This is a genomic window from Photorhabdus sp. CRCIA-P01, from assembly GCF_003545805.1.
In the GTDB taxonomy this organism is placed as follows: Bacteria; Pseudomonadota; Gammaproteobacteria; order Enterobacterales; family Enterobacteriaceae; genus Photorhabdus; species Photorhabdus antumapuensis.
Genome location: NZ_NMQR01000014.1, coordinates 1 through 57,671 on the forward strand (window position 1 = coordinate 1; position 57,671 = coordinate 57,671).

61 protein-coding genes, 1 pseudogene and 1 other annotated feature are annotated in these 57,671 nt (G+C 41.5%); of the genes and pseudogenes, 41 read left to right on the forward strand and 21 right to left on the reverse strand.

Annotation, left to right across the window (positions count from 1 at the left end):
- Together tnpA and D3222_RS10580 are read left to right on the forward strand one after the other, a co-directional pair.
- Nucleotides 1-275: pseudogene (gene tnpA / locus D3222_RS10575) on the forward strand (IS200/IS605-like element ISPlu2 family transposase); the annotation flags it as partial.
- Between the two features lie 71 nt (nt 276-346).
- Nucleotides 347-994 (forward strand): AAA family ATPase, encoded by a 648-nt coding sequence (locus D3222_RS10580; RefSeq protein ID WP_118986121.1) that lies wholly within the window; start codon nt 347-349, stop codon nt 992-994.
- Between the two features lie 7 nt (nt 995-1,001).
- Here the strand turns inward: D3222_RS10580 and D3222_RS10585 are convergent, their stop codons facing one another.
- Together D3222_RS10585 and D3222_RS10590 are read right to left on the reverse strand one after the other, a co-directional pair.
- Nucleotides 1,002-1,247: a type II toxin-antitoxin system HicB family antitoxin gene (locus D3222_RS10585; protein WP_118986122.1), complete on the reverse strand. Its 246-nt coding sequence runs from the start codon at nt 1,245-1,247 to the stop codon at nt 1,002-1,004.
- Between the two features lie 344 nt (nt 1,248-1,591).
- Entirely contained in the window at nt 1,592-1,984 is a 393-nt protein-coding gene (locus tag D3222_RS10590; RefSeq protein WP_157975316.1) for a DUF2335 domain-containing protein, read from the reverse strand.
- A 488-nt stretch (nt 1,985-2,472) separates the two neighbouring features.
- Here D3222_RS10590 and rlmA point away from each other — a divergent pair, with 488 nt between their 5' ends.
- Nucleotides 2,473-3,291: a 23S rRNA (guanine(745)-N(1))-methyltransferase gene (rlmA, locus tag D3222_RS10600; protein WP_118986124.1), complete on the forward strand. Its 819-nt coding sequence runs from the start codon at nt 2,473-2,475 to the stop codon at nt 3,289-3,291.
- 57 nt (nt 3,292-3,348) lie between these two features.
- Here rlmA and mntP read toward each other — a convergent pair whose 3' ends face one another.
- The 8 genes from mntP to pabB all read right to left on the reverse strand — a co-directional run bounded on the left by mntP (nt 3,349) and on the right by pabB (nt 11,835).
- A complete protein-coding gene (mntP, locus tag D3222_RS10605) occupies nt 3,349-3,930 on the reverse strand; it encodes a manganese efflux pump MntP (protein WP_157975317.1) in 582 nt (193 codons plus the stop codon).
- A gap of 424 nt (nt 3,931-4,354) precedes the next feature.
- Nucleotides 4,355-4,813 carry a DUF986 family protein gene (locus D3222_RS10610; protein ID WP_118986126.1) on the reverse strand — a complete coding sequence of 153 codons (459 nt, stop codon included), beginning with the start codon at nt 4,811-4,813 and terminating at the stop codon, nt 4,355-4,357.
- Nucleotides 4,814-4,879: 66 nt separating this feature from the next.
- On the reverse strand, nt 4,880-5,746 hold the full coding sequence (locus D3222_RS10615; RefSeq protein ID WP_198672787.1) for a PTS mannose transporter subunit IID: 867 nt from the start codon (nt 5,744-5,746) through the stop codon (nt 4,880-4,882).
- A gap of 13 nt (nt 5,747-5,759) precedes the next feature.
- Nucleotides 5,760-6,560, reverse strand: coding sequence for a PTS mannose/fructose/sorbose transporter subunit IIC (locus D3222_RS10620; protein WP_118986128.1), 801 nt, complete (start codon nt 6,558-6,560; stop codon nt 5,760-5,762).
- A 75-nt stretch (nt 6,561-6,635) separates the two neighbouring features.
- On the reverse strand, nt 6,636-7,619 hold the full coding sequence (manX, locus tag D3222_RS10625) for a PTS mannose transporter subunit IIAB (protein ID WP_118986129.1): 984 nt from the start codon (nt 7,617-7,619) through the stop codon (nt 6,636-6,638).
- A 622-nt stretch (nt 7,620-8,241) separates the two neighbouring features.
- Entirely contained in the window at nt 8,242-9,606 is a 1,365-nt protein-coding gene (locus tag D3222_RS10630; RefSeq protein ID WP_118986130.1) for an L-serine ammonia-lyase, read from the reverse strand.
- 298 nt (nt 9,607-9,904) lie between these two features.
- Entirely contained in the window at nt 9,905-10,468 is a 564-nt protein-coding gene (locus D3222_RS10635) for a CoA pyrophosphatase (protein ID WP_118986131.1), read from the reverse strand.
- Complete coding sequence (gene pabB / locus D3222_RS10640; RefSeq protein ID WP_118986209.1) at nt 10,465-11,835, reverse strand: aminodeoxychorismate synthase component 1; 1,371 nt, start codon at nt 11,833-11,835, stop codon at nt 10,465-10,467. Before pabB ends, D3222_RS10635 begins: the two co-directional genes overlap by 4 nt.
- Nucleotides 11,836-11,974: 139 nt before the next feature.
- On the opposite strand from pabB, the gene D3222_RS10645 reads away from it, so the two are divergent.
- The 3 genes from D3222_RS10645 to pip all read left to right on the forward strand — a co-directional run bounded on the left by D3222_RS10645 (nt 11,975) and on the right by pip (nt 13,663).
- Nucleotides 11,975-12,154, forward strand: a complete 180-nt coding sequence (locus D3222_RS10645; RefSeq protein ID WP_118986132.1) for a YoaH family protein — start codon at nt 11,975-11,977, stop codon at nt 12,152-12,154.
- A gap of 107 nt (nt 12,155-12,261) precedes the next feature.
- Entirely contained in the window at nt 12,262-12,636 is a 375-nt protein-coding gene (gene yebF, locus D3222_RS10650) for a protein YebF (RefSeq protein WP_118986133.1), read from the forward strand.
- Nucleotides 12,637-12,709: 73 nt separating this feature from the next.
- Nucleotides 12,710-13,663, forward strand: a complete 954-nt coding sequence (gene pip / locus D3222_RS10655; protein WP_118986134.1) for a prolyl aminopeptidase — start codon at nt 12,710-12,712, stop codon at nt 13,661-13,663.
- Nucleotides 13,664-13,837: 174 nt separating this feature from the next.
- On the opposite strand, the gene D3222_RS10660 is transcribed toward pip, so the two are convergent.
- Nucleotides 13,838-14,068 (reverse strand): DNA polymerase III subunit theta, encoded by a 231-nt coding sequence (locus D3222_RS10660; protein ID WP_118986135.1) that lies wholly within the window; start codon nt 14,066-14,068, stop codon nt 13,838-13,840.
- 313 nt (nt 14,069-14,381) lie between these two features.
- Here D3222_RS10660 and ftnA point away from each other — a divergent pair, with 313 nt between their 5' ends.
- From ftnA to D3222_RS10685, 5 genes are all read left to right on the forward strand, one after another.
- A complete protein-coding gene (gene ftnA / locus D3222_RS10665) occupies nt 14,382-14,885 on the forward strand; it encodes a non-heme ferritin (protein ID WP_118986136.1) in 504 nt (167 codons plus the stop codon).
- Nucleotides 14,886-15,079: 194 nt separating this feature from the next.
- On the forward strand, nt 15,080-15,466 hold the full coding sequence (yobA, locus tag D3222_RS10670; RefSeq protein WP_118986137.1) for a CopC domain-containing protein YobA: 387 nt from the start codon (nt 15,080-15,082) through the stop codon (nt 15,464-15,466).
- A 2-nt stretch (nt 15,467-15,468) separates the two neighbouring features.
- On the forward strand, nt 15,469-15,705 hold the full coding sequence (locus D3222_RS25930) for a hypothetical protein (RefSeq protein WP_232832478.1): 237 nt from the start codon (nt 15,469-15,471) through the stop codon (nt 15,703-15,705).
- A complete protein-coding gene (locus tag D3222_RS25935) occupies nt 15,687-15,929 on the forward strand; it encodes a hypothetical protein (RefSeq protein WP_232832479.1) in 243 nt (80 codons plus the stop codon). The genes D3222_RS25930 and D3222_RS25935 overlap by 19 nt, the downstream gene beginning before the upstream one ends.
- 397 nt (nt 15,930-16,326) lie before the next feature.
- On the forward strand, nt 16,327-16,668 hold the full coding sequence (locus D3222_RS10685; RefSeq protein ID WP_118986139.1) for a YebY family protein: 342 nt from the start codon (nt 16,327-16,329) through the stop codon (nt 16,666-16,668).
- 226 nt (nt 16,669-16,894) lie between these two features.
- Here the strand turns inward: D3222_RS10685 and D3222_RS10690 are convergent, their stop codons facing one another.
- Complete coding sequence (locus tag D3222_RS10690) at nt 16,895-17,137, reverse strand: DUF1480 family protein (RefSeq protein ID WP_118986140.1); 243 nt, start codon at nt 17,135-17,137, stop codon at nt 16,895-16,897.
- Nucleotides 17,138-17,797: 660 nt separating this feature from the next.
- Here D3222_RS10690 and D3222_RS10695 point away from each other — a divergent pair.
- The 4 genes from D3222_RS10695 (at nt 17,798) to htpX (ending at nt 22,410) form a co-directional block, all read left to right on the forward strand.
- Entirely contained in the window at nt 17,798-18,295 is a 498-nt protein-coding gene (locus tag D3222_RS10695) for a GAF domain-containing protein (RefSeq protein WP_118986141.1), read from the forward strand.
- A 95-nt stretch (nt 18,296-18,390) separates the two neighbouring features.
- Nucleotides 18,391-19,095, forward strand: coding sequence for an RNA chaperone ProQ (gene proQ, locus D3222_RS10700; protein WP_118986142.1), 705 nt, complete (start codon nt 18,391-18,393; stop codon nt 19,093-19,095).
- Nucleotides 19,096-19,114: 19 nt separating this feature from the next.
- Nucleotides 19,115-21,166 carry a carboxy terminal-processing peptidase gene (gene prc, locus D3222_RS10705; RefSeq protein ID WP_118986143.1) on the forward strand — a complete coding sequence of 684 codons (2,052 nt, stop codon included), beginning with the start codon at nt 19,115-19,117 and terminating at the stop codon, nt 21,164-21,166.
- Nucleotides 21,167-21,522: 356 nt separating this feature from the next.
- Nucleotides 21,523-22,410, forward strand: a complete 888-nt coding sequence (htpX, locus tag D3222_RS10710) for a protease HtpX (RefSeq protein WP_118986144.1) — start codon at nt 21,523-21,525, stop codon at nt 22,408-22,410.
- A 56-nt stretch (nt 22,411-22,466) separates the two neighbouring features.
- Here htpX and D3222_RS10715 read toward each other — a convergent pair whose 3' ends face one another.
- From D3222_RS10715 to hxpB, 3 genes are all read right to left on the reverse strand, one after another.
- Nucleotides 22,467-23,858, reverse strand: a complete 1,392-nt coding sequence (locus tag D3222_RS10715) for an L-cystine transporter (RefSeq protein ID WP_198672788.1) — start codon at nt 23,856-23,858, stop codon at nt 22,467-22,469.
- 187 nt (nt 23,859-24,045) lie between these two features.
- Nucleotides 24,046-24,594 (reverse strand): metal-dependent hydrolase, encoded by a 549-nt coding sequence (locus tag D3222_RS10720; RefSeq protein WP_118986146.1) that lies wholly within the window; start codon nt 24,592-24,594, stop codon nt 24,046-24,048.
- 223 nt (nt 24,595-24,817) lie between these two features.
- The gene (hxpB, locus tag D3222_RS10725) at nt 24,818-25,483 is read right to left on the reverse strand and encodes a hexitol phosphatase HxpB (protein WP_118986147.1); all 666 of its coding nucleotides are present in this window, start codon (nt 25,481-25,483) and stop codon (nt 24,818-24,820) included.
- A 182-nt stretch (nt 25,484-25,665) separates the two neighbouring features.
- On the opposite strand from hxpB, the gene D3222_RS10730 reads away from it, so the two are divergent.
- Entirely contained in the window at nt 25,666-26,208 is a 543-nt protein-coding gene (locus tag D3222_RS10730) for a YniB family protein (protein WP_118986148.1), read from the forward strand.
- 58 nt (nt 26,209-26,266) lie between these two features.
- Here D3222_RS10730 and D3222_RS10735 read toward each other — a convergent pair whose 3' ends face one another.
- The 5 genes from D3222_RS10735 to D3222_RS10755 form a co-directional block, all read right to left on the reverse strand.
- Entirely contained in the window at nt 26,267-27,133 is an 867-nt protein-coding gene (locus D3222_RS10735) for a fructosamine kinase family protein (RefSeq protein ID WP_118986149.1), read from the reverse strand.
- 118 nt (nt 27,134-27,251) lie between these two features.
- Nucleotides 27,252-28,139 carry a metal ABC transporter permease gene (locus tag D3222_RS10740; RefSeq protein ID WP_118986150.1) on the reverse strand — a complete coding sequence of 296 codons (888 nt, stop codon included), beginning with the start codon at nt 28,137-28,139 and terminating at the stop codon, nt 27,252-27,254.
- Entirely contained in the window at nt 28,136-29,011 is an 876-nt protein-coding gene (locus D3222_RS10745; protein ID WP_118986151.1) for a metal ABC transporter permease, read from the reverse strand. Before D3222_RS10745 ends, D3222_RS10740 begins: the two co-directional genes overlap by 4 nt.
- Nucleotides 29,008-29,904, reverse strand: coding sequence for a manganese/iron ABC transporter ATP-binding protein (locus D3222_RS10750; protein WP_118986152.1), 897 nt, complete (start codon nt 29,902-29,904; stop codon nt 29,008-29,010). The genes D3222_RS10745 and D3222_RS10750 overlap by 4 nt, the downstream gene beginning before the upstream one ends.
- Nucleotides 29,901-30,824, reverse strand: a complete 924-nt coding sequence (locus D3222_RS10755) for a metal ABC transporter substrate-binding protein (protein WP_118986153.1) — start codon at nt 30,822-30,824, stop codon at nt 29,901-29,903. Before D3222_RS10755 ends, D3222_RS10750 begins: the two co-directional genes overlap by 4 nt.
- 221 nt (nt 30,825-31,045) lie before the next feature.
- On the opposite strand from D3222_RS10755, the gene D3222_RS10760 reads away from it, so the two are divergent.
- The 21 genes from D3222_RS10760 to D3222_RS10860 all read left to right on the forward strand — a co-directional run bounded on the left by D3222_RS10760 (nt 31,046) and on the right by D3222_RS10860 (nt 51,910).
- Nucleotides 31,046-31,714: a transglycosylase SLT domain-containing protein gene (locus tag D3222_RS10760; protein ID WP_118986154.1), complete on the forward strand. Its 669-nt coding sequence runs from the start codon at nt 31,046-31,048 to the stop codon at nt 31,712-31,714.
- 481 nt (nt 31,715-32,195) lie between these two features.
- The gene (gene thrS / locus D3222_RS10765) at nt 32,196-34,124 is read left to right on the forward strand and encodes a threonine--tRNA ligase (RefSeq protein WP_118986155.1); all 1,929 of its coding nucleotides are present in this window, start codon (nt 32,196-32,198) and stop codon (nt 34,122-34,124) included.
- A gap of 3 nt (nt 34,125-34,127) precedes the next feature.
- The gene (gene infC / locus D3222_RS10770; RefSeq protein ID WP_118986156.1) at nt 34,128-34,667 is read left to right on the forward strand and encodes a translation initiation factor IF-3; all 540 of its coding nucleotides are present in this window, start codon (nt 34,128-34,130) and stop codon (nt 34,665-34,667) included.
- Between the two features lie 97 nt (nt 34,668-34,764).
- Nucleotides 34,765-34,962: a 50S ribosomal protein L35 gene (gene rpmI / locus D3222_RS10775; RefSeq protein ID WP_004157374.1), complete on the forward strand. Its 198-nt coding sequence runs from the start codon at nt 34,765-34,767 to the stop codon at nt 34,960-34,962.
- 41 nt (nt 34,963-35,003) lie between these two features.
- Nucleotides 35,004-35,360 (forward strand): 50S ribosomal protein L20, encoded by a 357-nt coding sequence (gene rplT / locus D3222_RS10780; protein WP_021323015.1) that lies wholly within the window; start codon nt 35,004-35,006, stop codon nt 35,358-35,360.
- A gap of 104 nt (nt 35,361-35,464) precedes the next feature.
- Nucleotides 35,465-35,590 (forward strand) — a sequence feature (Phe leader region).
- An 86-nt stretch (nt 35,591-35,676) separates the two neighbouring features.
- Entirely contained in the window at nt 35,677-36,660 is a 984-nt protein-coding gene (pheS, locus tag D3222_RS10785; protein ID WP_118986157.1) for a phenylalanine--tRNA ligase subunit alpha, read from the forward strand.
- A 14-nt stretch (nt 36,661-36,674) separates the two neighbouring features.
- The gene (pheT, locus tag D3222_RS10790; RefSeq protein WP_118986158.1) at nt 36,675-39,062 is read left to right on the forward strand and encodes a phenylalanine--tRNA ligase subunit beta; all 2,388 of its coding nucleotides are present in this window, start codon (nt 36,675-36,677) and stop codon (nt 39,060-39,062) included.
- Between the two features lie 4 nt (nt 39,063-39,066).
- A complete protein-coding gene (gene ihfA / locus D3222_RS10795) occupies nt 39,067-39,363 on the forward strand; it encodes an integration host factor subunit alpha (RefSeq protein WP_011146885.1) in 297 nt (98 codons plus the stop codon).
- A gap of 65 nt (nt 39,364-39,428) precedes the next feature.
- The gene (gene btuC, locus D3222_RS10800; protein ID WP_118986159.1) at nt 39,429-40,436 is read left to right on the forward strand and encodes a vitamin B12 ABC transporter permease BtuC; all 1,008 of its coding nucleotides are present in this window, start codon (nt 39,429-39,431) and stop codon (nt 40,434-40,436) included.
- 34 nt (nt 40,437-40,470) lie between these two features.
- Complete coding sequence (gene btuD, locus D3222_RS10805) at nt 40,471-41,217, forward strand: vitamin B12 ABC transporter ATP-binding protein BtuD (protein WP_118986210.1); 747 nt, start codon at nt 40,471-40,473, stop codon at nt 41,215-41,217.
- Nucleotides 41,218-41,374: 157 nt separating this feature from the next.
- A complete protein-coding gene (gene arnB, locus D3222_RS10810) occupies nt 41,375-42,520 on the forward strand; it encodes a UDP-4-amino-4-deoxy-L-arabinose aminotransferase (RefSeq protein ID WP_118986160.1) in 1,146 nt (381 codons plus the stop codon).
- Complete coding sequence (arnC, locus tag D3222_RS10815; RefSeq protein WP_118986161.1) at nt 42,521-43,501, forward strand: undecaprenyl-phosphate 4-deoxy-4-formamido-L-arabinose transferase; 981 nt, start codon at nt 42,521-42,523, stop codon at nt 43,499-43,501.
- The gene (gene arnA, locus D3222_RS10820) at nt 43,498-45,480 is read left to right on the forward strand and encodes a bifunctional UDP-4-amino-4-deoxy-L-arabinose formyltransferase/UDP-glucuronic acid oxidase ArnA (RefSeq protein WP_118986162.1); all 1,983 of its coding nucleotides are present in this window, start codon (nt 43,498-43,500) and stop codon (nt 45,478-45,480) included. The genes arnC and arnA overlap by 4 nt, the downstream gene beginning before the upstream one ends.
- Complete coding sequence (arnD, locus tag D3222_RS10825; RefSeq protein WP_118986163.1) at nt 45,480-46,373, forward strand: 4-deoxy-4-formamido-L-arabinose-phosphoundecaprenol deformylase; 894 nt, start codon at nt 45,480-45,482, stop codon at nt 46,371-46,373. Before arnA ends, arnD begins: the two co-directional genes overlap by 1 nt.
- A gap of 7 nt (nt 46,374-46,380) precedes the next feature.
- On the forward strand, nt 46,381-48,042 hold the full coding sequence (gene arnT, locus D3222_RS10830) for a lipid IV(A) 4-amino-4-deoxy-L-arabinosyltransferase (protein ID WP_118986164.1): 1,662 nt from the start codon (nt 46,381-46,383) through the stop codon (nt 48,040-48,042).
- A complete protein-coding gene (gene arnE / locus D3222_RS10835) occupies nt 48,039-48,380 on the forward strand; it encodes a 4-amino-4-deoxy-L-arabinose-phosphoundecaprenol flippase subunit ArnE (RefSeq protein WP_118986165.1) in 342 nt (113 codons plus the stop codon). The genes arnT and arnE overlap by 4 nt, the downstream gene beginning before the upstream one ends.
- Nucleotides 48,377-48,757 carry a 4-amino-4-deoxy-L-arabinose-phosphoundecaprenol flippase subunit ArnF gene (arnF, locus tag D3222_RS10840; protein ID WP_118986166.1) on the forward strand — a complete coding sequence of 127 codons (381 nt, stop codon included), beginning with the start codon at nt 48,377-48,379 and terminating at the stop codon, nt 48,755-48,757. Before arnE ends, arnF begins: the two co-directional genes overlap by 4 nt.
- Nucleotides 48,758-48,863: 106 nt before the next feature.
- The gene (locus D3222_RS10845; RefSeq protein WP_118986167.1) at nt 48,864-49,349 is read left to right on the forward strand and encodes a C40 family peptidase; all 486 of its coding nucleotides are present in this window, start codon (nt 48,864-48,866) and stop codon (nt 49,347-49,349) included.
- Nucleotides 49,350-50,011: 662 nt separating this feature from the next.
- Nucleotides 50,012-50,941, forward strand: a complete 930-nt coding sequence (locus D3222_RS10850) for a hypothetical protein (protein WP_118986168.1) — start codon at nt 50,012-50,014, stop codon at nt 50,939-50,941.
- Nucleotides 50,942-51,117: 176 nt separating this feature from the next.
- A complete protein-coding gene (locus D3222_RS10855; RefSeq protein ID WP_118986169.1) occupies nt 51,118-51,411 on the forward strand; it encodes a type II toxin-antitoxin system TacA family antitoxin in 294 nt (97 codons plus the stop codon).
- Nucleotides 51,395-51,910 carry a GNAT family N-acetyltransferase gene (locus tag D3222_RS10860; protein ID WP_118986170.1) on the forward strand — a complete coding sequence of 172 codons (516 nt, stop codon included), beginning with the start codon at nt 51,395-51,397 and terminating at the stop codon, nt 51,908-51,910. The genes D3222_RS10855 and D3222_RS10860 overlap by 17 nt, the downstream gene beginning before the upstream one ends.
- 274 nt (nt 51,911-52,184) lie before the next feature.
- Here the strand turns inward: D3222_RS10860 and D3222_RS10865 are convergent, their stop codons facing one another.
- Nucleotides 52,185-52,667, reverse strand: a complete 483-nt coding sequence (locus D3222_RS10865; RefSeq protein WP_232832481.1) for a flagellar protein FlhE — start codon at nt 52,665-52,667, stop codon at nt 52,185-52,187.
- 249 nt (nt 52,668-52,916) lie between these two features.
- Here D3222_RS10865 and D3222_RS10870 point away from each other — a divergent pair, with 249 nt between their 5' ends.
- The 4 genes from D3222_RS10870 to D3222_RS10885 are packed head-to-tail and all read left to right on the forward strand — an operon-like array spanning nt 52,917 to nt 57,608.
- Nucleotides 52,917-53,660 carry an ABC transporter ATP-binding protein gene (locus tag D3222_RS10870; protein ID WP_232832482.1) on the forward strand — a complete coding sequence of 248 codons (744 nt, stop codon included), beginning with the start codon at nt 52,917-52,919 and terminating at the stop codon, nt 53,658-53,660.
- A complete protein-coding gene (locus tag D3222_RS10875) occupies nt 53,653-54,867 on the forward strand; it encodes an ABC transporter permease (RefSeq protein WP_369973511.1) in 1,215 nt (404 codons plus the stop codon). The genes D3222_RS10870 and D3222_RS10875 overlap by 8 nt, the downstream gene beginning before the upstream one ends.
- On the forward strand, nt 54,860-56,338 hold the full coding sequence (locus D3222_RS10880) for a TolC family protein (protein WP_118986171.1): 1,479 nt from the start codon (nt 54,860-54,862) through the stop codon (nt 56,336-56,338). Before D3222_RS10875 ends, D3222_RS10880 begins: the two co-directional genes overlap by 8 nt.
- A 43-nt stretch (nt 56,339-56,381) precedes the next feature.
- A complete protein-coding gene (locus tag D3222_RS10885) occupies nt 56,382-57,608 on the forward strand; it encodes an HlyD family secretion protein (protein ID WP_232832483.1) in 1,227 nt (408 codons plus the stop codon).
- The last annotated feature ends 63 nt before the right edge of the window (nt 57,609-57,671 follow it).

Genomic DNA, 57,671 nt, shown 5'->3' on the forward strand with positions numbered 1-57,671 from the left:
TAAAGGGAGTTGTGAGTCAAGATCACGTGCATATACTCGTCAGCAGTCCCCCAACATTAGCGCCAAGTGAAATCATGAGAAGGCTGAAGGGGAGAACGGCCAGTAAGCTGTTTGAAGAATTTTCGCATTTGAAAAAGCGGTACTGGGGCCAACATTTTTGGGGGCGAGGCTATTTTTGTGCAACGGTGGGGCAGTTAACGGAGGAAATGATCAAAAGCTATTTAGAACATCATTTTGAACCCAATCCGAATGATAATTTCAGGATGGATAATTGACGCGTCGTTTAGCCGACGCGTATCCGGACTTTCAGTCCGTTAATCACTAACCCACCTACTTTAGTAGGTGGTTGTTTAGTGAGTATTGTAGTGGTTCAGTTCAGAAAGATAATTTTTCACAGAATGCGGATAAAATTATTGTAATAGATGATCCTATTTCTAGTCTTTCACACAATCATGTATATGATGTAGCATCTTTAATTCAACAAAGAATAATAGATGGTGGTTTTTCACAGATTTTTATTTTAACACATAGTTTATTCTTCTTTCACGAGTTAATTAAAATAAAAAGCCATAATTCAGAATGTCCTAAAAATTATAATTTATTTAGAGTGACTAAGAATGAGTATAGTATAATTTCCAAAATAAAACCCAATGAAATAAAAAATGATTATCAGTCATTTTGGCAAGCATTGAAGGATGCAAAGGCAGGAGTAACATCTCCTGTTATTGTACCTAATATGATGAGAAATATATTAGAGTATTATTTTACTTTTATCCATCAAGAGGATAGCTTAAAAAAAGCAATCGATAAGATATGTGAAAAAGAACCTGAATACAAAGCGTTGTATCGTTTTGTTAGTAGAGGATCTCACTCTGATGGTTTCAATATTAATGATTATGGGCAAATAAGTACACAGCTTTATTTTTCTACATTTAGAAGAATATTTGAGGAAACTGGGTTTCATTCTCATTATGAAAAAATGATGGAAGATTAAGGATTAGTTAAAATTGGAGAGGAATACGTAAGCTGATTTTACCACTGGCTGGGCGTTGAGGGCTGAGTCTATGTTCAGCACAGTAAGTCAAATAGTCATCTATTGCCTCTTCAAAAGCAGTGCGTAGTTCATTCACGTTATCAGCATGAAAACCAATTACATCATTGATGCCAGCAATATGACCGATTAAACACTGATCTTCATCGCTATATTCAATTTTTGCAGCATAGCCTTTATATATCATGGTATTCATAGTGTTATTCCTATAGCCTCAAGAAATGTTCTGGCATCACGTACCTGATAGGGTTTAGCTTCCCCAAGCGATATTAAGATATTTCAATCATCAATTTATCTGATATTCGTGACTATTCTACTAATGAAAACGATGGAATTAATGATAAAAAATTTATTATAAGACATTATATTGATTTTTTATGAAGTAACATTTTAATAAATGATGAGATAATAGAGTGATAATGATATATAACCACCAACAATTTACTAATGGCGCTCCTCTTTTACTAGTCCTAATTATCAGGTAGAGTAAAAGTTTATGACAATATAAAAGAAGACATTTTTACCTTGATCTATATTGATTTATTTTATAAATGGTTGTGGATTTATATTTAAAACATAAATAATTAGAATCGTTGTTACCGTACCGCTTCCGATGATTCCGGCTAACCAATTATGCCCGTTTAAACCTAAGATTAAAGCGACAAACAGAGAGATAAAAGTGAGTAATAATCCATAATTTTGCCCCCTGATACTTTTTCTTACCATTTGCTCTAAGGCGACTTTTTCCATCTCGTGTCTATACCTCTGTTGTTGTTCGATTAGGGTTATAAATCGGTCAGCAGCTCCCTTTGTATGTTGTTCATAGAGCCTTAATATCTCTGAATCAGGCAATTGATAATATAATGGATTGATATCACCTTGATTAGATTGTTTAGCTATTTTCGGATGTTTTCCGGTGATTCTTCTGGTCATATATCGTCTCTTTCCCTGTAGATAATATGATTTCATCATTGAATTGCTTTAATACGGCAGCAAAATCTGCGCGGACTTTATCCAGATCATCTGCTAAAGTATCAACGTCACTTTTCTGTGGGATAAGATCAAAATAGTTTGTATTGGGCATAATATAGAATTTCGGTGAAATTGATCTTAATTTATGAAAGTATTGTATGAAAATGTTCATTATATTACCTGTATTATTAGTTGTTTCTATTAGTTAAATGACTTAGCATCAATGATGCTTTATTGGATTTTGATTTAAGAATCATACCTGATAAATATACTTATGCCATAGAAATATTGCGAGACGCTTCAAAGAAAGGAGTGAAAATAATGGAATGCAATTTCATTCAAGATAATGATTAATCGTTTATATAGAATTATTCATTAGTATGATTTACGACGAAAAGTATCAGAATATGCTATAGTGCCGGCTAGTTTTCTTATATTTTGGGAATTTTATGTCTTATCAATGCCCCTTATGTCATCACGCTTTATTGCTCACTCGACAGCAATGGCGCTGTGAGAATAATCATCAGTTTGATTGTGCTAAAGAAGGGTATGTCAATTTAATGCCCGTTCAGCATAAAAGGTCCAAGGAACCAGGTGATAGCCCAGAGATGATGCAATCAAGAAGAGCATTTTTGGATTCAGGGCATTATCAACCATTACAACAACGGGTTTCGGAATTACTGGAAAAGTATCTGCCAGAAAGTACAGTGAGTTTGCTGGATATAGGATGTGGTGAAGGTTATTACACTGCCGCGGTTGAAGCACAGTTAAGCAAGAGACGTAATCTTGGAATCTATGGGTTAGATGTTGCTAAGGTCGCGGTTCGTTATGGCGCTAAGCGCTATCCTGCTGTTAGCTTTTGTGTTGCGTCGAGTCATCGTTTGCCGTTTGCCGATAAATCGCTTGCCGGGGTATTAAGGATTTATGCGCCTTGCAAAGCGGAAGAGTTGGCAAGGGTGGTTAAGCCACAGGGAATTGTTTTGACAGTCACTCCTGGTCCTCGCCATCTTTATCAGCTTAAAGAGTTGATTTATCAAAATACTCATCTTCATTCATTGAAGGCGGAACCGTTGGAAGGATTTGAATTGATAACCGATGAATCGCTATCTTATCCAATGAAATTAGATGGCGTACAAGCGCATCATTTATTACAGATGACACCATTTGCCTGGCGAGCAACAGAAGATGTGAAAAAAGGATTAGCGGATAGAGCGTTGTTTGAATGTGAAACTGATTTTATACTGCGGGTCTATCAACGCCTTAAATGATTAAGATTTCAGCCCAAAATATAACGTTTAATAGATAAATATTTTGGGCTGGTGGCGTTATTTGGCGTACATAAATAATTCGAGATGCTCAAATAAGATATTGAAGCCAATTGCAATCAGAGTCAACCCGCCAATAAGCTCAGCGCGTTTGCCTAGCAGTGGGCCAATATAACGGCCGATTAATATACCCAATGTTGCCATAATCATTGTCATCATGCCGATAGCCATTGCGGTATGTACGATATTGACTTGAAGGAAAGCGAGCCCGATACCAACAGCCATTGCATCCAGGCTGGTGGCAATGGCTGTTGTTATTAGTACTATTGAATTATGGCGGCAGGGTGATTCACACTTTTTTTCCTGATTTGCTTTAAAGCTCTCTGTAATCATTCTACAACCTAGAACAAATAACAGAGTGAAGGCAATCCAGTGATCCCACTCCATAATATACTGGCTGGCGTAAAGCCCGATAGACCAGCCAATCAATGGGGTACAGGCTTCTACCAAGCCAAATATCAAACCTGTACGGATTGCTTCGCGAAAATGTGGTCTATGTAGTGTGGCCCCTTTACAAATTGCAGCAGCAAAGGCATCCATTGAGAGCGCTAAAGCTAGGATAAGGGTTGCGTACATATTCATTAATATAGCCTCGGTTGGGTGTTTCCATATACATATAATCCATCCCCAACCAATGATGGTGTTATATGCAATGGTCTTGCCAACCGAATTAATAGCTATCCCATTAGGCTATTGTATTTGCTATTTTGAGCAACAATAATACCTGTTAAGATAGCAATAAGGCTACCCGCACCACGTTTATTTTGTAACGAGCGTGTTGATACGGGCTTTTCAGAGAAGTTAACTAAATCGTTTCTCTGAAACAGGCTACTCCCCATGACAATTTAAAAGATAGCACAATAATTCAAAAAGGGAAAATAATATTATTTTTAGGGTTAAAGTATGATGTTGATAATAATTATCATTATCTTCTTTATAGGGAAAATAAAAGTCAGCGTGAGGCTGACTTTTATTATTTATGTTTTTATATATTATTTTTTCTTATCTATCTGTTTTCGACGAGAAATTTATAGATTCTTTCTAAATCATCAAGTTGGCTTGCTGATATATATAATTTCTTGTTTTCTAAACCAATAACCAGGATGCCATCTTCAGATAAATTCATGGTTTTTATCCGATTATAGGAAATAAAGGTATTTGCATAGAAGAAACCGTTATTTTTAAATAATAGTTTAGGCGAACGTATGTAGGCAAGATAAATAGTCACCAGGATAGTAAACAGCAATAAATATGTGGTTAAACGGCTACCATAAGCGGTAATATTATTATAAACAACAATAAGTATCAGGATAATAAAGATGAGTGCATCAATTTTATGTTTTCTTTTTAGCTTTATTTGTAGGTGAGTTTTCCCTTTCATCAAATTAACCACGAATTCATCATAAACAGCAAAAGCTAGCATTAGTAAGATTAAACCAACTAATACCATATCATTAAGGCCCATTCCTTATCCCTGTATTGTTATGAAAAAGAAAATAGGGGGAGGAATTCCTCCCCGAATGATATTGTACTAGAGACCAAGGAAACCAAATCTGGCACCAATAATCCCCAGGATAAAGAAGCCAATAATGATCCACAGGGCATTGACTTTATGTCGTAATAACCACATACAAGCAAATGTCAGCAAAAGAGGTACCAAGCCTGGCATCAACTGATCGAGGATATTCTGAACCGTGGTTATTGTCGTTTCACCCGTCTGTTGGTTAGGAATTTCTGATACAACCAACGGGATATTAACTTTCGTCCATTTATTAACTAATGCCCCCATGACAAATAGACCAAGGATTGACGCTCCTTCGGTCATTTTTTGCAAGAAGCCGCCACCCATATCCTGAACGATATTGATTCCTTTCTTATAACCATAAGAGATGCCTGAATAGAGAACTAATAGGCGTACCAGATTGAATAAGAAGAAGAACAAGACAGGCCCAAGCCAGCTACCACTCATTGCCAGGCCAGCACCCAAAGCAGCAAATACTGGGCGGACTGTCCCCCAGAAAATAGGGTCACCAACACCGGCCAGTGGCCCCATCAGACCGACTTTGATACCGTTAATCGCCCCATCATCAATCGTTGCGCCATTAGCACGCTGTTCCTCCATTGCCAGAGTGACACCCAGTACAGGTGCGACGACGTAAGGGTGAGTGTTAAAGAATTCAAGGTGGCGTTTGAGTGCCTGTTTACGCTCATCGGTATTTTCTGGATACAAACGACGAAGAGCTGGAACCATAGAGAAACAGAAACCCAAAGCCTGCATACGTTCAAAGTTCCATGAACCTTGAAACACATTGGAACGGAGAAATACACCACGGATATCACTGGGTGTCAGTTTTTTCTGGCCTGCTGTCTGAGCAGTCGTTTTTGTTGTATCTAACATGTTGCTCATCCTTTTAATCTAATTCGTTATCAAGGTCGTTATCGGTGTGCCCAGGGGCAGCCACGACCTGAGATTTGTTATATTTAGGGCTTAGCTGGATGTACAGCACGGCCATGACAATACCAATAATGCCTAATGCAACCAGGTTAAATTCAGTGAATGCCGCCGTGACGAATCCGAGGTAGAAGAAGGGCATTAGGTAACCGGCACGCATCATGTTGATAACCATTGCGTAACCCACAACGACGATCATGCCCCCTGCGATATTCAAGCCATCTGTTACCACTTTTGGAATAGAGGCAAGTAGCTGTTGAACTTCATTGGTACCCACCGATAGGGCAACGATCAGGGCAGGGATGGCGATACGCATAGCCTGGAGCAGTAATGCGGATAGATGGATAAAGCTAATCGCCCGCAGACTGCCACGTTCTGCCGCGTTGTCCGCCGCATGCTGGAAGGCGACGGTGATGGTACGTACAATGATAGTCAGAACTTGCCCTGCTGCTGCCAACGGAATGGCCAAAGCAATACCTTCACCGATATCACGACCACCCGCGATGACCAGAATCGTTGAGATGATTGATGCTAAGGCTGCATCCGGGGCAATGGCCGCACCGATATTCATCCAGCCAAGGGCGATCATCTCTAGCGTACCGCCGATAATGATACCGGTTGTCATATCACCGAGAATGATCCCGATTAAGGTGCAAGCCACGAGTGGGCGGTGGAATTGAAATTCATCAAGAATGGAATCCATTCCGACTATACAAGCTACGATGAATATCAATGCAATTTGAACAACGGTAATTTCCATTGTTTGTCTCCTGTAACCAAATTAAATTTGGGAAGAAATTTTTGTCATTGAGTAATTTTTGTCATTGAGTAATAGTTAAATTGCTCTGATCTGATTTTCGTTTTTAACCTTCTGGAGTAGATCCATCATTTGTAAGCGGCTATCACTGGCAACCTTACGGGCTTCAAGTTCAATGCCTCGTTCATCTAGTTTTTTGAAGGCTGCAATATCGGTTTCATCAACGGATATTGCGTTGTTAACTTGCGTTTTTCCCTGACGGAAAGCCATTCCACCAATGTTGATAGAAGTGATATCGACACCATCTTCGACTAAACGCAAAACATCTGTTGGGTTTGTAAACAGCAACATGACACGTTCATTGGCATATTTCGGGTTGTTATAAACGCGAACACATTTTGCAACATCAACAACGTGAGCACTGAGCCCCGGTGGAGCAACTTGTTTTAGCAAGGTGGTACGGACAGTATCAGCAGCAACTTCATCGCTGACGACAATGATCCGTTTGACATTGGTCTCTTTTGTCCAACGAGTAGCGACCTGACCATGAATGAGGCGGTCATCAATTCGAGCTAATGCAATTTTCATATGACCGCCGGTTGATGGTGCAAATGAAGGCGCCGCAACGGATGCTACGGGTTTGGCTGGTTCAGCTTTTTGAGGTTCTTCCGTTTTCAGGGCCCGGATGCCTTCTTTCCCTGTTTCCAGAGCAATAGAAACCAGTTCTGCCAGAGATGGGTCATCATCTCGACACATAAAGGTTTCAACCAACATTGGAACGTTAACTCCGGTGATGATCTCATAATTCTCTTTATCTACGGCAATACGGCTAGCCGCATTGAATGGACTTCCTCCCCATGTATCGACAAGAAACAATACACCTTGCTCTGTATTAAGTGTTTCCAGTTTACTGTTGTATTTTTCAAATAAGGTATCGGCATTTTCACCAGGAACGAAGTCAATGTAAGAAACATTTTCTTGCTCTCCAATTAACATCTCCGCGGTACGAAGCAGTTGCTCAGCCGCAGACCCGTGTGTGCCAATCATAATGGCTATACTCACCTGTTTTCCCCTCTGTTAATAATATATCCCCTTCATCTTTCAAGCTGCTGCTTTGTTGGCTGCTTTCACTCACCCCAGTCACATCGTTAGCTATGCTCCTGGGGATTTATTCACTTGCCGCCGCGCTGCAACTCGAAATCTATTAGGTATAAACGCAGGATTACTACAAAGTTACTGCAATAATTTTGATGAATCATTCCTCCAATAAAAATCTTATTTGTACAAATAGTGACCTTTTATCAATATGATACCTAAATATTTGACTTGATTTAGACTTTATCTCTTATTGACTGTAAAAATCGGCTGTTAGATTAACATTAGAAATACCGGAGGAAAATTGCTGTCAGTCAGAAAAAATGAAATAGATAAAAATGTTAACCACAAAACAATTTAATAAGCTAAAAATTGTAAAATTAATTTATAATTATCTATAATTTGCTTATTGTTAGATGTTTATTCTGTTTATGGTAACATCTTATTAATTTAAAATTAAAAATATATTCATCTTTTTAGATCAAAAGATGATCATTTTAAGTTTTGGTCAAAAAATATCCCAACCATAAGGTAGGGATATTTTCATGACAGAAGCATTTACTGATTAAAAAACAGGTTATTTATTTGATTAATCACACTGAACTTTAATGGCCAGACCACCGCGGGATGTTTCACGATATTTCGCGTTCATGTCTTTACCTGTTTCGTACATGGTTTCAATAACTTTATCGAGAGAAACGCGCGGTTCACTGGTACGGCGCAAAGCCATGCGTGCAGCATTGATTGCTTTTACTGAAGCAATGGCATTTCGTTCAATACAAGGTACTTGTACTTGGCCTGCCACCGGGTCACAGGTAAGGCCGAGGTTATGTTCCATACCGATTTCAGCCGCAATACAGACCTGTTCAGCGCTGCCACCGAGCAGTTCAGCAAGGCCGGCTGCCGCCATCGAGCAGGCAACACCTACTTCACCTTGGCAACCCACTTCAGCTCCAGATATCGATGCATTCATTTTATATAGGATGCCAATAGCGCCGGAAGCCAGGAAATAGCGGATATAGAGCTCTGGTGTTACAGGTTCAATGCAATGGTTGTAATAAGCGAGTACGGCAGGAACAATGCCACAAGCGCCATTGGTTGGTGCGGTAACAACACGCCCACCCGCGGCATTTTCTTCATTGACTGCCAAGGCGAACATGTTCACCAAATCCACGACATTCATTGGATCATTAGATAGATTGTTTGATGAGGTCAGCATACGATGTAATGCCGCTGCCCGGCGTGGTACACGCAGTGGGCCAGGTAAAACCCCTTCGGTGTTCAAACCACGTTCAATACAAGCCTGCATGGTATCCCAGACATCGGCAAAATAGGCATTAATTTCTTCTTTGCTGTGGAGATCCAGTTCATTTTTCATCATTAAACCGGAAATAGATAACCCGGTTTTATTACAATTCATCAGTAATTCTTTTGCTAAATTGAATGGATATGAAACGGGTTTGGTATCCTGAGAGGGTTTACCAAAGTGTTCTTCATCAACAATAAAACCACCACCAATCGAGTAGTAGGTTTTGCTATAAACTTTTTTGTCCCCCGCGAATGCGTGAATTTGCATGCCGTTTTCATGTAATGACAGATTATCACTTCGGAAAACCATGCCGCTATCACGTGGGAAATCGACTTCATGTAAACCGTTGGCCAGCTTAATACGCTGTGTTTGCTCTACATCACGAATAAAACCGGGGATCGAATCAATATCAACGGTGGCGGGTAAATTACCTGCTAGACCCATGATAATAGCGATATCCGTATGATGACCCTTGCCGGTTAATGAGAGTGAGCCGTAAACATCGACGGCTACACGCGTGATAGAAGGCATTAATCCCTGGTTTACCAGATCGTCGACAAACTGTTTGCCGGCTTTCATCGGGCCAACTGTATGAGAGCTAGATGGGCCAATACCGACCTTAAACATGTCGAAAACGCTAATCACGCAAGACTCCTTAAAAAAGATAGAGATATATACCCGTTATCTTTCAAGTTGCCTCTTTGTTGGCTGCACTCACTCACCCCGGTCACATAGTTATCTATGCTCCCTGGGATTCGCTCCCTTGCCGTCGCGATGCACCTTGAAATCCATTGGGTATAGTTATATATATATTGAGGTACGCTACTTTACTGTGATTTAGTCGTGTTGATAAGGGAGTTTACAGTTTTTTTTGAATTATGATAGCAATAGTGATAAAGGTGGGCAAAAAAAATACAAATTAATTGTCCTTAAATGATTTAGATCAAACCTGAACTTGTTGAGCTAATTGATGAATTATCGTTGCTGTTAATCCCCAGATGAGATGCTGCTGATACCAGTAAAAATAGATTCGATGCTGCTGACCTCGGCGATTAACATCAAGATAATGATAACTCGAAAGTGAAAGCGCTTCAGATAGAGGAACTTCGAATATTTTGGAAACTTCTGCCGGGTTACTGTGGAGGGATAATCCGGGGGGCAATAATCCGACAATAGGCGTCACCAGATAGCCACTGATGCTATTTAAAGGAGCGAGTTGTCCCAGAACCTGAACTTTCTGATGAGGTATGTTAACTTCTTCTTCCGCTTCTCGTAGTGCGGTCGCGATTATTGATTTATCTTGAGGATCGGCAACCCCCCCTGGAAAGGCGACTTGACCGGCATGTGATCGTAAAGTGGCGGAGCGTTGGGTTAATAATAACGTTGGTTTTGGTTTGCAGATGATCGGTAATAACACTGCGGCATGGCGGTTGTTATATGAAAACCATTTAGGGGGTGGTGGAAGTTGTAACTGAAATCTGTTAACGAAATCAGACAGTGATGTCATATTACTTTTATTTTCCCTAGTTGTGGCAAAATACGATTCAACTTATCAAATGTTTCTTGATACTCTTTTTCAGCAATGCTGTCAGCAACGATTCCGCCACCAGCCCAACAATATATTTTTTCTTTCTCAGTTAAGAGGGTACGAATGGTGATATTGCTGTCCATTGTGCCACAGAAACTAATATAGCCAATTGAACCACAATATCCATGTCGGCGGTGAGGTTCAAGCTCTTCTATTATCTCCATCGCTCTGATTTTAGGCGCTCCGGTAATAGAACCTCCGGGAAAACAGGCACGTAATAGATCCGTGGCATGTTGTTCATTTGGCAGTGTTGCGGTGATTGTGCTAACCAGATGGTGAACGGCAGGGAATTGTTCAACTACAAATAATTCGGGAACTTTAACTGACCCCGGTGTGGCTACCCGGCCAATATCATTACGCAATAAATCGACGATCATCAAATTTTCAGCCTGGTCTTTTTTCGAGGCTGCCAGTTTTGCAGCTTGCAGTACGTCCTTTTCTGTATCACTTAAGCGCGGTAATGTCCCCTTAATCGGACGAGTTTGAATTTGTCTATTTTCCAGGAGTAAAAAACGTTCAGGAGAGACGCTGATAACGCTGTTTTCCGGTAAACGAATAAAGGCGGAAAAAGGTGCACGGTTGCTCTCATTAAGTTTTATGAATGCTTGCCATTCATCTCCTTGGTAATCAGCGCAAAATCGTTGTGCCAGGTTAACTTGATAACAATCGCCGCTTAACAGGTAGTGATGAATGCCGCTAATTTTTTCATTATATTGCTTAACACTCATATTTGACCGCCACTCACTGGTCAACGTAAAAGCCATTTTTGGCGCAATTTGGTGAGAAGTTAGCCAGTTCAGGCGCGTATCAACATCACTGTAGCTGAATAAAATCACCTCTTTCTTGTGATGATCAACAATCAGCGCCCAGTCATAAATACCTATTGCCATATCTGGAAATGACAGCTCATTTTTGGCTTGTGATGGTAATTCTTCAATATAGCGCCCAAGATCATATCCCCATAAACCTAGGGCGCCGCCTTGAAATGGTAAATCAGGATCGAACTTTGCTGTGATATTTAATTTCTCTAGTTGCCTTTTTAACAGGTAAAAGGGATCTTCCTCAGTAATATAACTATCACCATCTTCATTTATTTCAGTTGATTTATTATGACTGAGCAGTGTTATCCGTGGCTCTGCAACCAGAATATCAAACCGATTATGGGGATGGTCGGCAGAACCAGAATGGAGCAGCATTGCCCAAGACTGGTTTGAAATCGGCGCGAAATAGTTGATGGCAGCGTCTGGTTGGTATGGTAATTGCCGTTTTTGCAGTGAAATACTCATTATCATGTTGGTTTAGCAGTGGTAAGGCAAAAGTTAATCTTGATTTTAATCCCTACAGATTAACATAGAAATCCACTCCTTACTTGAGTTAAAAATCGCTATACTCTTCGGCATGGATCACTTCATAGAGGTTATTATCATGTTTTCAGGTATGCCAACTTTATCCCATCAGGAACAGCAACGAGCAGTGGAAAAAATTCAGCAATTGATGGTTGAAGGAATGAGCAGTGGCGAAGCGATTGCGTTGGTCGCACAAGAAATTCGTGAACAGCATCGAGAAAAAGAACAGGTTAATGTGGTGTTTGATGATGAAAAATGAACATAATTAAATTATTTATTTAACAATAATCACACATTTATGTTACCTGGCATGTTAGGTTAGCTCCATATTTAATCTCTTACTTTGAGATATTAACGGGAGGTAGTATGAAAGCATGTCATATCATTAACAGAGTTGGCCTATCAGGTGCTGCATTTTTGCTCACTGTTTCATTCACAGTATCTGCTGTTTCGGAGAACAAACGTGTTGATAAGTTTATTTCTTGTGACAATTTAACTAAATCGCAAATTGCCGCTCAAGTAAAGCGTGATTTCCTGCAAAACCGCATTAACCATTGGTCAGAAGATAGAAAGCAATTGGGAACTGCTAAACCAGTGGTGTGGGTAAAGGCGGAAAATATCACTGGCGACAAAGATATATTAAAAATTCCGCTGACTGTTCGTGGTTCTAAGCGTGATAAAGATTACCGTGTTGTCGTTGATTGTCAGCAAAATACGATTAGCTATAGCGAGTTGAAATAGCATTTTCTGATAGTTATCTCTACCCGTCATTAGATGGATACCAGATTTGGTGTTAGCCAGTAAAGGAAATGTTATGTCAGAATTGAGAAAATTATATCCGGCTTGTGAAGCTTATCGTTCGGGGTATTTGGATACAGGCGATGGTCATCAAATTTATTGGGAATTGTGTGGTAATCCTGTAGGTAAGCCGGCTGTATTTATTCATGGCGGACCGGGTGGTGGTATTGCCTCTTATCATCGTCGGTTATTCGACCCGAAGAAATATCATGTCATGTTATTTGATCAGCGTGGTTGTGGGTGTTCAAAACCTCATGCCAGCTTGGAAAATAATACCACTTGGCATTTAGTTGAAGATATTGAGCGCTTACGTCAACTGATGGGAGTAGAAAAATGGCTGGTATTTGGTGGCTCGTGGGGTTCAACTTTATCTTTAGTTTACGCTCAGACTCATCCTCAATACGTTTCTGAATTAATTCTACGGGGAATTTTCTTGCTGAGGCCACAAGAGTTGCACTGGTATTATCAGGATGGTGCTTCTAATTTCTTCCCTGATAAATGGCAACGAACGGTATCTATTTTATCGGAGGAAGAACGAAAGGATGTGATCGGAGCGTATAATAAGCGGCTGACCAGTCATGATCTTCGGGTGCAATTAGAAGCCGCTCGTCTCTGGAGTTTGTGGGAAGGCGAGACGGTAACATTGCTTCCTTCAAATAGTGTGGAGTGTTTTACGGAAGATGAGTTTGCTTTGGCATTTGCTCGGATTGAGAACCACTATTTTATCAATGAGGGTTTTATGAATGAGGAGCAGCAACTGTTGAATAATATTGACGTTATACGGGATATTCCGGCAGTTATCATTCATGGTCGATATGATATGGCTTGCCGGGTGCAAAATGCTTGGGATCTGGCGCAGGCATGGCCGGAAGCGGAATTACATATCATTGAAGGAGCAGGACATTCATTTGATGAGCCGGGTATTTTACATCAGCTTATTAGTGCAACAGATAGGTTTGCAGATCAGTAATTGGATATATACCCAATGGATTTCAAGATGGATCGCGACGGCAAGGGAGCGAATCCCCGGGAGCATAGATAACGATGTGACCGGGGTGAGTGAGCGCAGCCAACAAAGAGGCAACTTGAAAGATAACGGATATAACCACCGGTTATCCGGTGGTTACTCATTCTTACTGGATGATTAGCGGCCTTTTGGTTCGTAGGGTAAACTGGAAAGTTGTTTGGATAATTGGCGATAATGTACTAAACGTTGTTGAAAATATTGCCGCAGATGTTCGGGTTGTTCTTGTTCAGCCGCATCAGGAAGTACCGGCATATTGTAACGTTCCTTAAAGGCTACGCCAGAGGCTGCCAAATCAACATTCATTTTGTCCATATCCTCTGTAGACAGTTCGGCCAGATTATGTTTCATAAGTGTTTCTCTAATTCACAAAGTGATAAAACTAATCCAGACAGGTTTTTCTGGCAAGGTTTGAATTGATTATTTTATAAATATAAATAATATTCATTATCATTAAATATAAAAATTCCTTGGTGAAGATTATTTTGTAAATGTAATTCATTTTCATTTAAATATATCAAATGAGATTCATTTTCATCTTTTTATTGAAAAATATATTTATATTTCAGTGTGATACATATTTTTAATTTATTTTTATTATTGGGTTTTATTATTTTAATTTAATTGGCATAATATAGTTCAATTAATAACTGGAGTATCTATTATGTTAAATCAAGAAATGGTTAATGAATTAAATGAGCAGATGAATCTGGAGTTCTATTCTGCGAATTTATATTTGCAAATGAGTGCATGGTGTAGTGAACAAGGGTTACCAGGTGCCGCTGCGTTTTTTAAATCGCACTCTCAGGAAGAGATGCAGCATATGCATCGCTTGTTTGAGTATCTGAGTGATACAGGCACAATGCCACGTTTGGGGCAAATTGATGCACCTTCGGCCGATTATGAATCTCTATCTCATGTACTCAATAGAACTTATGAACACGAGAGATTTATTACTGCCGAAATTAATAAACTTGCTCATTTGGCGATAACCACGCAGGATTATTCTACTTTTAACTTTCTGCAATGGTATGTAGCAGAACAGCATGAAGAAGAGAAATTGTTTAAATCTATCCTTGATAAACTGGATATGGTTGGTGAGGATGGTAAAGCACTTTTCCTATTAGATAAGGATCTGAAAGGTCTGGCTGCTGCAAATCCTGTCTAATGAAATGGAATTAATTAGCCGCAGTAGTCGCAATAACTTTAGGTATTTAAAGTCAATGCTGCGGTTTTCCTTTATTTTTGCGCGATAGTTCACAAGACGAAATTCTTATTGTAAGTTATCGCAGATAAAATAACTCTTTTGATATAAAATGATGACGATTTATAGAGATTCATTTGAAAATTAAGAGGTTATTGATGACCATTAGCACAATCCGCTCTTTTGGCCGAAAATTATCTGCTTTAATTGTCCTTTTTGTTGCCATATCTTGCCAGCAAGCTTTGGCCCATGCGCATTTAACAGAACAAATTCCGGCAGAAGATACTACAGTAGAAAATACACCACAGGTAATCACGCTAAGCTTTTCTGAAGGTATTGAGCTGAATTTTAGTAAAGTAAAAGTGACTGGCCCGGAAAATAAACTCATTAAAACGGGAAAATTGAAGCTTGATCCGGCAACTAATACAAAACTTATTCTTCCTATCGAAGATAAACTGACGACAGGGAGATATGATGTTAACTGGAGCGTGGTCTCTGTTGATGGGCATAAGACTAAAGGTGTCTATAGCTTTACAGTGAAATAATTATGTCTCTAGCGGCGCTGTATATTCTTTGTCGCTTCACTCATTTTATGGCAGTTATGTTAGTGTTTGGCTTTAGCATATTTACTGCCATATTGGTTCCTGAGCGTTTATCTGTTCTGATTGATGCGCACCTTCGTTTAGGGGTAATTATCAGTACAGTTGTGACATTAGTAACAACAATTGGATGGTTGGCAATTCAATCGGGAATAATGGGTGATGGTTGGCAGTATTGGGAATAACTTTTGGCAAAGTTTGGCAATGGCAAATACTGATTTCAATAGCTACTACGGGGTTTTTGTTTATCGGTAAACAAAAAGCCAGAAATATTCTGATGTTAATCGGTTCTGCTGTTTTACTCTCCTATCATGCTTTTATAGGCCATTCGGTAATGCATGATGGGATAACAAGTGTTTTTGCTCAGATTAATCAGGTAATTCACTTAGCTAACTATCTGTCTCAATAGGTGTTATTGGTGTAGTCTATTCTTGACTCTAAGTGCCTATTCTAATAACCCAATAGGAATAGGCAGTAATATATACCCTATGGATTTCAAGATGCATCGAGACGGCAAGGGAGCGACATAGCTAACTATGTGACCGGGGTGAGCGAGAGCAGCCAACAAAGAGGCAACTTGAAAGATAACGGGTATATACCTAATAGATTTCGAGTTGCAGCGAGGCGGCAAGTGAACGAATCGCCAGGAGCATAGATAACTATGTGACTGGGGTGAGTGAAAGCAGCTAACAAAGCAGCAGCTTGAAAGATGAAGGGTATAGTGAATATGGAGGAAGCCGGAGTGTATAGATAGTGTGTGAAAAGATCTATTCCGCTCGCTTTATATATCTACATTGGTAACTATTATGAAACGTTTACTTTTATTACTTTCCTTGTTTTGTCTCTCTTTTCAGAATGTTGCTGCACCGGTTGAAACGGTGAGTAAGCTACAATTTGGTGATAAATGGGCATTTACACGGGAAGAGGTGATGTTGGATTGCCGAGCAAATAAGGCTCTGTTTGTGATTAATCCAAGTACGTTAGTGCAATACCCATTAAACGATATAGCCACGGATATGGTGAAGGTAGGGAAAGTGAATGCTAAGTCTTTGGATATTATTCTATTGGATGATAGCAAAAATCCGACTCAAAAAATGAGCATAGCACCATTCCAACAAGCAGCTTTAGCATTGTGCGATAAAAGATAATGTCATTGAGTAAGCGATAGAGTCTATTTTGGCTTAATGGAAGATGTTGTTTTTGATTATTTATCATCCAAAAAGTTGGTAAAATGCAAGTATGTCAGCTACGCTTTAAATTGTAAGTTGTTTTACGTCTTAATGACACTTTTAGCGCACGGCTCTTAAGAGCCATTTTCCCTAGGCCGAGTAGAGGAGTCAACTCGGCCTTTTTTTGTCACAAGTTTTGTGGACATCAGACCACCCTCATAACCCATGCATGTTTTTGTCTATCATAATGCTTTCGGTAGAGAAGAATGTGTTTATCGTTTAGTAAGGCGGGAATACTGGTATGTTCATCCCATCCATCCAACTGCATACAAAGTTCGCGGTCGGAATTACAAGGAATACTAATGGTGATATCGTCCTCTTGGGAAGGTGAAGAGAGAATAGCGTCATCAATTTCGTAGCTGGAAATTCTTAATTTTGTCTGGTTCATAATCATTCCTTAACTTTTAGATAACAGGTAAGACCAGTAGGGCCATCATTGAGAATAGATCAAATAGCTGAGATTTCCAGTAATAATATTTTCCGTGTTGGATAATCGGTAGATGATATTGCTGTTATAATTATCTGTTCTAAAACTTACTCTCGTCATATTGCTTTTTTTATCTCTGCCATTCTTTGACCTTTTATACATTCAGTAGGAAATATTTATTTGGTGTGGTATTAAGGACTCAAAATGTTGGTGATGGTGTGGTAACTGTAATAATTCTATGGATAAATTGTTTGAATGTTTTGTTTTTTACTACACCACTAGTCAACTCTCAAATGAAAGAGGCTAATGAGCGACACTGTTATCAGATAATTGATCTTTATAATTGTGTAAAAACTCAATTTGATTTTATTGTATGAGGGCATAGAGGCACTAGCAGTGAATCATACTCATACTGGTTGTACCTCTGATAATGTTTTGGTAAGTAGTGTGATATCTCACTAGCCTTTGCAAGTATTCAATAAATATAAGAATATTCTATTAAAGACAGTAAAAAATTTACGTCAGTGTGACAGACTGTTAACCTTATTGTTATGGGCATTTGATATTTTTTTGATATAAAAATAGAGATGCGTTTTGTGAATTTCATCGGATAGGTCAATTATGAATAAAAATGAGTTCTATCGGGAGCTTACGGGGGATCTAAAAGCTCTGTTGTCTGGTGAGTATGACTTAATAGCGACGCTGGCTAATGCCAGTGCATTGTTGTATGAACGTTTGCATGACGTTAACTGGGTTGGCTTTTACCTAATTGATGGTGATACGTTGGTGTTAGGGCCATTTCAGGGAAAAGTTGCTTGTGTCAGAATACCTGTTGGCAAGGGGGTATGCGGAACGGCTGTATTGGAAAATCGCATCCAGCGTGTTGAGGATGTTCATGCGTTCCCTGGTCATATCGCCTGTGATGTTGCTAGTAACGCTGAAATTGTGTTGCCGTTGATCGTAAGCGATAGAATTATCGGTGTATTGGATATTGATAGCACGGTCTTTAATAGGTTCGACGAGAAAGACGAATTTGGCTTACAAGCCCTTATTGATGGACTTTGTGCTCATTTAGAACAGTGCGTTGTGCCGAAATATGTTGAATTGAATGTAACTTAACATATGGATAACGTGGCATTTATCAGCAACGCTATTATAATGACGCCAGTTCATGCCTATGCTGGTTGGCAAAACCGTTGTAATCAGGAAATTTCATGGAAAATCAACCTAAGTTGAATAGTAGTAAAGAGATAATTGTTTTTTTAGCTGAGCGTTTCCCGCTCTGTTTCGTAGCCGAAGGTGAAGCTCGTCCTTTAAAGATCGGTATTTTTCAAGATATCGTTGAACGTATTCAGGACGAAGAGTGTTTAAGTAAAACACAACTGCGCTCCGCCTTACGTTTGTACACATCAAGTTGGCGTTACCTATATGGTGTGAAAGAAGGCGCACAGCGTGTTGATCTTGATGGTAATTCATGCGGTGAGCTGGAAGCGGAACACATTGAGCATGCTCTCCAGCAACTGACTGAAGCCAAAGCACGGGTTCAGGCACAGCGTGCGGAGCAAAGAGCTAAAAAACGTGAAGCTGAAAATGTGGCTGTGGGTGAAAAAAATGAACGGCCCACAGCCAAGAAACCAGCCCCTCGTCGCCGTGCTAATAATACTGAGGGGGAAAAACGGCAGTCACCACGCCAACAAAAGAGCCCTCGGCAAGCACGTAAACCAGCTGCTAAACCTGTTCAACCCGCACCGATTCAGATTGTCGATGTTTCATCGCTGAAAATTGGTCAGGAAATTAAAGTAAGAGTGGGTAAAAGTTCAGTGGATGCTTCTGTGCTTGAAGTCGCCAAAGATGGTGTACGGGTACAATTGCCTTCCGGTTTGGCAATGATTGTACGCGCAGAACATTTGCAGTTCTGATACGGAGGCCGACCTGGGCATGAACAAATTCGTCAGACTGGCTTTTGTTTTAGGTGTTTCAATTTTTGGTACTTGTTATGCAGATACAAACAGTCCAGTGGCTGTTCCTGTTGGTATTGAACAATTACCTATATTGAAGCAAGAACCTCAGCATTCAACAGTTAGCGAGCGGGTAACATCCCGCTTCATTCGTTCTCATTATCGCCAATTTGATTTAAATGGTGATTTTTCGGCAAAAATATTTGAGCGCTACCTCAATATACTGGATTACAGCCATAACATATTATTGGCGTCAGATGTTGCTCAGTATGCCGATAAGAAAAAGTCGTTAGGCAGGGAATTGGAAAATGGGAATCTGGAAATTCCGTATGACCTGTTTAATTTGTTACAGAAACGTCGCTTTGAGCGTTATCAGTACGCTTTATCGCGTCTTGAACAGCCAATGAATTTTGATGGTAACGATACAATTGATGTTGATCGTTCCAAAGCCCCTTGGCCACAGAGTGTGGAAGAGCTAAATAAACTTTGGGATGCTAAAGTTAAGTATGATTGGCTCAACCTCAAGCTCAGCGGCAAAGAGGATAATAAAATCAAAGAGATGCTCACCAAACGCTATCAATCCGCGTTAAAACGTCTGACACAAAGCCAGAGTGAAGATGTTTTCCAATTGATGATGACTGCGTTTGCCCGTGAAATTGATCCTCATACCAATTATCTTTCGCCACGCAATACTGAACAGTTTAACTCAGAAATGAGTCTTTCCTTGGAAGGGATTGGTGCTGTTTTGCAAATAGATGATGACTACACGGTTATAAATTCTTTGGTTGCTGGTGGACCTGCTGCCAAAAGCAAAGCATTAAACGTGGGTGATAAGATTATCGGCGTTGCCCAGTCAGGAAAGTCCATGGTGGATATTATTGGCTGGCGTCTGGATGATGTGGTTGCGCTGATTAAAGGACCTAAAGGGAGTAAAGTACGGCTCGAGGTTATTTCTGACACCAAAGGGGCAAAACCACGTACTGTTACTTTAACTCGTGAACAGATCCGTTTGGAAGATCGGGCTGTGAAGATGTCGGTTAAGACAATTGGTCAGGAAAAAGTGGGCGTGCTTGATATCCCCGGTTTTTACGTTGGTTTGACTGATAATGTTAAAACTCAATTACAAAAACTGACCAAACAGCATATCAGTGCTATTGTCATTGATTTGCGTAGCAATGGTGGTGGTGCACTGACAGAGGCGGTTTCTTTATCAGGCTTGTTTCTTCCAAGTGGCCCGGTTGTCCAGGTCAGAGATAATAATGGGAAAATTCGTCAGGATTCTGATACTGATGAAGTGGTGTACTATAAAGGGCCTTTGGTTGTTCTGGTAGACCATTTTAGTGCTTCTGCTTCTGAAATTTTTGCCGCGGCAATGCAGGATTATGGGCGAGCGTTGATTGTCGGTGAGCCGACTTTTGGTAAAGGTACAGTTCAGCAATATCGTTCTTTGAGTCGTATTTATGATCAAATGATGCGCCCTGATTGGCCATCACTAGGTTCTGTCCAATATACGATACAGAAGTTCTATCGTGTGAATGGCGGCAGTACTCAGCGTAAAGGGGTTACTCCTGATATCGTAATGCCTACGGGGGTTGATCCGGCGGAAACCGGGGAAAGTTTCGAAGATAATGCTTTGCCTTGGGATAGTATTCCTCCTGCCCGTTATACAGGGTCTAAAATTATTGCTACATTGGTTCCTCAGTTGAATGCCGTTCACAATGCTCGTATTACAACTGATCCAGAATTCAAGTATATCAATGAGGACATTGTTCACTATAAAGCGATGAAAGAGCATAAAAATATTGTTTCTCTGAACTATGCACAAAGAGAGAAAGAGAATAAAGAAGCGGATGCTCTGAAGTTGAATCGCATAAATGATCGCTTTAAACGCGAGGGTAAAAAACCGTTAACTTTACTGGATAATTTACCTAAAGATTATCAAGGACCAGATCCCTATCTTGATGAGTCAGTGAAGATTGCACTTGATTTAGCGCACCAACCTGATGAGAAAATGTTAGCTAAATCTAAGTAAAATAATGGATTAAAGCCTGTTAACGATTAATGCCCAATATCGTTCGCTTGGGATGTTTTGAGTGAACGATGTTGGGCTTTCAGTAATATGAACAGTCTTTTTAAGGTGTTTTTTCTTTTCTGGAAGTCTGGAAGTCTGGAAGGATGAATTGTTTCACATTTTTTCAGCACTACCGGGTATTAGAGTATTTTGTTTAAACAATTGGTGTTAGGCTAATGCGGGTTTTTCTGTGATTTTGTAAAGTTGTGTTGATCTTATCGCTTAACAAGTTAAAAGCCTTGAATATAGCGAGAACAGCCTTATTTATAGAGTAGTTCTGAAATTGCATTGATTATTAATAAAGGAAGCCGGTTTTTATGATGCGAATTGTTTTGTTCCTCCTCACTAACCTCGCTGTTATGTTGGTGTTCGGGATAATACTTTCTTTGACAGGAATTCAGGGGAGTAGTGTACAAGGTCTGATGATTATGGCTGGCCTGTTCGGTTTCGGTGGAGCGTTTGTTTCCCTATTGATGTCCAAATGGATGGCCCTGCGTTCTGTGGGGGGGCAGGTCATAGAACAGCCAGCAAATGAAGTTGAACATTGGTTAGTTGAAACTGTTCGCCGTCAAGCGGAACAAGTCAATATTGTCATGCCTCAGGTTGCGATTTATGCCGCGCCTGATATTAACGCATTCGCGACCGGAGCACGTCGTAATGCTTCTCTGGTTGCTGTCAGCACCGGTCTATTGGATAACATGAGTAGGGCGGAAGCAGAAGCTGTCATTGCTCATGAGATTAGTCATATTGCTAATGGTGATATGGTGACGATGACTTTGTTGCAAGGGATAGTAAATACTTTCGTTATCTTTATTTCCCGTCTATTGGCTCAGGCCGTATCAAGTTTCCTGTCTGGCAATAGTGACGAGGAAGAGAGTAACTCCTCTGGCAATCCGATTGTTTACATGGTTGCTTCAATGGTGTTGGAAATAGTATTTGGTATTCTGGCGAGCATTATCACAATGTGGTTCTCCCGTTATCGCGAGTTCCATGCAGATGCAGGTTCTGCTAAGTTGGTTGGTCGTGAGAAAATGATCGCTGCTTTACAGCGTCTGAAAACCAGTTATGAACCGCAGGAAGAAGGCAGTATGATGGCGTTCTGTATTAATGGTAAATCAAAAACATTCAGTGAGTTGTTCATGTCTCACCCACCATTGGACAAACGTATTGAAGCGCTGCGTAGTGGGCAATACCTGAATAAATAATATTGTGAATAAAATAAAAAGCCGGGGAGGAAATCCCGGCTTTTTTTACAGTTAAATTATAGCTGACTTAATTCAACGTGTTCTTCCTGATCGAAGATAGTTTTATCAGTTTGTCCCATCAGTTGGCTGGTAATAGTACCAGCAGTCATTGAACCACTTACATTCAGTGCCGTACGGCCCATATCAATGAGAGGCTCAACAGAAATCAATAAAGCAATCAATGTTACAGGTAGTCCCATTGCGGGTAAGACAATCAATGCCGCGAACGTAGCACCGCCACCCACACCAGCAACGCCAGCAGAGCTGATAGTGACAATGCCAACCAGTGTTGCGATCCACATCGGGTCGAGTGGGTTTATGCCAACTGTTGGAGCAACCATTGCGGCCAACATGGCAGGATAAATCCCGGCACAGCCATTTTGACCAATTGTTGCCCCAAAAGATGCTGAAAAGCTGGCGATTGATTCTGGTACGCCAATACGGAGTGTCTGGGTTTCGACATTCAGTGGAATACTGGCTGCACTGGAACGGCTGGTGAATGCAAAGGTCAACACTGGCCAGGTTTTTTTGAAAAATCTAAGTGGATTGATGCCGAGGAGAGAGAGTAGAAATCCATGAGCAACAAATACTAGCGCTAGTGCAATGTAGGATGCGATAACAAAGGTTCCCAGTTTTGCAATTTCATGGATATTAGAGTTGGCGACAACTTTGGTCATCAGGGCCATAACACCATATGGCGTTAAGCGCATAACCAGACGAACCAGTTTCATTACCCATGCCTGTATAGTGTCGATAGCGGCTAATATGCGTTTCCCCCTCTCATGATCATCTTTCAACATTTGCAGGGCAGCGATACCTAAGAAGGTTGCAAAAATAACAATGCTGATAACAGAAGTTGGATTAGCGCCAGTTAAATCTGCAAACGGATTTTTAGGAATAAAAGATAAAATCAATTGTGGTACAGATAAATCAGAAACTTTGCTGACATAGTTGTTTTCGATAGCGGACAGACGTGTTGTTTCTTGGGGACCTTGAATCAGACCTTCGGCAGTCAGACCGAACAGGTTGATAATCATGATACCGATAAGCGCGGCAATCATTGTAGTGAATAACAACGTTCCGATAGTCAGAAAGCTGATTTTTCCTAGAGAAGATGCTTTGTGTAATTTGGCGACTGCACTCAAAATAGAGGCGAATACCAGAGGCATAATGACCATTTGTAGAAGTTGTACATAACCATTACCTACAATGTTGAACCATGATATTGATTCCTTCACTATGATATTATCGGAGCCATAAATGAGTTGCAGTGCCAAGCCAAAAATAATACCAATGGCAAGGCCCGCAAAAACCTTTTTCGACAGATTCCATTGCCGTGAACTAGCTTTTGACAATAGCAAAAGCAGTGCTACGAAAACGAGCACATTCGAAATGAGTGGTAAATTCATTCCCAAACTCCAGAATTCAATTTAGTTAAGTTATAAGCTGTATCGAATCGTGTCAGGTTGTAAACGAACACATTACAACAAGCAGTTGGGGGATATAGTACCAGTTAAAATTATTCTTATTTATAACTATATAGAATTTAATATAATAAATATGACTTTTAAGGTTTATTTTTAGTCAGTCAGAGCATTAGAAATAGAGATCTTTGATGCGATTTATATAAAAAAGTATAGAATATTCAATATCTTCTGGCAGGAAAACAGAAATGACGATTAATAGGGCAGAAATAAACCTTTCTGCTTTCTTGTTTCCTTGTTTGCCAAGCACAGGTAGACAGAAACGTATTTTGATTGGCCATAATAACGGCACACCAGCAGGTGTTAGCATATCTGCAATCAGATGGCTCAAATAGCCAACAATCATGGCATGGAAAAAATCAGTTGGAATTAGCCACTCTTCCGGTATTTTTAGCCAAAATAAAGTAATCCCTAATATGAGAGCAAGTAAACTGTGAGTAAATCCTCTGTGACCACAGAGTTTGGCTACGGGAATGGAGATAAATCTGAATAATCTACCCAAGGTTGAGTTGGGGTGATCGATATCGGGTAACAAGGCAGTAAGCAGCACCCCTGGTAGCATATGCAACCAGTCTCCATTAGCTATCTCTGGTGTTATTTCTAGCTTGTGTGCCAAGATAATGCTGGCAACTGAAAATAAAAGATGCCCTTCTGCGGTCATAAATTCCTCTGACTAATAACTGTCTATCCATACAGTCGGCGAAGTATAGTGGGTTTTATGTGGGTAAGATAGAGGGTAAAAAGCAAAAATATTTTATTTATTAATATATAACGTTAATATTTAATCAAATTTTTATTTGACAGAATAAGATATAAGCGCCATGGCTATTGTGTGAACAATAAGAAACTGCCATCGACACAGATGATGGCAGCTAAAATTATAATCAGATGATGTTCATTACAGTGAGTTGTTCGAGTGAGCGCAGTTTAATATCTGCTAAAACCCAACGTGGATCATCAAAATGATGAGCGGATGGCACAACGATTGAACGCATTCTTGCAGCTTTCGTTGCTATCATTCCATTGAATGAATCTTCCAGGGTTACACAATTTATCGGAGCGACATCTAATTGCTCGGCAGCGCGCAAATAAACTTCAGGATTGGGTTTACTGTGAGGTAATTTGGCAGCAGAAACAACAGCATCAAAATAGTGATTAAGGTTAAACATTTCGAGTACTTGTTCCAGCATATATTGTGGAGAAGCAGAGGCCAGGCTGATTTTCAGTCCTTGTTTGCGGCAAAGGTTTAGAGCATATTCAACACCTGGGAGTAAAGGACGGTTTTCTTTTACCAAATCGATAACATGGTTGGTAATTCGCTGTTCCACGTCTGATTTTGATGCCCCTTGCCAGGGAGAAGCTTGGTACCAAAGCTCTACAACCTGGTCAATGCGCAACCCAAGAGTATCTGGTAGTTTTTCTGCTAAAGAGAAATCCAGACCTAATTCACTAAATACTTCTTTTTCTCCTTGGGTCCAATAGGGTTCAGAGTCAATCAGTAAACCGTCCATATCAAAAATAGCTGCTTTTATTGGTAAATGAAAAGACATTTAAGTATCTCTCTCTGGTCAGACAGTTGGCGAAAGCTGATTGTAACAATCTCGGTAGATGAAATCCTTTCCTGAACGGGAACATGGTAAGAAATGCTTAATTAAATATAAAGTTAAATTTGGTGATTGATGGGCTATGATTAGCCAAAAATAAAATCTACTTATTGCTATGAGGGGTATCGATGACTTACCAAAAAGCCGGATACATCGCTGTTATTAAGCGAGTTTTAGGTTGGGTGATTTTTATTCCGGCACTTTTATCGACCATTGTTTCTGTGATCAACCTTGCCTGGTTGCATGGTATTAAAGGTGATGGTATCAATGCGGTTTTGGATGATTTCCTGAAAATGATGGCTGAAATGGTGCGTTTTAATACCCCATTTCTGGATTTCTTCTGGAAAAATTCACCAACACCTGAGCGTCTGGCTGGTTTTACCGGATCAACGCTTGGTTTTCTGATTATCTATTTTCTTATTTTTTTCGGCCTTGCTATGAGTGCGTCAGGTCAACGGATGTATAGACAAGTGAAGTTTATACGCGAGAACATTGAAGATCAGCTTATTATTGAGAAAGCTAAAGGCAATGATGGCCTGACAAGAGAACAGATGGAGTTAAAAATTAAACTTCCTCGTCATACACTGTTCAGTCAGATTTATATCTTATATATTTCACCGGTAATTATCGGTGCAATTTTTTATTTTCTATTGAAAATCTTAGGCTGGTAGATTCTCCGTTTGGCTATAGCTGCGGAATAAAGGTTTTCGCAGCTTGATTCCCCATTTATTAGCTATTTTCAGTCAAAATATTATCGATAATATTTTGAACCGCAATAAGATTATCACCACCAAACAGATTACACCGGTTAAGCAAATAATAGAGCTGATACACAGGTTGCCGTTCAATAAAGTTGGCAGGGAGTGGCCATACGCTCTGATAGCCATCAAAAATTTGCATTGGTAAATCAGGGTATAACGGTAACATAGCGAAATCACATTCACGATCTCCCCAATAACAGGCTGGGTCGAAGGCAACGGCTTGATCATCCAACGAAGCACAATTAGCTGGCCAGAGATCGCCATGTAAGAGAGAAGGTTGTGGCTGATGGTGTTGAAGTTTGTTACTTATGGCTTGAACGATATTATCAATATCACCAAATATCATGTTTTTTTCTGCTGCGATTTGTAATTGCCAACCAACCCGCTTTTCCGCATAAAATTGGTGCCAACGTCGTTGCCAGCCATTAGGTTGTGGAGTTGTTGCCAGCATATTGTCAAAATCAAAGCCGAATTGGGGCTGCTCACTCCATTGATGAAGTTTTGCCAGTTGTTGACCGAAGCAATAGGCACTGTGAGGATCAAAAGATTTTAAAGGCAAAAATTCAAGCAATAGAAAGCTATGGTCACGTGTGTTGCCAATACCATAAACAGTTGGAACACGGATAGTCTGGCTGCGTGCCAGGAGTTCAAGCTGTTCTGATTCTGCTTTGAAGACAGGGAGCATTTCCCGCAGGTTTGATTTGACGAAAACTTGTCGTTTTCCATGTGTGACTCGCCAAGCTTGGTGGATATCCCCTCCGGCTAACTCAGTTTTATCGTGAATTTCAGCAACACCGAAATGTTCGTTTAACAAACGATTTACTGTCTGCCACATGGTTCACCTCTCTATGTCGTCAATTACTTTATGAACAATTATAGTCAGAGAAAACATATGATCAGGTAAAAAAGATGATTAACAGGGTTATATCTCAAAACAGATATAACCCTTTTTGTTATTGATTGGACTCGTTAGAGATTTGTAGGGCTGCTTGATACGTTTTACGTTTGGATTTTGTTCTTACAAGTTTTATCTGACTGTAAGCCAGTGCCAGTGTAAAGAAGATAGCCTGGACAATAACAATGCATGGCCCCGTTGCACCATCAATGTGGAAACTGATCAGAGTACCCAGGACACAGGAACTGACTGATGCAATGACAGCGACAATTAACATTCGGTCAAAACTGCGGCATAACATGAAAGCGATAATTCCCGGTGATATCAACATTGCGATAACCAAAATCATTCCCACGGCTTGCAGGGAAGCGACAATGGTCATTGACAATAGACAAAGCAAACCGTAATGCAAAAGCTTAACAGGTAATCCCACTACGCGCGCTTGGTTCGGATCGAAGCAGTAAAGCATGAAGTCTTTGCGCTTTAGCAATACTACCGCCATAGTGATACAGGTAATCCATAATGTTTGATTCAACTCATCTTTAGTGATCCCTAGTATATTTCCGAACAGAATATGAGTGAGATGTTGGTCAGTGTCTATTTGGGCAAAAAGAACTAACCCAAAGGCAAACATGCCTGAAAAGACAATTCCCATGACAGTATCTTCTTTTATCCGGCTATGTTCTTTCAGATACCCTGTTGCAACAGCACAAAAAATACCGGAAAGGAATGCGCCAATAGCCAGCGGTATACCGGCAGCGAAAGCCAGCACAATGCCTGGTAATACAGCGTGAGAGATGGCGTCACCCATTAACGACCAGCCTTTAAGAACCAGATAACAAGAGAGTATTGCACATACTGCGCCTGTTACAATAGCAGCAAATACCGCCCGTTGCATAAATGGAAACATAAACGGCTCAGTGAGTAACTGTGTCAACTCATTCATGGTTGTGTCTCCCGAGCCAAGGCTGAGGATTCTTTTCTGGCACGTATACGTGAAGCGAATAGCCCATGTTTTGGTGCAAAGAAGAACGCTAATAGGAAAATGACGGTTTGCAGTGTGACAATGACACCACCAGTAGCGCCGTTAAGGAAGAAACTTAGGTAAGCGCCGAATGCACTGGTCAGGGAACCAATAGTAACGGCAATGATCAGCAGGTGCTTAAAACGATCTGTTAATAAGTAAGCTGTTGCGCCTGGAGTGACAACCATTGCAATCACCAGAATAGCGCCGACAGTTTGTAAGGCTGCGACAGTACAAGCACTCAACAAAGTAAAAAAAATGATTTTCATCCGCAAGGGAGATAAGCCGATAGAGCGGGCATGTGTTTCATCAAAAAATACAATTAGCAAATCTTTCCAGATAAACATGAGCACGATAAATGAAATCGCAATAATGATTTCAACTTGGAGAACATCTTCATCAGCGATGCCAAGGATATTGCCGAAAATAATGGTTTGTACGTTAACCGATGTAGGGTTGAGGGAAACGATTAATAAGCCGGCCGCAAAGAAAGTGGAAAAAATAAACCCGATTACCGCATCTTCACGTAAGCGAGTGATATGACGAACTAAAGTCATCGACAGAGCTGCCAGCATTCCGGTAAAAAAAGCACCGCCTGCATAAGGAAGACCCAGCGCATAGGCACCAGCGACGCCAGGTACAACTGAGTGAGAGAGCGCGTCTCCCATCAATGACCAACCTTTTAACATCAGGTAGGAAGAAAGGAAGGCACAGACGGCACCGACGATGGCACTAACCCAGATGGCTTTTACCATGTAATTATAATGAAAAGGTTGCAGCAAAAGCTCTGTCATGATTGACGCTTCTCCTTATGCTGGCCCTGCCTTGGCGGAACATGATGATCATGACCATAAAATACGGCTGCGCGTTCATCATCAGTAATAACCGTCAAGGAGCGTGGATCATCATCATCATGTAATTCCGGGCCGGATAGATTAATATGACGAAGTACTCCACCAAAAGTCATCTCTAAATTTTTTTGGGTGAACGTTGTTTCTGTTGGGCCACTTGCCAGAACAGTTCGGTTGATTAGGATAACATGATCGCAGAATTCAGGTACGCTACCGAGGTTATGTGTAGAAACCAGAACCAGATGGCCCTCATCACGTAAATCACACAACAGGTCAATGATGGCATTCTCTGTTTTTACATCAACACCAGTAAAAGGTTCATCTAGTAATAGAACTTTACCTTCCTGAGCCAGAGCCCTTGCAAGAAAAACCCGTTTTTTCTGTCCGCCTGAGAGTTCGCCAATCTGTCGGTTACGTAGGGCCGTTAAGCCGACACGTTCAAGTGCTTTATCAACAGCTTGGTGATCTCTTTTACTTGGGATTCTCAGGAATCCCATTTTCCCATAGCGGCCCATCATAACGACATCAGAAACCAATACTGGAAAGTTCCAGTCGACTTCTTCTGTTTGAGGAACATATGCAATAATATTTTTCTTCAAAGCATTTTTGACTGGCATATTACTCAGAGTTACTTTTCCCTGAGATGGGCTTACCAGCCCCATGATAGTCTTAAACAGTGTGGATTTACCACTACCGTTAATGCCCACCAACGCACAAATAGTTCCACCGGTGATAGAAAAACTTGCATCATAAATAGCTGTGTGACCGTTGTTATAAGTCACTGTGGCGTCATCAACGACTAAATGAGGACGTTCAAACAGCATATTGCTATTCATTGATTAAATCCTTTTGCGATTGTATCTACAGTTTTGTTCAGTAAATCAATATAAGTTGGTACTGGGCCATTACTGCCAGAGAGTGAATCTACATAAAGAATACCACCATAACGGGCATCTGTTTCTTTACTGACTTGTTTAGCTGGTTTATCTGAAATTGTACTTTCGCTAAACACAACTGGGATTTTGTTTGCTCTTACAGTATCAATGACATGACGAACTTGTTGTGGTGAACCTTGTTCTTCCGCATTAATTGGCCATAGATAAACTTCCTTGAATTGGTAATCTTTAGCTAAATAGCTAAAAGCCCCTTCACTGGTGACTAACCAACGTTGATCCTGTGGAATACGAGAAAGACGCTCTCTCAGTGGAGAATCCAGTTGTGCGATTTTTTCAGCATAGGCTTTGGCATTCTTATTATAAGTTTCTGCATTTTCAGGATCGTATTTTACAAATGCTTGGCGGATATTCTCAATATAGATTAAAGCATTTGTGGGTGACATCCAGGCGTGAGGATTAGGGTTCCCGTTGTAAGGCCCTTCACGGATAGGTAGTGGTTTAATGCCGTCAGTAATAACAACGGCAGGTACATCTTTAAGATTTTCAAAGAAGCGTTCAAACCAGCGTTCTAGATTTAATCCATTCCAAAGGATCAAATCAGCATGTTGAGATTTTATAATATCTTTGGGGGTGGGTTGGTAATCATGGATTTCGGCACCAGGTTTAGTAATTGATTCAACAATCGCCGCATCACCTGCTACGTTTTGTGCGATATCCTGGATGATAGTAAAGGTCGTGACAACTTTGAATTGTTTGGCGGCAGATACCTTCTGACTAAATAAAACTATTATAGATAAGAGAATCAATGTAATTCCCAGTACTGGGGGGGAAAGCAAAAGCAGAGAAAGTTTTTTCTTCATCAATTCAAGCCTTACTTGTTATAAGTATATATATGATAACGATTATCAATATCATTTAAGTAAAGTCAAGATTATAAAATTTGGGAATAGCGATTGTTGCAATCGTTATTCCATATGATATGAACACGAATACAGTGAAAAGTTAAGTAAAAATATTTTTAGATTGTAAACGAAATTGTATATGCTGCGTTGTAGCAAAATTTGATCCAGAGGATTATAGGGTGAAATTAAGACTGAGCTTTGTGGCACTGGTCGTGTTGTTAGTCGGTTGTGCTGAGAGAAATGCTCAGCAGACAAATGTTGGTAAGCAATCCGGTCAGCAACGTATGCTTAACAATACTGCCAACGCCGCTAGAATTTCTTCTTTCCCGCCGACACCTTTTGATACCTTTATTCAACAGGCATCCAATCGGTACGGCGTTGATGAAACGCTGATCAGAGCGATTATTCAAGTTGAATCTGGTTTTCGCTCTGATACAGTCAGTAAATCGAATGCAATTGGTCTTATGCAGATAAAAGCATCGACAGCAGGGCGGGATGTGTATCGACGGAAGGGGCGTTTTGGTCAGCCAACAACTCGTGAGTTGAAAGATCCTAAAACTAATATCGATCTTGGCACTGCTTATATCAGTATCTTGAAAGAGCAGCATCTGGCAGGTATTGATAACCCTGAGATCCTCTACTATGCCACTATTGTTGCTTACGTAAATGGCGCGGGTGCTCTTTTACGTACTTTTAGTGTAGATCGTCAATTAGCCGTTAATAAAATAAACCGTATGACGCCGGATGAGTTTTATCAGTATGTTCAGGATAATCATCCAGCACCCCAGGCCCCACGCTATTTGTGGAAGGTGAAAAAGGCTTATCGTTCGTTAGTAATGGCAGATTGAGGTGTCGATAGAAATGACGATTCCATTTCTAACCGATTTTGCCAAAATATCTATTTTATTATACTGAGATTCAGCAAGAACTAGGACGAATTGCCACCATTTTTTCATGTTTCTTATAAAATCCTTTCAAGGCTTACATTGATTTCAGTATTAGATTGCGGCATTTTATCCAATTTTACAATAAAAACAGAAATCGCATTTGTCTGTCATCGCTATCATCGTGTTATTGATATGGTGGATTATTAAGGTTGTATGTCCTTTGATTTTCTAACTAAACATCGCCGTGACCTGAATGGTTGTTGGTGGTATATTTTCGCGATGTTTCGGTATTGAAGGCAGTCACTTTTTACATTGTGTGCCAATTTTAGTACCAAACTTTAATGGATTGACGAGATAATAATTTAAATCGTTATTTTAGTTGAATATCAAACTCCTTCAAGTGATCTTTCGTGTGGGTCACCACTGTAGATAAGGATTTTAAATGCCTGTTGTTACTCTTCCTGACGGTAGCCAACGTCAGTTTGACCATGCCGTTTCTGTAATGGATGTTGCCTGTGATATTGGTCCAGGTTTAGCGAAAGCATGTATTGCTGGCTGCGTAAATGGTGAGCTAGTGGATGCTTGTGAATTAATCGATTCAGATGCGAATCTTGCCATCATCACCAGTAAAGATGATGCAGGGCTGGAAATTATCCGCCATTCATGCGCTCATCTGCTAGGCCATGCGATTAAACAATTATGGCCAGATACTAAAATGGCTATTGGTCCGATTATTGATAATGGTTTTTACTATGATGTTGATCTTGGTCGTGCTCTGACGCAGGAAGATATTGAACTGCTCGAAAAGCGTATGTTGGAACTTGCCAAAAAAGACTATGACGTCATCAAGAAAAAAGTAAGTTGGCAAGAAGCGCGCGATACTTTCGTTACTCGTGGTGAAGATTATAAAGTACAAATTTTGGATGAAAACATCAGTCGAGATGATCGTCCTGGTCTCTATAATCATGAAGAATATATTGACATGTGCCGTGGCCCACATGTGCCAAATATGCGTTTCTGCCATCATTTTAAATTGCAGAAAGTCGCAGGGGCATATTGGCGTGGGGATAGCAACAATAAAATGTTGCAACGGATATATGGTACCGCATGGGCTGATAAGAAACAGCTCAATACTTATCTGCAACGTTTGGAAGAAGCGGCCAAACGTGACCATCGTAAGATTGGTAAACAATTAGATCTTTACCACATGCAGGAAGAAGCTCCAGGTATGGCGTTCTGGCATAATGATGGTTGGACTATTTTCCGTGAGCTGGAAACTTTTGTCCGGACCAAACTGAAAGAATATCAATATCAGGAAGTTAAAGGTCCGTTTATGATGGACCGTGTCATGTGGGAAAGAACGGGTCACTGGGAAAACTACGGTGAGCATATGTTTACCACTTCTTCAGAGAACCGTGAATATTGCGTTAAACCGATGAACTGCCCAGGGCATATTCAGATTTTTAACCAAGGCTTAAAATCTTACCGTGATTTACCGTTACGTATGGCTGAATTCGGTAGTTGTCATCGTAATGAACCATCTGGGGCATTACATGGTTTGATGCGTGTTCGTGGTTTTACTCAGGATGATGCTCATATCTTCTGTACAGAAGAGCAAATTCACCGGGAAGTCAGCAGTTGCATTAAGATGGTGTATGACGTTTACAGCACTTTTGGTTTTGAAAAGATCATAGTTAAGCTGTCAACCCGCCCGGAAAAGCGCATTGGTACTGAAGAACAATGGAATCAAGCGGAAGAGGCTTTGGCGGCGGCACTACAAGAAAATGGTGTTCAATTTGAATATCAGCCAGGTGAAGGTGCCTTCTACGGACCGAAAATTGAATTTACTTTGCATGATTGTTTGGATCGTGCGTGGCAATGTGGTACTGTGCAACTCGACTTTTCACTACCAGGCCGTTTGAATGCGTCCTACGTAGGTGAAAATAATGAACGTAAAGTTCCTGTAATGATTCACCGTGCGGTTCTGGGTTCACTGGAACGGTTTATCGGCATCCTAACTGAAGAGTATGCGGGTTTTTTCCCAACATGGATTGCTCCACAGCAGGTAGTGGTGATGAATATCACCGATAATCAGGCTGATTATGTACAGGAATTAGTAAAAAAACTTCAAGATGCAGGCATCCGTGCAAAAGCAGACTTGAGAAACGAGAAGATTGGCTTTAAAATCCGTGAACACACTCTACGTCGTGTTCCCTACATGCTTGTCTGTGGTGAAAAAGAGGTCGAATCGGGGAAGGTTTCCGTTCGTACCCGCCGTGGTAAAGATTTGGGCAGCATTGATGTTAACGAGTTCATCGAAAAACTGCTTATAGAAATACGCAGTCGTAATCTTCATCAATTGGAGGAATAAGGTATTAAAGGCGGAAAAAGAATTCAAACAGCGCGTCCTAATCGCATTAATGGAGAAATTCGCGCTTCTGAAGTTCGTTTAACAGGTTTAGATGGCGAACAGATTGGCATTGTCAGTCTGAGGGAAGCTCTTGAAAAAGCTGAGGAAGCGGGTGTTGATTTAGTTGAAATCAGCCCGAATGCCGAGCCGCCGGTTTGCCGTATTATGGATTACGGCAAGTTCCTCTATGAGAAGAGTAAGTCGACTAAAGAGCAGAAGAAAAAACAAAAAGTTATTCAGGTTAAGGAAATTAAGTTCCGTCCTGGTACAGATGAAGGCGACTATCAGGTCAAACTACGCAACCTGGTTCGTTTTCTGGAAGATGGCGATAAAGCCAAAATCACCCTGCGTTTCCGTGGGCGTGAAATGGCACACCAACAGATTGGTGTCGAAATGCTTAACCGCATCCGCGGCGATCTGGATGAACTGGCGGTAGTCGAATCCTTCCCTTCGAAGATTGAAGGCCGTCAGATGATAATGGTGCTCGCTCCTAAGAAGAAATAGTTAGGCAATCAAGTAATAAGCTCCAGTCGGTTCATCTGGTTGGGGCTTGTTCGCCTGATTAATTCGTTGTAATTCACAATGCGAAGTGGAAATTAAAATGCCAAAGATTAAAACAGTACGCGGCGCCGCTAAACGCTTTAAAAAAACTGCAAGTGGTGGTTTTAAGCGTAAGCACGCTAACCTTCGTCACATTCTGACTAAGAAATCAACCAAACGTAAGCGTCATTTACGTCCAAAAGGCATGGTCTCCAAAGGTGATCTGGGCTTGGTTATTGCTTGTCTGCCGTACGCATAAGCAATTTTTAGATTAGAATTCAGAGACGATAGGAGAAGTATATGGCTCGCGTAAAACGTGGTGTTGTCGCCCGTGCACGTCACAAGAAAATTTTAAAGCAAGCGAAAGGTTACTATGGTGCCCGTTCGCGCGTTTACCGTGTTGCCTTCCAGGCAGTAATCAAAGCAGGGCAGTACGCTTACCGTGACCGTCGTCAGCGTAAACGTCAGTTCCGTCAACTGTGGATTGCACGTATCAACGCTGCGGCACGTCAGAATGGTCTGTCCTACAGCCGTTTCATTGATGGCCTGAAAAAGGCTTCTGTTGAAATCGACCGTAAGATCCTGGCTGACATCGCTGTGTTTGACAAAGTAGCGTTTGCTGCTTTAGTTGAGAAAGCGAAGAGCGCTCTGGCATAAGTTAGAGTAGTGAGAGGGGGAGCATGCTCCCTCTTTTACTTTGTTTGAAAATGTGGCTTACTAGAGCGTCGTTGTCAGAAAACATATTTTTTCCCGAGAGAACCAACATTATGTCTTTAGCTTTTTTTCGCATCTTTTTTTACTTTAGCACCTGAATTCAGGGGGGTTTTGCGCGTAAGAAAAGAAACGAAAAGTAGCGCCTGAGCCTCCGTCGTGGAGGCTTTTTTGTTTTTATGACAATAAAAACAAAAATAGGTATATAGGGTCATTAACGATCATTACTAGCAGGCCGTTAGGCCGAAGGAAGAGGAAAACGATGCCACATCTCGCTGAATTGGTTGCAAAGGCAAGAGCAGCCATAGAAGATGCCCAGGATGTTGCTGCGTTGGATTTGGTGCGTGTTGAATATTTAGGCAAAAAAGGCCATTTAACGCTCCAAATGTCATCGCTGCGTGATCTGCCGGTCGAAGAACGCCCAGCAGCAGGGGCGGTTATTAATCAGGCTAAGCAGGAGGTTCTGGAAGTTCTGAATATCCGTAAAGAAAAATTGGAGACTGACCTTCTGAACTTCCGTTTAGCAGCGGAAAAGATTGATGTATCATTGCCTGGCCGCCGTATGGAAAATGGTGGACTACATCCGGTTAACCGCACAATAGAGCGTATTGAAACTTTCTTTGGTGAATTAGGGTTTTCTGTAGAATCAGGCCCTGAGATTGAAGATGATTATCATAATTTCGATGCGCTGAATATTCCCGCCCACCATCCTGCACGTGCTGATCATGATACTTTCTGGTTTGATGCTAAACGTCTGTTGCGTACTCAGACTTCCGGTGTTCAGGTTCGAACTATGCACAGTCAACAGCCACCAATTCGTGTCATTGCACCAGGCCGTGTATATCGTAATGACTACGACCAGACACACACACCCATGTTCCATCAGGTGGAAGGCTTGATTATTGATCGTGATATCAGTTTTACCAACCTGAAAGGAACGTTGCACGCTTTCCTGACTAACTTTTTTGAAGAAGATTTGCAGGTTCGTTTCCGACCTTCTTACTTTCCATTTACAGAACCTTCGGCGGAAGTTGATGTTATGGGTAAAAACGGCAAATGGTTGGAAGTGTTAGGTTGCGGTATGGTTCATCCTAATGTACTGCATAATGTTGGCCTTGATCCTGAAATTTACTCTGGTTTTGCTTTCGGTATGGGGGTGGAGCGCCTGACAATGTTACGTTACGGTGTAACTGATTTGCGCGCGTTCTTCGAAAATGATCTGCGTTTTCTCAAACAGTTTAAATAAGGCGGGGATATCTCATGAAATTCAGTGAATTCTGGTTACGCGAATGGGTAAATCCAGCCATCAGCAGTGAAGCATTATCTGATCAAATCACCATGATAGGTCTGGAAGTTGATGGCGTTGAAGCCGTTGCTGGTCAATTTCATGGTGTAGTTATTGGTGAAGTTGTTCAATGTGCCCAGCATCCAAACGCGGATAAACTACGGGTAACAAAAGTGAATGTAGGTGGTGAACGACTACTGGACATTGTTTGTGGTGCACCGAATTGCCGTTTGGGGCTGAAAGTTGCAGTAGCAACCGTGGGTGCCGTACTACCGGGTGATTTCAAAATCAAAGCGGCAAAATTGCGTGGCGAGCCTTCTGAAGGGATGCTATGTTCTTTTTCTGAGCTGGGTATTTCTGAGGACCACGACGGTATTATTGAATTACCAATGGATGCTCAGTTAGGTGTTGATCTGCGCGAATATCTGAAGCTGGATGATAAAGTCATTGAAATCAGCATTACACCTAATCGCGCGGACTGCCTGAGTATTATAGGTGTTGCACGTGATGTGGCAGTTGCTAATAAAATGCCATTGTCTGAGCCACAAATTGAAGCAGTAAAACCGACAACAGATGCAGTTTTTCCTATTCGTGTTGAAGCAACAGAAGCTTGCCCACGTTACTTGGGACGGGTAATTAAAAACATTAATTTGAAAGCGGCAACGCCACTGTGGATGCGTGAAAAATTACGTCATGGTGGTATCCGTTCTATCGACCCGGTTGTCGATGTGACTAACTATGTATTGCTTGAGTTAGGCCAACCGTTGCATGCGTTTGACTTGGAGCGTTTGCATGGCTCAATCACTGTGCGCATGGCGAAGCAGGATGAAAAATTAGTGCTGCTGGATGGCACGGAAGCCAATCTTTCTACTGACACGCTAGTTATTTCTGATGAAAAACAAGCTGTTGCGATGGCAGGTATTTTTGGCGGTGAACATTCAGGTGTGAATGAAGAAACGCAAAATATTTTACTTGAGTGCGCATTTTTTGCTCCTTTAGCGATTGCTGGTCGTGCCCGTCGTTATGGTTTACATACCGATGCTTCTCACCGCTATGAACGTGGTATTGATCCTCAGTTACAGCACAAAGCAATAGAGAGAACAACTCAATTGTTGATTGATATTTGTGGTGGTGAAGCCGGCCCGATTATTGATGTTACTGATGAATCTCAATTGCCTCAATCTGCGACAATCACATTGCGTCGTGAAAAACTGGATCGTTTGATTGGTCACTATATACCTGATGAACAGGTTGGTGACATCCTGACTCGCTTAGGTTGCAAAGTCACTATTCAGGAAAATTGTTGGCAAGCGGTTGCGCCAAGCTGGCGTTTTGATATGGAGATTGAAGAAGATCTGGTGGAAGAGGTTGCCCGTATCTACGGTTACAATAATATTCCAGATGTACCGATGCGTGCAGATCTTATTATGAAAAAACATCATGAAGCGGATCTTTCCCTGCAACGTGTTAAAACCATGCTGATTGACAGAGGTTATCAAGAAGCGATTACCTATAGCTTTGTTGATCCCAAAATTCAGGCACTGTTACATCCACGGCAGCCAGCGTTGATGTTGCCTAATCCAATTTCAGCGGATATGTCAGCAATGCGTTTATCTTTACTGACTGGTTTGCTAACAACAGTGGTATATAACCAAAACCGTCAACAAAACCGTGTGCGCTTGTTTGAAACCGGCTTACGTTTTGTTCCTGATGAAAATGCCGAACAGGGTATTCGTCAGGAGCTGATGCTAGGGGGTGTTATTGCAGGAAATCGTTTTGAAGAGCATTGGTCACTGGAAAAACAGTCCATTGATTTCTTCGATATGAAAGGCGATTTGGAAGCCGTTCTGGAGTTAACCGGAAAATTATCTAAGATTTCTTTTAGAGCAGATGTAAATCTGGCGTTGCACCCAGGCCAAAGCGCTGGGATTTATTTGGAAGATGAATACATCGGATATATTGGTGTTGTTCACCCAGAATTGGAACGAAAACTTGACTTAAATGGCCGCACAGTGGTATTCGAAGTACTCTGGAACAAGCTGGTAGGCCGCGTGGTGCCTGACGCGAAAGAGATTTCACGTTTCCCGTCAAACCGTCGTGATATTGCGATCGTGGTGCCTGAAAATGTTGCTGTAGAAGATGTTTTGGCTGAATGCAAGAAAGTTGGCGTAAATCATATAGTTGGCATAAACTTGTTTGACGTGTATTGTGGTAAAGGTGTAGCAGAGGGTCATAAGAGCCTTGCTATAAGTTTTATCTTGCAGGATACCGCGCGTACACTGGAAGAAGAAGAGATTGCTGCGACGATTAATAAATGTGTCGCGGTGCTGAAACAGCGATTCCAAGCATCCTTGAGGGACTGAACTTATGGCGCTTACTAAAGCTGAAATGTCAGAAAATCTGTTTGAGAAACTGGGAATTAGCAAGCGTGATGCTAAAGATCTGGTTGAATTATTCTTTGAAGAAGTGCGTCGTTCTTTGGAGAATGGTGAGCAGGTAAAATTGTCTGGATTTGGCAACTTTGATTTACGGGATAAAAACCAACGTCCGGGACGTAACCCTAAGACTGGTGAGGACATTCCGATTACAGCTCGCCGAGTAGTGACATTCCGTCCTGGTCAGAAGTTAAAAAGCAGGGTTGAGAAAGCCACACCTAAAGAATAATCAAAAAGGCCGCATCAATAGCGGCCTTTTTCTTAAATGATACTCCCTCATGAGCTTGATTTACCATGCAATCCACTCATTCCATCACTGAACTAGTGACTCGTCAGAAAAGGCATGATTATCGTTTTCTGGCAATTCTCACCTGTTTATTTTTATTGGTTTTTTTTCTCTCGCTTTGTGCTGGGGAAAATTGGATCTGGCCTAATAAATGGTTTTCTGAAACAGGTCAATTGTTTGTGTGGCAGTTACGTTTTCCTCGTGTATTAGCTGTCGTTGCTGTAGGTGCGAGCCTGACTGTGGCGGGTGCGGTAATGCAGGCACTGTTTGAAAATCCGTTGGCGGAACCTGGGCTATTGGGGGTCAGTAATGGTGCTGGTGTGGTAGTGGTGTTTTTGGTGCTGATGTTTCATGGCATTGCGCCATTCTGGTTATTAAGTATTGGCGCCGTGCTCGGCGCACTGACTATCACAATGATATTGCTGACCTTTTCAAGAAATCGTTATCTGAATAATGCCCGTTTGTTATTGGTAGGGGTTGCTTTTGGGGTTGTCTCTGGCGCGCTAATGACCTGGATGGTTTATTTTAGTACTAGCCTGGACTTGCGTCAGCTAATGTATTGGATGATGGGGAGTTTCAGTGGAATAGACTGGCGGCAGCAATGGTTGGTAGTTGCTTTGTTTCCTTTGATTATTTGGTTGAGCAGACAAGGAAAAGTACTTAATTTTCTTTCACTGGGAGAAACACAGGCCCAACAGTTAGGTATCTCACTTTATTATTGGCGTAATTTATTTGTCTTTGTTGTTGGGTTATTGGTTGGGTTAAGTGTTGCACTTGCTGGAACAATTAGCTTTATTGGTTTGGTTATTCCACATATTTTGCGTTTATGCGGCCTGACAGATTATAAAACGCTACTGCCTGCCTGTGTTCTATCCGGCGGTTATGGATTATTGCTGGCTGATCTGCTATCTCGTCTTAGCTTGAATAATGCAGAAGTACCGATTGGCGTTGTGACTGCAACATTGGGGGCGCCAGTATTCATTTGGTTATTATTGAGAGTCAGAGACTGGGGTTAAGAAAGTGAATAATGTGCAAGTGACCAATCAGTTGATGGCTCTCAATCAAGTATCAGTACGAAACCGATTAATGCCGCTGACAGCGTTGGTACAACAAGGTGAACAGATACATCTCATTGGTCCGAATGGTTCAGGAAAAAGTACACTATTGGCCTGTATGGCCGGTATCTTACCTCATAGTGGTGCAATCGATTTGCAACAAAAGTGTCTTAGTCAATATAGTCATTGCCAATTAGCACGTTACAGAGCATGGCTTAGCCAGCAAATTTCTTCTGTGCCAATAATGCCGGTTTTTCAATATTTGCAACTACATTTAGCTGCCCATCTTGTTAATTATGAGGGTGTGTTGTCAGAACTCTGTTCCTTTTTTAAGTTGGGAAAGCTGCTAGAGACACCTGTAGGAAATCTGTCTGGTGGTGAATGGCAAAGGGTGCGATTAACCGGGGTTTTTTTACAAGTCTGGCCATCAATCAATTTGGAAGGCAAATTATTACTTTTGGATGAGCCTACGAATAATCTTGATATCACTCAGGTAGCAGTACTTGATCTGTTGGTAAAGAAATTCTGTGAACTTGGCGGAACCGTGGTCATGAGTGGTCATGATCTCAATCATAGCTATGATAAAGCTGATCGGATATGGCTGCTTGCTAATGGATCATTGGTGGCGAATGGAAAACCGGATGAGGTAATGACAGAAAATACACTCTCCAGCGTTTTTGCCGCTGATATCAAATGTGTGCCAGAAAAAGCAGATAAATATTGGTGGGTTTCGTTACCTTAAATTACAGTTCAGTCTTATGTGCCTACCGTGAATCTGTACGTATCGTGGATTTATAGTAATTTCCACTTAATTTGCTAAATCATACCTGTGTTTACGATTCGTTCAGATATAGTCATCTAATATATCGTTATATTATGAATGAATTGGACTGTGTTTTATGGGTAGTTTTCTTCCATTTTCTCGTCCTGCGATAGGTGATGAAGAAATTCAGGCAGTAGAGAAGGTTCTTCGTTCGGGGTGGATTACAACAGGCCCGCGAAATCATCAATTGGAACAGGACTTTTGCCGCATGTTTGGCTGCAAACATGCGATTGCATTGGCCTCTGCAACGGCGGGTATGCATCTGACACTCATGGCGTTGGGAATTGGTCCTGGTGATGAAGTGATTACACCGTCTCAAACTTGGGTTTCCACAATAAATATGATCTGTTTGCTTGGCGCTGAACCAATCATGATTGATGTTGATCGTCATACTTTAATGGTCGATGCGCAGACAGTGAAAAAGGCGATGACTTCCAGAACCAAAGCGATTATTCCTGTTCATTATGCTGGTGCGCCTTGTGACTTAGATGCATTGCGTGGGATTGCTCAGGATGCGGGCATTCCATTGATTGAGGACGCGGCTCATGCATTAGGAACCCGTTATAAGAATGAATGGATTGGTGAGCATGGCACAGCGATTTTTTCTTTTCATGCCATAAAAAATGCCACTTGTGCGGAAGGGGGGTTAATTGCTACTGATAATAATGAACTTATTGAACGAATTCGTTGTCTAAAGTTTCATGGATTGGGTATTGATGCTTTTGACCGTCAGATTCAAGGCAGGAGACCACAGGCAGAAGTCATAGAACCGGGTTACAAATATAATTTATCTGATATTCATGCTGCGATTGCCGTTGTGCAATTAAGTAAATTGGAATCAATGAATATTCGCCGCCGGCAAATTGTGGCTCGTTATTCAGCGGCATTAAAAGATTTGCCTTTGCAGATGTTAAGTGTGCCCGATTATGAGCATATGCATGCACATCATCTATTTATGGTGCGGATTAATAAGGATGTTTGTGGCATTGATCGCGACACATTAATGGAACGTTTGAAAAATAAGAACATTGGCACAGGTTTGCATTTCAGAGCTGCACATACACAAAGATATTATCGGGATAGGTATCCGCAGTTGTCATTGCCTGAATCAGAATGGAATTCAGTAACACTTTGTTCATTGCCACTCTTTCCTGATATGAGTGATGACGATGTAGATCGTGTCACTAATGCTTTACAAGAAATTATTTCGGAGCACAGATAAGTGTCATTTGAACAAATTAAAAAAGTTTCTGTTGTTATTCCAATTTATAACGAAGAAGAAAGTTTGCCTCTTTTATTGGAGAGAACCTTAGCAGCCTGTAAACAATTGACTCAGGAATATGAGCTTATTCTGGTGGATGATGGTAGTAGTGATAAATCTGCGGAAATTCTGATTCAGGCTGCGGAACAATCTGAAAATCATATTATTGCTATTTTACTTAATCGTAATTATGGTCAGCATTCAGCGATTATGGCGGGGTTTAATCAGGTCAATGGCGATTTAGTTATTACGCTTGATGCTGATTTACAGAATCCGCCAGAAGAGATCCCCCGTCTTGTTAAAACGGCTGAACAAGGTTATGACGTTGTGGGTACTCGCCGGGCTAATCGGCAGGATTCTCTGTTTCGTAAAACAGCTTCAAAAATCATCAATACTATGATTACTAAAGCAACAGGCCGTTCTATGGGTGATTATGGCTGTATGCTCCGTGCCTATCGTCGCCATATTGTGGAAGCCATGTTGCAGTGCCATGAACGCAGCACCTTTATTCCTATTCTGGCAAATACTTTTGCCCGTAAAACCATTGAGATTGATGTTGCTCATGCGGAGCGTGAATTTGGTGATTCCAAATATAGCTTCATGAAGCTGATTAATCTGATGTATGACTTGCTGACCTGCCTGACAACAGCACCTTTGCGTTTGCTGAGTGTGGTAGGCAGTGTGATTGCAGTTTCTGGTTTTTTGCTGGCTGTATTATTGATGGTTTTACGTCTGATTTTCGGTGCCATATGGGCAGCGGAAGGGGTATTTACTCTGTTTGCTCTCCTTTTCATATTTATTGGCGCGCAGTTCGTCGCGATGGGCTTATTAGGTGAATACATAGGTCGTATCTATAACGATGTTCGTGCACGCCCTCGTTATTTTATTCAAAAAGTGGTCGGAGACAAAAGACCAACGACAACCAGGAAGAGTACTAAATGAAAGCAATTGTATTTGCCTATCATGATATCGGCTGTGTCGGGATCAATGCTTTAACTAAAGCGGGTTTTGATATTCAGGCGGTATTTACCCATACAGATGATCCTAATGAAAACCATTTTTTCTCTTCTGTTGCCCGTTTAAGTGCAGATTTGGCGCTGCCGGTTTTTGCGCCAGAAAACGTTAACCATCCACTGTGGATTGAACGTATCCGGGAGTTGAAACCTGATGTGATTTTCTCTTTTTATTACCGAGATATGTTGAGCGAAGATATTTTATCGCTGGCGAGCACAGGTGCATTTAATCTGCATGGTTCACTGTTGCCAAAATACCGTGGTCGTGCCCCTATTAACTGGGCGATTTTAAATGGTGAAGTGGAAACAGGTGTAACCCTGCATAAAATGGTGTTGAAACCTGATGCAGGGGATATTATTGCTCAACATAAGGTTGCTATTGCAGAGACAGATACCGCGTTGACTTTGCACGGTAAAATTCGTGAAGCAGCGGAAAAACTGTTTGATCAAATATTACCTCGGATCAAAGCAGGAACTTATCCTGCCATACCTCAAGATGAAAGACAGGCAACTTACTTTGGGCGCCGTACTGCTGCGGATGGTGAGATTGACTGGCACAAATCAGCCATGGAAATTAACAATCTTGTCAGGGCAGTCACCGAGCCATATCCTGGGGCATTTACTTTCTTGGGTGAGGGTAAGATTACTATCTGGCGCGCCTCCCCGTTGAATGAGACGCATGACAAACAGCCGGGAACAGTATTATCGGTAGATCCGTTAATTATTGCCTGTGGAAAAGGCGCGTTAGAAATTATCAATGGGCAAAGTGAATCGGGTTTGTATGTTCAGGGCCACCGTCTGGCAGTAGATATGAGCATTGTGACTGATGTACGTGTTGGCCCAAAGGCAACCACTCAAATTAGCCACCGGAAACGTGTGTTAATTCTCGGTGTGAATGGCTTTATCGGTAATCATCTAACAGAACGTCTATTACGTGATGGCAACTATGATATTTATGGCATGGATATCGGTTCTTCCGCCATTGAGCGTTTTATTGGCGATCCGCGTTTTCACTTCATTGAAGGTGATGTCAATATCCATACTGAATGGATCGAATATCACATTAAAAAGTGTGATGTCGTTTTGCCATTGGTAGCTATTGCGACTCCAATTGAATATACCCGTAATCCGCTGCGTGTATTTGAATTGGATTTTGAAGAGAATTTAAAGATTGTCCGTTATTGCGTTAAATACAATAAACGAATTATATTCCCGTCCACATCAGAAGTTTATGGAATGTGTGATGATAAAGAATTTGATGAAGATGATTCTCGTCTGATTGTTGGCCCGATTAATAAACAGCGCTGGATCTATTCTGTCTCCAAACAATTATTAGATCGAGTTATCTGGGCATATGGTGAGAAAGAGGGGCTCAAATTCACGCTATTTCGTCCATTTAACTGGATGGGGCCACGTTTGGATAATTTGAACTCTGCACGTATTGGCAGTTCCAGAGCGATCACACAATTAATATTGAACTTAGTTGAGGGCTCACCGATCAAACTGGTAGATGGTGGTGAACAGAAACGCTGCTTTACCGATATTAATGATGGTATTGAGGCGCTGTTTCGTATTATTGAAAACCGAGATGGGTTATGTGACGGTCAAATTATCAATATTGGCAATCCAACTAATGAAGCCAGTATTCGTCAATTGGCGGAAATATTACTTGATAGCTTTGAAAACCATGAATTGAGAGATAATTTTCCTCCGTTTGCTGGATTTAAAAAAATTGAAAGTGGCAGTTACTACGGTAAAGGTTATCAGGATGTTGAACACCGTAAGCCAAGTATTAAAAATGCGGAGCGGTTGCTAGGTTGGAAACCAACCATTGACATGAAACAGACGATAAATGAAACACTGGATTTCTTCTTGCGTGGTGCAGTGGAAGAATTAGGGAAAAATTAATGAAACAAATTGGCTTGAGAGTTGATGTGGATACCTATCGAGGAACCGTTGAAGGGGTACCACAATTGCTCAAAATTTTGGCAAAACATCAGATTCAGGCCAGTTTTTTCTTTAGTGTTGGGCCGGATAATATGGGGCGCCATTTGTGGCGTCTTTTGCGGCCAAAATTCTTATGGAAAATGTTGAGGTCAAATGCAGCGTCTCTGTATGGTCTTGATATTTTACTGGCGGGGACTGCATGGCCGGGTAAGAAGATTGCTAAAGACTTAGGCTACTTGATGAAGCAAACTTTGGATGCAGGCCATGAAGTGGGTCTGCATGCTTGGGATCATCAGCGTTGGCAGGCGAAAGTTGGCCGTTGGTCTGAAGCTCAGTTAACAGAGCAGGTTAAACTGGGAGTGGATGCATTGGTACAGGCAATTGGCCAACGAGTAACTTGTTCTGCTGTTGCTGGTTGGCGGGCGGATGAACGCGTACTCGCGGTAAAGCAACAGTTTGGTTTTGATTACAACAGCGATTGTCGGGGAATTCATCCATTCAGGCCCATTTTGCCTGATGGTACTCTTGGTACCGTGCAAATTCCGGTGACATTGCCAACTTATGACGAAGTGATAGGAATTCAGGTTAAAGATGAAGATTTTAACCAGTTTATTCTTAATGAGATAAAAAACAGCCATGGAGTTCCGGTATATACCATCCATACGGAAGTAGAAGGGATGTCCAAGTCCACAGAATTTGCAAAGCTGTTGGAGATGGTTCATCGGGAAAACATACAATTTTGTGCATTGAGTCATCTGCTGCCTGAAAATATACAACAACTTCCTGTCGGGAGAATTGTTCGTTCCGAATTTTCCGGCAGAGAAGGATGGTTAGGATGCCAACAAGAGGTTTAACTTATATATGTTAAATAATCGGGCGTGTAAAGTGGGGGCCTTTTTGATGGCTCTTTTTTTTGTCCTTACCTATTTATTACCCCTTAATGGCCGTCTGCTATGGCAGCCTGATGAAACCCGTTATGCAGAAATCAGTCGTGAAATGCTGCAACGAGGAGATTGGATTGTTCCGTATTTGCTGGATATTCGTTATTTTGAAAAGCCTGTAGCGGGTTATTGGATTAATAATATTAGCCAATGGATTTTTGGCGATAATAATTTTGCTGTCCGTTTTGGATCGGTTTTTTGTATTTTTATCAGCGCAATTTTATTATATCGACTTGCTATGATGATGTGGCATAACCGGCATATTGCTTTTGCTACTAGCCTTATCTACATCTCAATGTTTCTGGTATTTGCCATTGGCACTTATAGCGTACTCGATCCGATGTTTTCTTTGTGGGTAACGGCTGCCATGATGTGTAGCTTCTGGGCGCTAAAAACAGACTGTACCAGACGGCGGATAATGGCATATTTGGTGCTTGGTTTGTGCTGCGGTATGGGTTTTATGACTAAAGGGTTTCTGGCATTGGCTGTTCCGGTCATTGTGATGTTGCCCATTGTCATTTATCAGAAACGGGTCCTGCAAATAGTCTACTTTGGCCCACTTGCTATTATTTCGGCGATAGCAATCAGTTTACCGTGGGTGATTGCAATTGCGCTACGTGAGCCTGACTATTGGCACTATTTCTTCTGGGTTGAACATATTAAGCGTTTTTCTTCCGATGATGCACAGCATATTGCACCATTCTGGTATTACATACCCATTCTTATTTTTGGTGTGATCCCGTGGTTAGGATTATTACCCGGGGCGGTGATTAAAAGTTGGAAAGAAAGAAAATCCAATCCTGAAATGTTTTTTCTACTTTGCTGGTTTGTCGTGCCATTGTTATTTTTCAGTATTGCGAAGGGAAAATTACCAACTTATATCCTGCCCTGTATGGCGCCATTAGCAATGATGATGGCTAAATTTGGTGTCGATTGCGTCAAAAATGGCAAGGTGAAGTTACTTAAGATCAATGGAATGGTTAACGTATTTATTGGTTTGTTGGCGGTAATGGTTCTGTTTGCTATGGAAGCAGTGACAAAACACTCTTTATATCAGCCATCAGAATGGTCTAAATGGGTTTTAGCGATTGTTGCTTTTGGTATTTGGGGAATTATCGGTTATCTGTGTTTTGCGTTGAATGGGAAATACTGGTTATGGGCAGCGTTTTGTTCCGTTGTTGTCAGTTTAGTGATAGGAAATACTTTGCCTGAAAATACCGTTAATTCCAAATTACCTCAGAATTTTATTAAGTTACACCATCAGGAACTTGCAGACAGTCGCTATATCTTATCGGAAAGTGTTGGTCTTGCGACCAGTGTCGCTTGGGAGATGAAGCGTAGTGATATTTATATGTTTGAACGTTGGGGAGAGCTGGAATATGGGTTGAATTATCCAGATAGCCGATATCGATATATCAGCTATAAAGATTTTCCGCAATGGTTAGAGAAAGCGCGTAAAGAAGGGCGGGTGTCAGTACTCTTTCATTTATATAAAAATGAGAAATTACCTGATTTGCCAAAAGCAGATCAAATTAGTCGCAATTATCGCTTTGCTATTTTGGTTTATGAGAAGCGACCATGATAAGTTTCGCTTTATTGTTGCTGGTTAGCTTGCTGACATGTGCTGGTCAGTTATGTCAGAAACAGGCTGTGATGTGTTGGCGGAGTGATATTTATCAGCGAGCATCTGCGCTGAAATGGTTGATAGGAGCTGTGATTCTATTGGCTGTTGGCATGTTATTTTGGCTGCGTTTATTGCAGATATTGCCGTTAGGAATTGCTTATCCAATGTTGAGTATAAATTTTATCATGGTCACTTTGGCGGGGAAATTTTTCTATCAGGAAAAAGCGGGCAGAAAACATTGGAGTGGAGTTGTGTTTATCATGTTGGGAATTTTGCTGATGAGTTTGAATGGATGAAAGGTTATATTTGGGGATTAGTTAGCGTATTACTGGTGACAATAGCCCAGTTATTACTGAAATGGGGTGTTGTCAATTTGCCAGTGTTGAATCTTGGTTTGCATTGGTTTGATATTGAGTGGCTATGGAGTCATCGCCATTCTCTGGTGACGGTAATGGCGGGTCTGGCTGGATATCTATTATCTATGCTGTGCTGGTTATTTACGCTAAAATATTTACCATTAAATAAAGCCTATCCGTTAATAAGCTTAAGTTATGTCTTTGTCTATTTAATGGCGGCTTTATTGCCTTGGTTTGATGAAACCATCACATTATTGAAAAGCACAGGTGTGATTTTTATTTTGTGGGGTGTCTGGTTGATTAGCCGTCCAGAATGAAGAATAAAATAACTATTTGGCTATTTTACTTAAAGTACGGCCTTGTTTTTTTATTGAGTGCCGGATAGAGTTAGCTTATTTTTCTGATCTTATGAGGAGGGGGATAATGATAATAAGAACAAAAGAGTTGCTCCTGTTGCTCAGTCTGTTACTTATTGGCTGTTCCAGTCATTTCCCTAGGACTCCGGCTCCGGCGTTAAAAACGGTGCTTTCTGATCCAATCATGGTGATTTTTCAGCTTAAGGAGCAGCTTAATCAATGGCGTGGTACACCATATCATTATGGTGGGATGGATCGTCGGGGGGTAGATTGTTCTGGTTTTGTTTACCGTACTTTCAGTGACCGGTTTGATATTCAGTTACCCCGTACTACCGGCGGGCAAATAAAATTAGGGACCCGCATTGATAAAAGCGATTTAATGCCGGGTGATTTGGTCTTTTTCAGAACAGGTAGTGGTGAGCATGGGTTACATGTTGGCATTTATGATGCCAATAACCAGTTTATTCATGCGTCAACCCATAAAGGTGTTACTCGTTCATCTATGAATAATGTTTACTGGAAAAAAGCTTTTTGGCAAGCTCGTAGAATTTAAATACATTTTTATCAATGATCTGTAGAAATTGTTGTTAATTGGGATAGCAGTTATATTTAATTGTTAGTAATTATGGCAGTAAATAAATTATCCATACTGCATTTAACTTGGTCAGAGAATACCTGATTTTGATTTAAGCTATATTAGCTAAAAAATCTTAAAAATAAATAACCAGTTATTTAGATATAGGAGTCTGGTTAAAATATCTATAATGGTATTATTTGGTTTTTATTTTCATTGTGGCACTATTTTAACTTGTAATAATACTCGTCTTTTTTATGAATTGTTGGATTAAAATATTTATTGTCTTATAGTGATATCTTTAAATTTAGTAATATATTCTTGCATATTTTCAATAAGTTTTATATTTAAAAAATAAAATGCCATCAATGCCAAGTGCAATAAAAAACTCAAACATTATTTATTAATCCAACTTGTTTTTATGAGTTATATTTTTGTTTGCTTGATTAAACTGATAAGTGTATTTTTTAAGGTGAAATATAAATAACTGTTCTGTGAAACACAATTATTTAAAACAGTTTTTCATTTGCGCGCCATAAATATTATTTATTAACCGGGGGGCTTTTTATCTACCAGAAATAAATTATATTTTGGTGAAGAGAACAGACCTAATAACTTAAATCATTGTAAGAGGAAAACTGATGACAGATAAACAATCTTATTCACCTGAAATAAAATATTCTTCGTGGGCGCCTAATGATGTTCCGCTATTTATCATACTTGGACAATCAAATAGTTATGGTCATGGAACACAATTACCACAAGATGAAGAAATTACCCAAGGTTTAAAAAACGTATTCACATTATCTCTGCCAGAAGTTTACAGCGTTGACTTTCCTGCAATTAACTGGACAGGGCTGACTAGTTTTGGGAATGCTAATATTGGCGCTCCTGTCGGTTTATCTCTTGGCAATCAGGATCACGCAGTCAATGCCGCCAATCGTTTCGCCAAGTTCTGGCAAGACCATATTGACGAAGGTAATGCGCTTAATTTACCTGAACTTTATGTCATTTTGATGGGTTGGGGCGGTCAGGGTATGTATCTGGGTTATCCACCGTATAACCGTTGGGCTCCTGAACGAGATCCCTGCGATGTGGAATCGCTCTATCCCCGCGCGGTCAGAACTTTGCGCATGGCAGTCGAATCGTTGCGTAAACTAGGCAAAAATCCTCGCATTTTGGCTGTCCATTGGAACCAATGGGAAGCAGAAACCGAAAGTTTATTCGCAGCACAGGCATCAGAGTGGAATTTTACCCGCATCATTACAGGTATCAGTGATGCTTTGGGTTCTCGCAGTATACCGTGGAGGCTGTATTATCCACTTTCGGTTGCGTTTGATCCCATTAACACCAGTTATGTGCTTGAGGCAATCAAGAATGTCATCGCTGATGATCCCCAATACCGAACATTGATTGATGCACGGAATTCGCCCGACTATACCGGAAAGGCGACTGAGTTTGGTGTTTTTCTGCCTGATAGTATTCATTATGATGGTAAAACCCAGACATGGTTTGCCCAACAGGAATGGGAATTGATTTTATCTGGTTATAAAGGGGTTGAACTATCATAGGATTAATCATCTAGGAGATATCAAGATGGCGGCTGAGGCTGTCATCTGTTATCAGGCAGAAAATAATACATTCTTAGGTGCTCATGTGTGCCTTTTTGGCATACATATTGATAAACGCCTATTTTGTATGCCATAATGGCACCATGTTTATATAGACTAAAAGTGTAGGTGAAATCATGGCTACTAATACAGAACGCAAAGAGACCCGTTTAGTTGCAAGAGCCTCCTCAGAGATTCAAGAGATCATACAAAGGGCGGCTGATTACTCCGGCGCAACACTTTCACAGTTTCTTATTGAATCAGCAATGGAGAAAGCGCGTAACGTAATTGAACGGACTGAAACCTTACATCTTTCGATGGAGGGGGCTGATGCTTTGTTGGCAGCTTTGGAAAATCCGCCAAAAGCAAACTCTAAACTACTTAAAGCCGCTGAGTACTATAAGGATAGGGTGAATGTCCGTAATCATTGAAGAAATCACTCAGCAGCATGGTCGTAGGGCGTTTGATTGCGGCGTCAGTGAATTAAATCAGTTTTTACAACAGCAAGCTCGGCAGAAAACCGTAAAGCATATTTCAAAAACTTATGTGGCCTGCCGAGATTCCGTGCCCATGACTATTATCGGATATCACACACTTACCGGATATTCAGTGACAACTCCGCTTGCCCACAGGGATTACAAAAAATATCCTCATCCACTTAGTGCGGTAAAATTGGCCCGACTTGCTGTGGATTGTTCATACAAGAGGCAAAGGATAGGTGAACAGCTATTGATTGATGCCATTTATCGGACAGTGTTGGTCGCACAGCAAGTTTCAGCGATTGGGCTGTTTGTTGATCCTATGACTTCAGAGGTCATTCCGTTTTATCAGCAATATGGATTTTTGCCAGCCGATCCTAACGATAATTCACGCCTTGAAATGTGGCTACCCATCAAAACTTGCATAGAAGTCAGGAGCACCCTAATATGAGTACTCGATTGAAAAATAATAAATTCCTATCAAATACAGAAATTGAAGAGTTTTATTTTTGGTCTGAGTTTAATACTCATTAACAGTGCTTTTATTTCATGCTGAATCAATCTGAAAGAGTGGCACTGGTAATATTAAAACTCGTATTTATTTCATAGAGGCAACTTGAAAGATAACGGGTATATTTATATTTCTCAAGCTATACCAATATTCAAAGCAAATCAGAATTGCCGCCTATAATATTAGCGGCAATCTTTGGAGAGTTATTAAAATGTTATTGCCAACTGACAGTAATTTCTCCGGTTTGACCTGCTATTGGCATAACGTTACCGTTTCCAACCTTTAAGGCGAAAAGGAACTGTTGTGCCGGACTTCTATTATTGAATGCGGCTGTCGACATTCTTCGCGTGCGTGATATATCTATGCAACTGCTGGTATCTCCCTGACAAAGATAAACCGATAAATTCTGAGGCCATCCAACAACGTTCCAAGTCCAAGATACATTGGTAATCTTTCCTGTTGCAGGAGGAGAACCGACAATAGGAACGTTAGCAGTTTCTAAGAAATTTTTGGAATACAGTGTGGGCAGAACAACTGAAGAGTGATAGCTTCCACTTGCCGCAGGTACTGTTTGTGAAAATATGGCTAACAATAGTGCACTACCAATTCCTAAGATTTTTTTTAATTTCATAGCCATTACCCCAATATCTGATAATTTTCTATTGCGAGAGCTTAGATATACATTTTGATCTCGCACCCTTTATCTCCGAATTCTTATAAAAGCCTGTACGCAATGCCAAAGTAGGCAGGAACAATTTGGGTGGATTATCTTCCAGATGCAATAGGCAATTTGAATTTATGTTAAGTAAATCTGATATATTTTTACTGTTCGATGCTTTTGTCTGTTACTTAGACCGTAGTCTTTTACAAGGGGATCTTCCCATGATATAAAGCTTGCTAAACGATCAAATGGAAGCCGTGACACGTTTAATGGATGTCAAAAACGATGAATAAATCAGACATGACAATCACAACTTCCCCATGTCAGGAAGCCCTGATTTACATGGAAAATATTTGTCGATCTTATCGTATGGGGGAAAAATATTACCCAGTACTTGATAAAATATCATTCACCATTATGCGAGGACAAAGCTGCGCTATTGTCGGCGCTTCCGGTTCAGGTAAAAGTACTCTACTCAATATTCTTGGTTTACTGGATCAACCCACTTCTGGATATTTTCAGTTTAGTGGCGTTAATATAACAAATGTTACTCCTAATGAGCGGGCGAGAATAAGAAATCAGGAAATTGGTTTCGTGTTTCAGAGTTTCAATTTACTTCCCAAAATGCAGGCGTTGGATAATGTGGCGCTGCCATTGTTATATCGTGGATATTCTCGTTCTCTAGCTCGGCAGGAGGCGAAATACCAGCTTGAGTTGGTTGGTCTGGCTGGTCGTATTTACCATCGTCCCGCTGATCTCTCCGGGGGACAGCGGCAACGTGTTGCTATTGCCAGGGCTTTGGTCGGTAAGCCTTCTCTGATTCTGGCGGATGAACCGACAGGCAATCTCGATAGTGCTACAGCAAGTGATATTATGGCACTGCTGCTGTCATTGAACCGTGAGCAAGGTGTTACGCTCGTCATGGTTACACATGATGAAGTAATAGCCAAAAATATGCAGCGCTGTCTCTATGTTAATGACGGGCGGCTTTCCGAAACCGATCTGTGGCTGGATAGCCTCAATGCTTAAGGTGAATTCTAGCCGCTACGGTTTTTCCTTCGCGCAAGCCCTGCGTGAATCACTGGGTAGTCTGCGTCTGCTAGGAAGGCGCTCCTTGCTTGCTTTGCTTGGTATTGCAGTCGGATGTGCTTCCGTCATTGCACTTTTAAACATCGGTCATAATGCTGTTAATGAAGCTATCAGCACTTTTAAAAGTATGGGCAGCAATATTTTGGTTGCTCATTTTAGTTTTATTCCAGGTGCCGTTGTCAAACCCGCGCCATCTACACTGGATACTCAGGCATTGACTCGTACAATACCGACTATCACCCATGCTGCGCCCATCACGTTACACTCAACCCGTATACGCTTCCAAGGGCAAGGGATAAATACGAATATTACCGGTACATCCTCTGATCTGGCTGCGGTGCTGGATTTACAGATTGAGCAGGGACGTTTTCTATCGGACTATGATCGTCAAACGACCTATGCCGTGCTCGGAGCGGATATTGCCAAACAATTAAAAGTAGCCAATCAACCTATTCGAATAGGTAGTCAATTGCAAATTGGGGAATATCTGTTTGAAGTTATAGGAATTCTCGCTGTTCAGGGACCGAACCCTTTACTCCCCGGCTCGATTGATAATTCGGTCATACTGCCTATTGAAGCAATGCGGCGGTTGCGGCCTGCGCCAGAAATTGGAAGCGTCGTTACCAGAGCACGTGACACAACAACGCTAAACAGTGACGCGGTGTCGTTACGTGACTACCTTGTCTCATTATCAAAAGGTCGTCAGGTCGAAGTTGAGATCCCGAAACAATTGCTTGATGGATTGACGCGTCAAGCAAAAACATTTTCCTATTTGCTCGCGGGCTTAGGGGGAATTTCGTTGCTGGTGGGAGGTGTGGGCGTGATGAATGTCATGCTGATGAATGTTTCGGAACGCAGGCGTGAAATTGGTGTTCGTATGGCTTTGGGAGCTCGGCCTGTTGATATTGGTATGCTGTTTATGTTGGAGGCTGCCATTCTGGCAATTGCCGGTGCAATGGTTGGTTCATTGTTGGGGGTAGCGGCGGGATACCTATTTGTAAAATTTTCGGGCTGGGTATTTACGTTATCCCTATTCTCTTTGCCTCTGGGTATCGCTAGTTCATTAGTGATTGGTCTGTTTTTCGGTATCAATCCGGCATTAGCGGCTGCCAAATTACAACCTGTAGAGGCACTGCGTGATGATTAGCCAAGTTTTTCAACGTGCTATTGGCATCATCATTGCCCTGATAATAGCTGCATCTGTCAAACAAGCGTTAGCGGAGCAGTTGAATCCATCACAGGCAACCATGTCTGCAACGGATACAATTTCGCTTAATCAGCAAACTATTGGTCTGACACTCAGTGATGCAATCTATTTAGGGTTACGAAACAATCGTTCGATTCGCAGTGCTTATCTGGATCGGATTGCGCAGAAATTCGATTTACGCGTTGCTGAAGATCGTTTTACGCCAAAATTGTTGATTAATAGCCGTTATGTCACTGCCCGTAATCAAAGCGATCGCTATCGCCAGAGCGAGATTACACCCACATCTACGTTGCTTGGAGAATACGGTACTCGATTCAGTTTGTCTTGGACCAATCGGACGACATGGGCAGACAACGCAGGTCGTAGCCGTAATGATGGTGTTTCATTCTCAGTTATTCAGCCCCTGTTGCGTGGTGCTGGCAAAGATGTGGCTACAGCACCTGTGCGTCTTGCTCAATTGATGGAGCAGACAAATCGTTTGAACCTAAAAGCGACGGTATCCCAGACTATCAAGCAAGTTATTATGGCTTATCGTGAATTGTTGCGAGCTCAAGAACAATTACAAATCGCACGTGATGCTCTTGAACGTTCGCGTCAACTGCTGGAGGTTAACAAAGCTATGATTTCCGCAGGTAGAATGGCCGCTTTTGAGATTGTCCAGACGGAGGCTGATGTTGCAATGCAGGAGTTGGCTGCGGAGGAAGCTGCTAATCAATTGGATAGGAGTCGTTTAGAATTGCTGCGATTGCTCGCTTTAGACTTACAAACTCAGATAAAGGCTACTGACAGATTGGAAGCTAAACGCGTAGATATTAACCTGCTCCAGGCGCAACATTTGGCACAAGAGCAACAGCCATCGTATCTCACTCAATTGATTACGGCGGAGCAGGCTGCAATTAACCTGACAGTTGCCCGTAACGAACGTTTATGGGATGTCTCTTTAGTTGGTGGTGCCAGTCAGGTACGTGATCGAACAGGGTCAAACCATTCTCGTAATTGGGAAAATTACGCCGGTGTTCAGGTAGAGATACCCATTGGCGATTTGAGTCGGCGTCAGGCGGAAGTGCGGGCGCGGGTTGATGTTCAGAACCAGGACATTCGTCTTGATGAGGCAAAACAGTCACTGGAACGTGATGTGGGTAATGCGGTACGCGATATTGGTACGCGTTGGCGTCAATATGAGATCGCACAGCGTGCCAGGGATCTATCCCTGCGCAAGCTGGAGATTGAACGTGAAAAATTGACGGTGGGCCGCTCCAGTAACTTTCAAGTCTTGAGTTTTGAAACTGATTTGCGTAATGCGGAGAATGTTCGTCTCAATGCGTTGATCACCTACTTAAATGCACAAGCGGAGTTGGACGAAACATTGGGTACTACATTAGGGAGTTGGGACATTGCACTTAACGACTAAGATCAGGGGAGTTGCCCGTTTCAGGTATAAGACTGGTTGGCTCGTGACACTTGCTGTTGTATTAGTCATTGGGGTTACCATTGCTTATGTTTTCCTCTCTTCTTCAACTGATACATCATCACCGCAACGGTGGGTGCATGTTGAACCTCAACGACTGGAAAATCGTCTTGGGTTAGTTGGCCGTATTCAGGCTGCAACCAGTTTGACGATTGCCGCGCCATTTGATGGTGTTATTGCTGAGGTGATGGTAACCGAAGGCCAGCGCGTTAAGCGTGGGCAACCCCTGTTGAGCCTTGATACGACACAGTTGGACATTCAGTTGCGGCAGGCGCTCACGGAACTGTTGAAAGCCCAAAAAGCCGTACAAGATTTGGTGGGATGGGAGAACAGTCAGGATGTCGCTAGGGTACGTAGAGCTTTAACCAATGCTCAGTTAAGTTTGAGCGATACCGAACGTAAGCTAATCGATACCCGGGCTTTGTTCGAGCGTGGCATTGTTCCCCGTATGGAGATTGATACACTGGAGCAACAGGTCAGAGTTCAACAGCTCGATCTTGCCGCCGCTAAGGCGGAACTGAGTGTTGTCCTCGAGAAAGGCACCGGGGAGAATCGCCAGATTGCTGATATGGAATTAGCTAATGCCCAATCGCGTTATCAGGCGCTTGAGACCCAGCAAGCCCAACGTGAATTGGTTTCTCCTTTTGATGGCATTGTTATTCGCCCACAGGTATCGGAATCAGATAAGGAGTTATTTATTCAAAAGGGGACTCGTGTCACTCAGGGAACACCTCTGTTAGGGGTAATCAATTTGGAACAAATCCAGGCGGTAGCGCGTATTGAAGAGGCTGACCTTTATCAAGTGTATGAAGGAATGCCGGTTGAGATCACCGGTGATGGTTTTGCCGGGCTATCTCTACGGGGGCAAATTAAGACAATTGGTGTACAGGGGAGTTCAAAGGAGATGCAGGGAGCGGGTGTAACCTATGATCTATTAGTGGCGATTGATCCTCTTATTCCCGAACAGCGGCAGCGTATCCGGCTGAGTATGAGTGCGAAATTGGCTATTGTCACGTATCGCAATGAGCGTGGATTGGCCGTGCCAGCCGAGGCATTACATACCGGCCCTGATGGACGAATTTTCATCACCTATCGCCGTGAATTAAACGCACAAACACAGCAGATTATGGTGACACCGGGGCATGCCGTTCCTCAAGGTGTGGAGGTGATCGGGTTAGAGGCTGGCTATGTTGAAGTTCCTGCGCGGAAGTAACTGACTCAACCTCATTGATCTTTTGCGACACCCTCGCATTGAGCAAGAGTTCACGGTAGTTTT

Excerpts from the sequence above, each read along its gene's own strand:
- ftnA (WP_118986136.1), top strand. The coding sequence starts at position 14,382 with ATGTTAAATCAAGAAATGGTTAATGAATTAAATGAGCAGATGAATCTG.
- D3222_RS10855 (WP_118986169.1), top strand. The coding sequence starts at position 51,118 with ATGGCTACTAATACAGAACGCAAAGAGACCCGTTTAGTTGCAAGAGCC.
- D3222_RS10695 (WP_118986141.1), top strand. The coding sequence starts at position 17,798 with ATGAATAAAAATGAGTTCTATCGGGAGCTTACGGGGGATCTAAAAGCT.
- rlmA (WP_118986124.1), top strand. The coding sequence starts at position 2,473 with ATGTCTTATCAATGCCCCTTATGTCATCACGCTTTATTGCTCACTCGA.
- D3222_RS10740 (WP_118986150.1), bottom strand. The coding sequence starts at position 28,139 with ATGAATGAGTTGACACAGTTACTCACTGAGCCGTTTATGTTTCCATTT.
- rplT (WP_021323015.1), top strand. The coding sequence starts at position 35,004 with ATGGCTCGCGTAAAACGTGGTGTTGTCGCCCGTGCACGTCACAAGAAA.
- D3222_RS10860 (WP_118986170.1), top strand. The coding sequence starts at position 51,395 with ATGTCCGTAATCATTGAAGAAATCACTCAGCAGCATGGTCGTAGGGCG.
- D3222_RS10610 (WP_118986126.1), bottom strand. The coding sequence starts at position 4,813 with ATGGGCCTTAATGATATGGTATTAGTTGGTTTAATCTTACTAATGCTA.
- yobA (WP_118986137.1), top strand. The coding sequence starts at position 15,080 with ATGACCATTAGCACAATCCGCTCTTTTGGCCGAAAATTATCTGCTTTA.
- yebF (WP_118986133.1), top strand. The coding sequence starts at position 12,262 with ATGAAAGCATGTCATATCATTAACAGAGTTGGCCTATCAGGTGCTGCA.
- arnT (WP_118986164.1), top strand. The coding sequence starts at position 46,381 with ATGTTAAATAATCGGGCGTGTAAAGTGGGGGCCTTTTTGATGGCTCTT.
- pabB (WP_118986209.1), bottom strand. The coding sequence starts at position 11,835 with ATGAGTATTTCACTGCAAAAACGGCAATTACCATACCAACCAGACGCT.
- D3222_RS10875 (WP_369973511.1), top strand. The coding sequence starts at position 53,653 with ATGCTTAAGGTGAATTCTAGCCGCTACGGTTTTTCCTTCGCGCAAGCC.
- arnA (WP_118986162.1), top strand. The coding sequence starts at position 43,498 with ATGAAAGCAATTGTATTTGCCTATCATGATATCGGCTGTGTCGGGATC.
- D3222_RS10850 (WP_118986168.1), top strand. The coding sequence starts at position 50,012 with ATGACAGATAAACAATCTTATTCACCTGAAATAAAATATTCTTCGTGG.
- D3222_RS10660 (WP_118986135.1), bottom strand. The coding sequence starts at position 14,068 with ATGAAACATAATCTGGCCGAACTGTCTACAGAGGATATGGACAAAATG.
- pheT (WP_118986158.1), top strand. The coding sequence starts at position 36,675 with ATGAAATTCAGTGAATTCTGGTTACGCGAATGGGTAAATCCAGCCATC.
- D3222_RS10685 (WP_118986139.1), top strand. The coding sequence starts at position 16,327 with ATGAAACGTTTACTTTTATTACTTTCCTTGTTTTGTCTCTCTTTTCAG.
- hxpB (WP_118986147.1), bottom strand. The coding sequence starts at position 25,483 with ATGTCTTTTCATTTACCAATAAAAGCAGCTATTTTTGATATGGACGGT.
- D3222_RS10590 (WP_157975316.1), bottom strand. The coding sequence starts at position 1,984 with ATGACCAGAAGAATCACCGGAAAACATCCGAAAATAGCTAAACAATCT.
- D3222_RS10880 (WP_118986171.1), top strand. The coding sequence starts at position 54,860 with ATGATTAGCCAAGTTTTTCAACGTGCTATTGGCATCATCATTGCCCTG.
- btuC (WP_118986159.1), top strand. The coding sequence starts at position 39,429 with ATGCAATCCACTCATTCCATCACTGAACTAGTGACTCGTCAGAAAAGG.
- D3222_RS10715 (WP_198672788.1), bottom strand. The coding sequence starts at position 23,858 with ATGAATTTACCACTCATTTCGAATGTGCTCGTTTTCGTAGCACTGCTT.
- D3222_RS10720 (WP_118986146.1), bottom strand. The coding sequence starts at position 24,594 with ATGACCGCAGAAGGGCATCTTTTATTTTCAGTTGCCAGCATTATCTTG.
- mntP (WP_157975317.1), bottom strand. The coding sequence starts at position 3,930 with ATGAATATGTACGCAACCCTTATCCTAGCTTTAGCGCTCTCAATGGAT.
- proQ (WP_118986142.1), top strand. The coding sequence starts at position 18,391 with ATGGAAAATCAACCTAAGTTGAATAGTAGTAAAGAGATAATTGTTTTT.
- D3222_RS10635 (WP_118986131.1), bottom strand. The coding sequence starts at position 10,468 with ATGACATCACTGTCTGATTTCGTTAACAGATTTCAGTTACAACTTCCA.
- ihfA (WP_011146885.1), top strand. The coding sequence starts at position 39,067 with ATGGCGCTTACTAAAGCTGAAATGTCAGAAAATCTGTTTGAGAAACTG.
- arnE (WP_118986165.1), top strand. The coding sequence starts at position 48,039 with ATGATAAGTTTCGCTTTATTGTTGCTGGTTAGCTTGCTGACATGTGCT.
- D3222_RS10870 (WP_232832482.1), top strand. The coding sequence starts at position 52,917 with ATGAATAAATCAGACATGACAATCACAACTTCCCCATGTCAGGAAGCC.
- D3222_RS10620 (WP_118986128.1), bottom strand. The coding sequence starts at position 6,560 with ATGGAAATTACCGTTGTTCAAATTGCATTGATATTCATCGTAGCTTGT.
- rpmI (WP_004157374.1), top strand. The coding sequence starts at position 34,765 with ATGCCAAAGATTAAAACAGTACGCGGCGCCGCTAAACGCTTTAAAAAA.
- D3222_RS10735 (WP_118986149.1), bottom strand. The coding sequence starts at position 27,133 with ATGTGGCAGACAGTAAATCGTTTGTTAAACGAACATTTCGGTGTTGCT.
- arnF (WP_118986166.1), top strand. The coding sequence starts at position 48,377 with ATGAAAGGTTATATTTGGGGATTAGTTAGCGTATTACTGGTGACAATA.
- D3222_RS10755 (WP_118986153.1), bottom strand. The coding sequence starts at position 30,824 with ATGAAGAAAAAACTTTCTCTGCTTTTGCTTTCCCCCCCAGTACTGGGA.
- arnB (WP_118986160.1), top strand. The coding sequence starts at position 41,375 with ATGGGTAGTTTTCTTCCATTTTCTCGTCCTGCGATAGGTGATGAAGAA.
- htpX (WP_118986144.1), top strand. The coding sequence starts at position 21,523 with ATGATGCGAATTGTTTTGTTCCTCCTCACTAACCTCGCTGTTATGTTG.
- D3222_RS10690 (WP_118986140.1), bottom strand. The coding sequence starts at position 17,137 with ATGAACCAGACAAAATTAAGAATTTCCAGCTACGAAATTGATGACGCT.
- prc (WP_118986143.1), top strand. The coding sequence starts at position 19,115 with ATGAACAAATTCGTCAGACTGGCTTTTGTTTTAGGTGTTTCAATTTTT.
- D3222_RS10750 (WP_118986152.1), bottom strand. The coding sequence starts at position 29,904 with ATGAATAGCAATATGCTGTTTGAACGTCCTCATTTAGTCGTTGATGAC.
- D3222_RS10645 (WP_118986132.1), top strand. The coding sequence starts at position 11,975 with ATGTTTTCAGGTATGCCAACTTTATCCCATCAGGAACAGCAACGAGCA.
- D3222_RS10585 (WP_118986122.1), bottom strand. The coding sequence starts at position 1,247 with ATGAATACCATGATATATAAAGGCTATGCTGCAAAAATTGAATATAGC.
- D3222_RS10745 (WP_118986151.1), bottom strand. The coding sequence starts at position 29,011 with ATGACAGAGCTTTTGCTGCAACCTTTTCATTATAATTACATGGTAAAA.
- thrS (WP_118986155.1), top strand. The coding sequence starts at position 32,196 with ATGCCTGTTGTTACTCTTCCTGACGGTAGCCAACGTCAGTTTGACCAT.
- D3222_RS10730 (WP_118986148.1), top strand. The coding sequence starts at position 25,666 with ATGACTTACCAAAAAGCCGGATACATCGCTGTTATTAAGCGAGTTTTA.
- pip (WP_118986134.1), top strand. The coding sequence starts at position 12,710 with ATGTCAGAATTGAGAAAATTATATCCGGCTTGTGAAGCTTATCGTTCG.
- D3222_RS10845 (WP_118986167.1), top strand. The coding sequence starts at position 48,864 with ATGATAATAAGAACAAAAGAGTTGCTCCTGTTGCTCAGTCTGTTACTT.
- arnD (WP_118986163.1), top strand. The coding sequence starts at position 45,480 with ATGAAACAAATTGGCTTGAGAGTTGATGTGGATACCTATCGAGGAACC.
- D3222_RS10615 (WP_198672787.1), bottom strand. The coding sequence starts at position 5,746 with ATGTTAGATACAACAAAAACGACTGCTCAGACAGCAGGCCAGAAAAAA.
- btuD (WP_118986210.1), top strand. The coding sequence starts at position 40,471 with ATGGCTCTCAATCAAGTATCAGTACGAAACCGATTAATGCCGCTGACA.
- pheS (WP_118986157.1), top strand. The coding sequence starts at position 35,677 with ATGCCACATCTCGCTGAATTGGTTGCAAAGGCAAGAGCAGCCATAGAA.
- D3222_RS25930 (WP_232832478.1), top strand. The coding sequence starts at position 15,469 with ATGTCTCTAGCGGCGCTGTATATTCTTTGTCGCTTCACTCATTTTATG.